At 41.5% G+C, this 52,786-nt stretch carries 54 protein-coding genes and 2 pseudogenes; 27 read left to right on the top strand and 29 right to left on the bottom strand.

Annotated elements, in window-relative coordinates; all coding sequences use genetic code 11:
* A partial coding sequence (locus F887_RS14880) for an ESPR-type extended signal peptide-containing protein (RefSeq protein ID WP_005291719.1) occupies positions 1–2,783 on the bottom strand: 2,783 nt, incomplete at its 3' end.
* 264 nt (positions 2,784–3,047) lie between these two features.
* Here F887_RS14880 and F887_RS14885 point away from each other — a divergent pair.
* Positions 3,048–4,130, top strand: coding sequence for an AraC family transcriptional regulator (locus F887_RS14885; protein WP_005291717.1), 1,083 nt, complete (start codon positions 3,048–3,050; stop codon positions 4,128–4,130).
* 222 nt (positions 4,131–4,352) lie between these two features.
* Here F887_RS14885 and arsB read toward each other — a convergent pair.
* From arsB to F887_RS14905, 4 genes and pseudogenes are all read right to left on the bottom strand, one after another.
* Positions 4,353–5,374, bottom strand: a pseudogene (gene arsB / locus F887_RS14890) (ACR3 family arsenite efflux transporter).
* A gap of 5 nt (positions 5,375–5,379) precedes the next feature.
* Complete coding sequence (locus F887_RS14895) at positions 5,380–5,700, bottom strand: metalloregulator ArsR/SmtB family transcription factor (protein WP_032862744.1); 321 nt, start codon at positions 5,698–5,700, stop codon at positions 5,380–5,382.
* A gap of 46 nt (positions 5,701–5,746) precedes the next feature.
* Positions 5,747–6,172: an arsenate reductase (glutaredoxin) gene (gene arsC, locus F887_RS14900; RefSeq protein WP_005291711.1), complete on the bottom strand. Its 426-nt coding sequence runs from the start codon at positions 6,170–6,172 to the stop codon at positions 5,747–5,749.
* A 201-nt stretch (positions 6,173–6,373) separates the two neighbouring features.
* Positions 6,374–6,601 (bottom strand): hypothetical protein, encoded by a 228-nt coding sequence (locus tag F887_RS14905; RefSeq protein WP_005291710.1) that lies wholly within the window; start codon positions 6,599–6,601, stop codon positions 6,374–6,376.
* 228 nt (positions 6,602–6,829) lie between these two features.
* On the opposite strand from F887_RS14905, the gene F887_RS18725 reads away from it, so the two are divergent.
* Positions 6,830–7,063: a hypothetical protein gene (locus tag F887_RS18725; RefSeq protein WP_005291708.1), complete on the top strand. Its 234-nt coding sequence runs from the start codon at positions 6,830–6,832 to the stop codon at positions 7,061–7,063.
* Positions 7,064–7,176: 113 nt separating this feature from the next.
* Positions 7,177–7,623, top strand: coding sequence for a GNAT family N-acetyltransferase (locus F887_RS14915; RefSeq protein WP_005291706.1), 447 nt, complete (start codon positions 7,177–7,179; stop codon positions 7,621–7,623).
* Here the strand turns inward: F887_RS14915 and F887_RS14920 are convergent.
* Positions 7,620–7,817: a helix-turn-helix transcriptional regulator gene (locus F887_RS14920; protein ID WP_005291705.1), complete on the bottom strand. Its 198-nt coding sequence runs from the start codon at positions 7,815–7,817 to the stop codon at positions 7,620–7,622. The genes F887_RS14915 and F887_RS14920 overlap by 4 nt on opposite strands.
* Positions 7,814–8,188 carry a hypothetical protein gene (locus F887_RS14925; RefSeq protein ID WP_005291703.1) on the bottom strand — a complete coding sequence of 125 codons (375 nt, stop codon included), beginning with the start codon at positions 8,186–8,188 and terminating at the stop codon, positions 7,814–7,816. The genes F887_RS14920 and F887_RS14925 overlap by 4 nt, the downstream gene beginning before the upstream one ends.
* A gap of 220 nt (positions 8,189–8,408) precedes the next feature.
* Between F887_RS14925 and F887_RS14930 the strand changes: the two genes are divergently transcribed.
* Complete coding sequence (locus F887_RS14930; RefSeq protein WP_005291699.1) at positions 8,409–9,551, top strand: alpha/beta fold hydrolase; 1,143 nt, start codon at positions 8,409–8,411, stop codon at positions 9,549–9,551.
* A 56-nt stretch (positions 9,552–9,607) separates the two neighbouring features.
* On the opposite strand, the gene F887_RS14935 is transcribed toward F887_RS14930, so the two are convergent.
* From F887_RS14935 to F887_RS14950, 4 genes are all read right to left on the bottom strand, one after another.
* Positions 9,608–11,671, bottom strand: a complete 2,064-nt coding sequence (locus tag F887_RS14935) for a putative bifunctional diguanylate cyclase/phosphodiesterase (protein ID WP_005291697.1) — start codon at positions 11,669–11,671, stop codon at positions 9,608–9,610.
* 490 nt (positions 11,672–12,161) lie between these two features.
* Complete coding sequence (ilvC, locus tag F887_RS14940; RefSeq protein ID WP_004655853.1) at positions 12,162–13,178, bottom strand: ketol-acid reductoisomerase; 1,017 nt, start codon at positions 13,176–13,178, stop codon at positions 12,162–12,164.
* A gap of 122 nt (positions 13,179–13,300) precedes the next feature.
* On the bottom strand, positions 13,301–13,792 hold the full coding sequence (gene ilvN / locus F887_RS14945) for an acetolactate synthase small subunit (protein ID WP_004804329.1): 492 nt from the start codon (positions 13,790–13,792) through the stop codon (positions 13,301–13,303).
* A complete protein-coding gene (locus F887_RS14950; protein ID WP_005291694.1) occupies positions 13,792–15,516 on the bottom strand; it encodes an acetolactate synthase 3 large subunit in 1,725 nt (574 codons plus the stop codon). Before F887_RS14950 ends, ilvN begins: the two co-directional genes overlap by 1 nt.
* Positions 15,517–16,025: 509 nt before the next feature.
* Here F887_RS14950 and F887_RS14955 point away from each other — a divergent pair.
* The 8 genes from F887_RS14955 (at position 16,026) to F887_RS14990 (ending at position 26,746) form a co-directional block, all read left to right on the top strand.
* On the top strand, positions 16,026–16,367 hold the full coding sequence (locus tag F887_RS14955) for a DUF4124 domain-containing protein (protein WP_005291692.1): 342 nt from the start codon (positions 16,026–16,028) through the stop codon (positions 16,365–16,367).
* Positions 16,368–16,512: 145 nt separating this feature from the next.
* The gene (leuS, locus tag F887_RS14960; protein ID WP_005291690.1) at positions 16,513–19,152 is read left to right on the top strand and encodes a leucine--tRNA ligase; all 2,640 of its coding nucleotides are present in this window, start codon (positions 16,513–16,515) and stop codon (positions 19,150–19,152) included.
* 106 nt (positions 19,153–19,258) lie between these two features.
* Positions 19,259–19,768 carry an LPS-assembly lipoprotein LptE gene (gene lptE, locus F887_RS14965; protein ID WP_005291689.1) on the top strand — a complete coding sequence of 170 codons (510 nt, stop codon included), beginning with the start codon at positions 19,259–19,261 and terminating at the stop codon, positions 19,766–19,768.
* Between the two features lie 9 nt (positions 19,769–19,777).
* Positions 19,778–20,773, top strand: coding sequence for a DNA polymerase III subunit delta (gene holA, locus F887_RS14970; protein ID WP_005146862.1), 996 nt, complete (start codon positions 19,778–19,780; stop codon positions 20,771–20,773).
* Between the two features lie 38 nt (positions 20,774–20,811).
* On the top strand, positions 20,812–21,642 hold the full coding sequence (locus F887_RS14975) for an SIR2 family NAD-dependent protein deacylase (RefSeq protein WP_005291688.1): 831 nt from the start codon (positions 20,812–20,814) through the stop codon (positions 21,640–21,642).
* Between the two features lie 108 nt (positions 21,643–21,750).
* A complete protein-coding gene (locus tag F887_RS14980) occupies positions 21,751–23,094 on the top strand; it encodes a MacA family efflux pump subunit (RefSeq protein WP_005291687.1) in 1,344 nt (447 codons plus the stop codon).
* A 1-nt stretch (position 23,095) separates the two neighbouring features.
* Positions 23,096–25,087 carry a MacB family efflux pump subunit gene (locus F887_RS14985; protein WP_005291686.1) on the top strand — a complete coding sequence of 664 codons (1,992 nt, stop codon included), beginning with the start codon at positions 23,096–23,098 and terminating at the stop codon, positions 25,085–25,087.
* Between the two features lie 258 nt (positions 25,088–25,345).
* On the top strand, positions 25,346–26,746 hold the full coding sequence (locus F887_RS14990; protein ID WP_005291685.1) for an efflux transporter outer membrane subunit: 1,401 nt from the start codon (positions 25,346–25,348) through the stop codon (positions 26,744–26,746).
* A 24-nt stretch (positions 26,747–26,770) separates the two neighbouring features.
* Here the strand turns inward: F887_RS14990 and F887_RS14995 are convergent, their stop codons facing one another.
* Positions 26,771–27,187 carry a hypothetical protein gene (locus F887_RS14995; RefSeq protein ID WP_005291683.1) on the bottom strand — a complete coding sequence of 139 codons (417 nt, stop codon included), beginning with the start codon at positions 27,185–27,187 and terminating at the stop codon, positions 26,771–26,773.
* Between the two features lie 278 nt (positions 27,188–27,465).
* On the opposite strand from F887_RS14995, the gene F887_RS15000 reads away from it, so the two are divergent.
* Positions 27,466–28,452 carry a protein NO VEIN domain-containing protein gene (locus F887_RS15000; RefSeq protein WP_212749623.1) on the top strand — a complete coding sequence of 329 codons (987 nt, stop codon included), beginning with the start codon at positions 27,466–27,468 and terminating at the stop codon, positions 28,450–28,452.
* A 90-nt stretch (positions 28,453–28,542) separates the two neighbouring features.
* Here F887_RS15000 and F887_RS15005 read toward each other — a convergent pair whose 3' ends face one another.
* The 3 genes from F887_RS15005 to orn all read right to left on the bottom strand — a co-directional run bounded on the left by F887_RS15005 (position 28,543) and on the right by orn (position 30,911).
* On the bottom strand, positions 28,543–29,346 hold the full coding sequence (locus F887_RS15005) for an enoyl-ACP reductase FabI (RefSeq protein WP_005291680.1): 804 nt from the start codon (positions 29,344–29,346) through the stop codon (positions 28,543–28,545).
* Positions 29,347–29,488: 142 nt separating this feature from the next.
* On the bottom strand, positions 29,489–30,223 hold the full coding sequence (locus tag F887_RS15010) for a Bax inhibitor-1/YccA family protein (RefSeq protein WP_005291679.1): 735 nt from the start codon (positions 30,221–30,223) through the stop codon (positions 29,489–29,491).
* Between the two features lie 127 nt (positions 30,224–30,350).
* Positions 30,351–30,911: an oligoribonuclease gene (gene orn, locus F887_RS15015; protein WP_005291678.1), complete on the bottom strand. Its 561-nt coding sequence runs from the start codon at positions 30,909–30,911 to the stop codon at positions 30,351–30,353.
* Positions 30,912–31,035: 124 nt separating this feature from the next.
* Here orn and rsgA point away from each other — a divergent pair, with 124 nt between their 5' ends.
* The 4 genes from rsgA (at position 31,036) to secB (ending at position 33,368) form a co-directional block, all read left to right on the top strand.
* Positions 31,036–32,094 carry a ribosome small subunit-dependent GTPase A gene (gene rsgA, locus F887_RS15020; RefSeq protein ID WP_005291677.1) on the top strand — a complete coding sequence of 353 codons (1,059 nt, stop codon included), beginning with the start codon at positions 31,036–31,038 and terminating at the stop codon, positions 32,092–32,094.
* A 94-nt stretch (positions 32,095–32,188) separates the two neighbouring features.
* Positions 32,189–32,605, top strand: coding sequence for a rhodanese-like domain-containing protein (locus F887_RS15025; protein WP_005291676.1), 417 nt, complete (start codon positions 32,189–32,191; stop codon positions 32,603–32,605).
* Between the two features lie 11 nt (positions 32,606–32,616).
* Positions 32,617–32,877: a glutaredoxin 3 gene (gene grxC, locus F887_RS15030; protein ID WP_004804307.1), complete on the top strand. Its 261-nt coding sequence runs from the start codon at positions 32,617–32,619 to the stop codon at positions 32,875–32,877.
* 32 nt (positions 32,878–32,909) lie between these two features.
* Complete coding sequence (gene secB, locus F887_RS15035; RefSeq protein WP_005146893.1) at positions 32,910–33,368, top strand: protein-export chaperone SecB; 459 nt, start codon at positions 32,910–32,912, stop codon at positions 33,366–33,368.
* Between the two features lie 69 nt (positions 33,369–33,437).
* On the opposite strand, the gene F887_RS15040 is transcribed toward secB, so the two are convergent.
* The 6 genes from F887_RS15040 to coaBC all read right to left on the bottom strand — a co-directional run bounded on the left by F887_RS15040 (position 33,438) and on the right by coaBC (position 37,827).
* Complete coding sequence (locus F887_RS15040) at positions 33,438–34,064, bottom strand: alpha-ketoglutarate-dependent dioxygenase AlkB family protein (RefSeq protein ID WP_005291675.1); 627 nt, start codon at positions 34,062–34,064, stop codon at positions 33,438–33,440.
* The gene (locus tag F887_RS15045; protein ID WP_005291674.1) at positions 34,051–34,296 is read right to left on the bottom strand and encodes an Ada metal-binding domain-containing protein; all 246 of its coding nucleotides are present in this window, start codon (positions 34,294–34,296) and stop codon (positions 34,051–34,053) included. The genes F887_RS15040 and F887_RS15045 overlap by 14 nt, the downstream gene beginning before the upstream one ends.
* Before the next feature lie 3 nt (positions 34,297–34,299).
* On the bottom strand, positions 34,300–35,037 hold the full coding sequence (locus tag F887_RS15050) for a 2OG-Fe(II) oxygenase (RefSeq protein WP_005291673.1): 738 nt from the start codon (positions 35,035–35,037) through the stop codon (positions 34,300–34,302).
* On the bottom strand, positions 35,024–35,869 hold the full coding sequence (locus F887_RS15055; RefSeq protein ID WP_005291672.1) for a methylated-DNA--[protein]-cysteine S-methyltransferase: 846 nt from the start codon (positions 35,867–35,869) through the stop codon (positions 35,024–35,026). Before F887_RS15055 ends, F887_RS15050 begins: the two co-directional genes overlap by 14 nt.
* A gap of 169 nt (positions 35,870–36,038) precedes the next feature.
* Positions 36,039–36,416, bottom strand: a complete 378-nt coding sequence (locus F887_RS15060; protein ID WP_005291671.1) for a cytochrome b562 — start codon at positions 36,414–36,416, stop codon at positions 36,039–36,041.
* A gap of 154 nt (positions 36,417–36,570) precedes the next feature.
* A complete protein-coding gene (coaBC, locus tag F887_RS15065) occupies positions 36,571–37,827 on the bottom strand; it encodes a bifunctional phosphopantothenoylcysteine decarboxylase/phosphopantothenate--cysteine ligase CoaBC (RefSeq protein ID WP_005291670.1) in 1,257 nt (418 codons plus the stop codon).
* 196 nt (positions 37,828–38,023) lie between these two features.
* Here coaBC and radC point away from each other — a divergent pair, with 196 nt between their 5' ends.
* Both radC and F887_RS15075 read left to right on the top strand, forming a co-directional pair.
* Positions 38,024–38,746: a RadC family protein gene (gene radC, locus F887_RS15070; RefSeq protein ID WP_005291669.1), complete on the top strand. Its 723-nt coding sequence runs from the start codon at positions 38,024–38,026 to the stop codon at positions 38,744–38,746.
* A 44-nt stretch (positions 38,747–38,790) separates the two neighbouring features.
* On the top strand, positions 38,791–39,702 hold the full coding sequence (locus tag F887_RS15075; RefSeq protein WP_005291668.1) for a bestrophin family protein: 912 nt from the start codon (positions 38,791–38,793) through the stop codon (positions 39,700–39,702).
* A gap of 46 nt (positions 39,703–39,748) precedes the next feature.
* Here F887_RS15075 and F887_RS15080 read toward each other — a convergent pair whose 3' ends face one another.
* Positions 39,749–40,795 carry an aldo/keto reductase gene (locus F887_RS15080; RefSeq protein WP_005291667.1) on the bottom strand — a complete coding sequence of 349 codons (1,047 nt, stop codon included), beginning with the start codon at positions 40,793–40,795 and terminating at the stop codon, positions 39,749–39,751.
* Between the two features lie 103 nt (positions 40,796–40,898).
* Between F887_RS15080 and F887_RS15085 the strand changes: the two genes are divergently transcribed.
* Complete coding sequence (locus F887_RS15085) at positions 40,899–41,795, top strand: LysR family transcriptional regulator (protein ID WP_005291666.1); 897 nt, start codon at positions 40,899–40,901, stop codon at positions 41,793–41,795.
* Positions 41,796–41,826: 31 nt separating this feature from the next.
* Here F887_RS15085 and F887_RS15090 read toward each other — a convergent pair whose 3' ends face one another.
* Complete coding sequence (locus F887_RS15090) at positions 41,827–42,690, bottom strand: PHP domain-containing protein (RefSeq protein WP_005291665.1); 864 nt, start codon at positions 42,688–42,690, stop codon at positions 41,827–41,829.
* Positions 42,691–42,735: 45 nt separating this feature from the next.
* Between F887_RS15090 and F887_RS15095 the strand changes: the two genes are divergently transcribed.
* The 4 genes from F887_RS15095 to mnmC are packed head-to-tail and all read left to right on the top strand — an operon-like array spanning position 42,736 to position 46,050.
* Positions 42,736–43,347 carry a septation protein IspZ gene (locus F887_RS15095; protein WP_005146929.1) on the top strand — a complete coding sequence of 204 codons (612 nt, stop codon included), beginning with the start codon at positions 42,736–42,738 and terminating at the stop codon, positions 43,345–43,347.
* Between the two features lie 24 nt (positions 43,348–43,371).
* Positions 43,372–43,674: a YciI family protein gene (locus F887_RS15100; RefSeq protein ID WP_005291664.1), complete on the top strand. Its 303-nt coding sequence runs from the start codon at positions 43,372–43,374 to the stop codon at positions 43,672–43,674.
* 3 nt (positions 43,675–43,677) lie between these two features.
* The gene (locus F887_RS15105; protein WP_005291663.1) at positions 43,678–44,136 is read left to right on the top strand and encodes an SH3 domain-containing protein; all 459 of its coding nucleotides are present in this window, start codon (positions 43,678–43,680) and stop codon (positions 44,134–44,136) included.
* Positions 44,137–44,151: 15 nt separating this feature from the next.
* Positions 44,152–46,050, top strand: a complete 1,899-nt coding sequence (gene mnmC, locus F887_RS15110; protein ID WP_005291662.1) for a bifunctional tRNA (5-methylaminomethyl-2-thiouridine)(34)-methyltransferase MnmC2/FAD-dependent 5-carboxymethylaminomethyl-2-thiouridine(34) oxidoreductase MnmC1 — start codon at positions 44,152–44,154, stop codon at positions 46,048–46,050.
* 81 nt (positions 46,051–46,131) lie between these two features.
* On the opposite strand, the gene F887_RS15115 is transcribed toward mnmC, so the two are convergent.
* Positions 46,132–46,446 carry a rhodanese-like domain-containing protein gene (locus F887_RS15115; RefSeq protein ID WP_005291661.1) on the bottom strand — a complete coding sequence of 105 codons (315 nt, stop codon included), beginning with the start codon at positions 46,444–46,446 and terminating at the stop codon, positions 46,132–46,134.
* A 90-nt stretch (positions 46,447–46,536) separates the two neighbouring features.
* Between F887_RS15115 and F887_RS15120 the strand changes: the two genes are divergently transcribed.
* Together F887_RS15120 and F887_RS15125 are read left to right on the top strand one after the other, a co-directional pair.
* The gene (locus tag F887_RS15120) at positions 46,537–47,025 is read left to right on the top strand and encodes a YajQ family cyclic di-GMP-binding protein (protein WP_005291660.1); all 489 of its coding nucleotides are present in this window, start codon (positions 46,537–46,539) and stop codon (positions 47,023–47,025) included.
* Between the two features lie 14 nt (positions 47,026–47,039).
* Positions 47,040–47,534: a DUF4442 domain-containing protein gene (locus F887_RS15125; RefSeq protein ID WP_005210426.1), complete on the top strand. Its 495-nt coding sequence runs from the start codon at positions 47,040–47,042 to the stop codon at positions 47,532–47,534.
* 59 nt (positions 47,535–47,593) lie between these two features.
* Here F887_RS15125 and F887_RS15130 read toward each other — a convergent pair whose 3' ends face one another.
* From F887_RS15130 to F887_RS15145, 4 genes are all read right to left on the bottom strand, one after another.
* On the bottom strand, positions 47,594–48,073 hold the full coding sequence (locus tag F887_RS15130; protein WP_005291659.1) for a GAF domain-containing protein: 480 nt from the start codon (positions 48,071–48,073) through the stop codon (positions 47,594–47,596).
* 61 nt (positions 48,074–48,134) lie between these two features.
* Entirely contained in the window at positions 48,135–48,551 is a 417-nt protein-coding gene (locus F887_RS15135) for an acyl-CoA thioesterase (RefSeq protein ID WP_005291658.1), read from the bottom strand.
* A gap of 1 nt (position 48,552) precedes the next feature.
* Positions 48,553–48,990 (bottom strand): thioredoxin TrxC, encoded by a 438-nt coding sequence (gene trxC, locus F887_RS15140; RefSeq protein WP_005291657.1) that lies wholly within the window; start codon positions 48,988–48,990, stop codon positions 48,553–48,555.
* Positions 48,991–49,887, bottom strand: coding sequence for an alpha/beta hydrolase (locus F887_RS15145; RefSeq protein WP_005291656.1), 897 nt, complete (start codon positions 49,885–49,887; stop codon positions 48,991–48,993).
* 122 nt (positions 49,888–50,009) lie between these two features.
* On the opposite strand from F887_RS15145, the gene F887_RS15150 reads away from it, so the two are divergent.
* Positions 50,010–50,345 (top strand): protein tyrosine phosphatase family protein, encoded by a 336-nt coding sequence (locus tag F887_RS15150; RefSeq protein WP_005291655.1) that lies wholly within the window; start codon positions 50,010–50,012, stop codon positions 50,343–50,345.
* A gap of 2,109 nt (positions 50,346–52,454) precedes the next feature.
* Here F887_RS15150 and F887_RS18920 read toward each other — a convergent pair.
* Positions 52,455–52,599: pseudogene (locus F887_RS18920) on the bottom strand (hypothetical protein); the annotation flags it as partial.
* Positions 52,600–52,786: the final 187 nt, after the last annotated feature.

Below are 52,786 nucleotides of genomic sequence, written 5' to 3'. Positions count from 1 at the left end.
CCTGACTTGGTAATGCTTGGACCACCTGTAATGGTCATACCATCATTGTTGATCAAGGTATCGCCCGCAGTCACACTGTCCACTTTCAAGTCACGGTTCAGGCTGTACTTGATGTTATTGCCTTCTTTGGTTACTTGTAAGTTTTCTTCGCCATCCGCTGTGCCAATATCAACAACATCACCTTTATTGACATCGCCTGCATTGGCACCATTGCTTTGTAAAGTCCAGCTACCGCCTGCATTCGCCATGGCTTCATCTAACTGGCTCTTGTTTACAGCGTCAGTATCATCTGTACCTGCTGCGACATTGGTAATTTTATTACCTGCCGCATCGATACCTGATTTGGTGAGGCTTGGACCATTGGCAATAGTTAGACCATCATTATTGATGGTGGTGTCGCCTGCCTTAATGCTGTTCACATTCAGATCTTTGGCAAGTTCAATTGCGACTTTTCCGTCTTGTACTTTGGTGGTGATGTTTTCATCTGCACCGACAACATCAACGGCTTCACCCAGTTTCTTTTGAACAGTGGTGCCATCTTGTGCGGTTAAACCAAAGCCTTTATCGGTTAAGTCTTGGCTTGCTTTATCTAACTGATCTTTATTGACTGCATCCGTGCCTGCGACACCAGGACCCACATTGCTAATGGTGTTACCTGCTGCATCAATACCTGATTTGGTGATGCTTGGACCGTTAGCAATCGTTAGACCATCATTGTTAATCACCGTATCGCCAGCAGTGACGCTGTCCACTTTCAAGTCTCGGTTCAGGCTGTATTTAATGTCATTGCCTTCTTTCGCTACTTGTAGGTTTTCTTCACCATCTGCCGTACCGATATCAACTGTATCGCCTGCTTTCACTGCGCCTGCATCTGCACCGTTGCTTTGCAGTGTCCAGCCTTTGTCTAACTCAGTTAAAGCATCACCAACGTTCGTGACGTCATTGCCATTAATGTTATAGGTTGGATTAGAGACTGTACCTGTCGTTGGATCATAAGTTGAGCCACCGCCAAGTGCATCAGCTGTGCTTTGGCCTAATTCATCCACACCATCTTGGACGCTTCTTAATTGGCGAACATTGACTGCATCTGTATCTGCTGCACCATCAGATAAGTTTTGGATACGACGTTCATTCCCCGCTGTACCCACTGATACTACTGATGCTGGCGCTGCTGTGCCTGTGCGGTACGCTGCACCTGTTGCAGTAGACGTTTGGCTACCTGCACCTAAAGCAACATCGTCTGCATTGGTCGCAACTGCATTTGAACCAAGTGCAACTCCTCTTGATGCCTGAGCATTCGCTGCATCACCGAGTGCAAGTGCGCCTGCGGCTGCCGCAGTGGATCGATTACCGAGTGCAACTGATCCCTGACCAATCGCTTTATTTTCGTTACCCAATGCAACTGCACCATCTGCAGCGGTTGAAGCCGCATCATTGCCCGCAGCGGTATTATTACGGCCCACAGCAACTGCACCATTACCATTGGCATTGTTGGGATCACCAATCGCAACCGCACCATCACCTGCTGCTTTTTGATCACGTCCTATTGCAACCGCACCTCCATCTGCTGTGCCTGCATTGGCTGTGGTTGTCCCTGAACCCATCGCAACGTTCTGGCCTGTACTTCCTGTGGTAACTCCATTACCAACGGCAATGTTATTGCTTCCGCCACTGGCAGTAGCGGCATTACGGCCCAATGCAATATCGTTATCACCTTGAGCGTTCGAGTTGTCTCCAACAGAAACTGAGGATGCACCTTGAGCATTGGCTTGGTTTCCATATGCCGCTGAATTATTGCCTGTAGCTTTGGCCTGACGTCCAACAGCTGTCGTTTGATTACCTGCTGCTTTTGCACCAGTACCTACAGCCACTGAGTCAGCCCCATCGGCATTGGCGGCAGTTGCAGGATCATATTGAGCAGGACCTCCAGCATCCGAACCTGTACTACTACCAATCGCAATACCTCGTATTCCCGTGGTCGTAGCCGAATGGCCCAGCGATATAGCACCTGTCGCACCTTGAGCGACCGTAGCAGCATTCCCTTGTGCAATAGAAAAATCAGCATCCGCCCAACTTAGTCGCCCCATAGCAATAGACGTACTACCACGTGAACGGTTATTTACACCGATAACAACATTAGAGTTACTGGTCGAGACGTCGTTACCCACCCCAATAGCAGTGTTATAACCAGCCCCACCAACAAGATTTCCCTGACCAACGCCTATATTATGAAAACCATTTCCCTCTGAAATATTACTTGTACCAACTAGCGTTGCACCAGCCAAAGAATTTCTTACAATATTATCTTTACCAACTGTAGTTGCAGAACCCAAAACTTGTGCTTGCCCAGTTGGATAATTATTGTTTCCAGAGCCTCTCCGATTGAATAAAGCCTGTCCTCTAGTCGCATCGACTCCGCTAATATTATTTCCACAGCCTACCGCTAATCCACTGTTACCATTAACTGAAGCTTGGCCACCGCTGCCACACTGTTGAGCCGTTGGTGAAATCGCCATACTGCTACCGTTACTATTACTAACAGCTCCACCACCTGTATTCACCTCGGCAAAAACACTCCCGCTAAAAAAGGCGGAACTAATCGTCAGTGCAATTAAGGTCGGTTTAAGTTGAGATTGTTTAGATATTTCACTAGAGGAAACAGCTGTTTTAATTGATGTATTTGTTGTTACATTCCGTTTTTTGGTTACGCCACGCGCATTTTCTGAAACGACAGTCCATAGACTTAAGCTTTTGTTCCAGACCAATCTGTATATTTTATTCATGAAATAAGTGCCTATAAAAAGGATTCAAGCACCTATAAAACTAAGCAAATAAAGTCGCTATACACTTAACAATTAATACTCACTTTTAACAATTAGATCACTTTTTATCAAAAATCCATTGATTATTCCTCTAAAGAATACTAATAAACACTTATATCCAAAATTTTTAACAAAACAGGACTTTTAGCGAAGAATACTTAAAAATATATTTAGCTGCTGTATAACTGCTTTTAGATTAACATTTTATTTTTTGTCACGGAAAGCATGAAAAAACAACCACTTAGCATTTATAATGATTATCTAAAAATACTCGTAGATACAGCCACGACATTTGGAATTCCCAAAGGCGAAATCATTCGATATTGTCAGATTCCTTTATCTTTGCTAACGGATAACAACAACAATGATCGGATTTTTTTTGACCAATGGATTGATATTGTCACTCGGTTACTCGAGCTAATTCCAAACAAGGGACTTGGCTATCAGTTTGGCTTAAATTGTAAATTGACTGTACACGGCGCACTTGGGTTTGTGCTCATTAGTAATAGCACTATCGGTAGAGTCTTAATTGACATGCAAAAATATTATAGTATGCGTGTCCATAAAATGGATTTATCCATTCTAAATAAAAATAATAAGATTATTCTTCGGCTGAATCCACTGTATCAATTACCCGCACATCTCAATGAAAGTAAAAAAAATATTGTAAATAAGTTCTTTCTTGAAAGTGCCCTGATTGATATTACAACCAACTTGCAAATGATCACCAATTACAATCTTACAGGAACCAATATTCATGTGACTTGGGAGCAAGAAGATTATCATTTGCTTTATGAAAAACGCCTCCCTATTATTCATTTTAACCAAGACCATAATCAAATTAGTTTCGATCTCAAGTGCTTAGATCTTCCTTTAACCTTTAGCTCTACAACAGCCTATGTACTTGCAATGGAGTTAGTCAACAAAGAATATCTTTTTTACCAAGATCAAGACAATAAAATCATTTTAAAGGTAAATCAACAGCTTAAATTCACTCCTGGTGTTGGCTTTCCAAGTTTGATTGATGTTGCCAGTAAATTAAAAATCTCTGAAAGAACTTTAAAAAGAGAGCTAGCCAATGCGAATACAACGTTCTCTTCATTACTGCAATCCAAAAAATTTGAACTTGCAAAAAAACTGATCGACTCCAATCGAAATATTCAAGAAATATCTGATCTACTCGGTTATAGCCATATAAGCGCTTTTTCAAGAGCTTTTTTTGGCTGGACAGGGAAGAAACCAAGTGAATATATTCGGGAGCAAAGAATATCAATAAAAAATTATTATCTTAAAAAGACTAAATATTAAACTTTCATAATACGACAAGACATTAAATACCTTAATCATTCACATTTCATGCATTTTTAATAAAAAATATTCCGTTATTTAAAAAACAGAGATACATTATAAAAAAGCTTTCCTCCTCAGTTGCTGATACCCCGATTAGGCAACTGAGGCTTTTTATTTTATATATTTTTGATACTTGTATTCTATTAAAGAACGACTTTCCAATATTATCTATCCATATTTTTAAAACACTTGCTTTCTTAGCCATAAAGACACACTCACCAAAGCAATTCAGGTACCTCAACCAATGGCCCAATCACTGTGGTAAAGGCCACAGGCGAAGCTAAACCAAAAGTTGCAATTGCGACGGCCAATGCGAGTTCAAAATTGTTGCCTGCCGCGGTAAAAGAGATTGCCGTGGTTTTAGCGTAATCATTGCCCATCCATTTGCTCATAAAGAAACTGATAAAGAACATCACCACAAAGTAGATAATCAGTGGTATCGCTATACGGATCACATCTAAAGGCAGGCTGACCACATCTCCACCTTTTAGACTAAACATCGCCACAATCGTAAATAGTAATGCAAGCAAACTTAATGGGCTGATCTTCGGTAGAAAAATATTGTTATACCAATCCAGACCTTTGGCTTTTACCAACACCAAACGAGTCATAAAACCCAGAAAAAATGGAATACCCAAATACACCAAGACTGCATGGGTAATAGTCCAAAAATCAACATGGATCACTTGTCCAGCAATACCAAAATACGGTGGTAGATACGTCAGAAACAGCCAGGCGTAACTACTAAAAAATAGAATCTGGAAAATACTGTTAAATGCCACCAATGCAGCAACATATTGGTTATCACCACAAGCTAAACCATTCCAGACCAAGACCATAGCGATACAACGTGCTAAGCCTATCAAGATCAGTCCAGTCATATACTCTGGATCACTATGTAAAAAAACAATTGCCAGTGCAAACATTAAAACTGGTGCAATCACCCAGTTCTGCACCAGTGATAAAGCCAAGGTTTTTTTGTCTTGGAATACTTGTGGCAATGCAGCATAGTCTACTTTGGCTAAAGGTGGATACATCATTAAAATCAAACCGATCGCAATCGGAATATTGACGGAGTCCACATTCATTTTATCTAAGGTAGCTGAGGCTTGCGGGAGAAAAGTACCAATCGCAATCCCCACGCCCATTGCAATAAAAATCCACAGCGTTAAGTTACGATCTAAGAAAGATAAAGTTTTCATCAATTTTATTCACAACAACTTTTTGTGGCTAGGCTTTGTCGCATTGGAAATACCGTCGAGTTTTGAGCATTTAACACTGCTAAAATCTCTGCACACCATGTTGGTAATTGGTCAGCAATACGATAATAAATCCATTGCCCTTGACGGCGATCCTGCAATAATCCTGAAGTTCGCAACAAAGCCAAATGTCGAGAAATTTTGGGTTGACTCAACTGTAGTTTTTCCGTCAGATCACAGACACACAACTCCTGATGTTCTGCAACCAGCATGACAATATTCAGCCTTGTTTCATCAGATAGGCATTTAAAAAAATTGACAGCTTCCATCATTCATATTCCTCTTGTGGTCTTCATAGGCCACCTTTCTGTTTTACTATCGAATCTGCTGGCCATTTTGATCGATGACCTGTTCACCATCTTCTTTGCTAAAAGCACCCTTTTGCGCGACGGGCAGAATCTCCAGTACCACTTCTGATGGGCGGCAGAGTCGTGTTCCTAATTCGTTCACCACAAAAGGACGATTGATCAAGATTGGATATTGCAGCATGAAGGCTATGAGCTGTTGCTCCGACCAGTCTTCGCGCTCTAGTTGCAAATCTTGGTAAGGATCAACATTAGAACGAATAGCTTCTCTCACCGTTAGATTCGAAGCTCGAATTAAAGCAATTAATTCCTTCTCTGTAGGCGGTGTTACAAGGTATTCAATGATGGTTGGTTCCACGCCCGTATTTCGAATTAAAGCCAAAGTATTCCGAGAAGTGCCACACGCTGGATTGTGATAAATTTTGATGTCAGCCATTACAGTTGATCTTCAACAAATGATTTTGAACTTTATATATGAATATCCATATATATGAAAATCCATATATTTGTTAAATAAGATTCAATAAAAATAAATGATGAATATCAAAATGATATGAGAGTTATTTTTAAGAGCGACAGCGATTCATTATTTAAAATCATACTTTTTATAAGAGTGGCTGATGACATCAACCGATGACTAAAATGTACTAAATCTTTCTAACTCACCCATAAGTTGTTTCTTCAAGTCATCATCATAGAGTTTGAATTTGAGTGTTGCAGTATAATTCTCTACAAAGATCAATCGACTAAACTCACTATTGACCAACCCCTTGGCGGTTAAGAAGGCTTGATAAGCTGAAACCAAGACACTCAAACGATGATTCAGTGGTTTTTTATCTCGTACTGTATCCACTTTATTCTGCATATAAATAACTCCTTGATCTTTGGTTCCCCTCTCTAGCACTAACACCTTATGTCGATTAAGTTTTTATGAATTTTTATTACAGTTTTTATTTTATTATATAAATCACGATAATGTTTTTAAATGACACTTTTATGACAAGGAAATATTAAATAAATCAATCAACATCAGCTAGATAAGTTTTCCTATATCGACTACGCTACATAAGCCACTTAAAAGTGAAATACAGCAATGAGCGATACCTGTCCTTTAACTGAATTAAATCTCATGATTGATTATTATGTGACGAGAAATGGACAACGACCGACTCGGATTATTCTAGGTTACAAGGCCTATACTGCATTGATGCAAGACCCAAACTTTTCGGAGGACGTACTAAACTCTGCGCTCGATCCGAATAAACGTAAATATAAGAAACTTAAAATTAAAGTAACCAAAGACGATCATCAAATCGAGCTTGAATAAGCAGTACAGCTGCATACAGAAATACTCACAGCAGCAGCACATAGCAAGCCTAGAAATTTCGGATGAAATGCTAGAAAATTGAGCATCTTAAAGATCTTTATCAAAGTGACGACATGATTATCAAAGCGACCCAACCAGACCATGCGATGTTATTGGAAATATGGGAAAAATCGGTGAGAGCCACACATGACTTTTTACCAGAAGCCATGATTGATCAATTGAAACCATTGATCATGAATGAATATTTTCATCATGTTGAGCTGAATAAATATGTGATTAATCATGAAATTGTAGGTTTTCTTGGGACCAGCGACGATAATATTGAAATGCTGTTTATCCTGCCAGAATATCGAAGATTGGGCATTGGTCAGGCCTTGGTAAATTTTGCAGTTCAACAACTCAAAATCTTTAAGGTCGATGTCAATGAACAGAATTTACAAGCAGTCAACTTTTATCAAAAAATGGGATTTCAGACCATCAGCCGCTCAGAACTCGATGGACAAGGCTATCCTTACCCACTTTTACATTTACAGATCACGCCAACAGAGGAAGAAAATTAATCTTCCTCATAGATAAAAACTTGTTCAATACTCAAACCAAATGCATTCGAAATTTTAAAAGCTAAAGATAGACTCGGATCATAACGTTCCTTTTCAATCGCATTGATGGTTTGTCTGGAAACATTGACATGTTCACCCAAGTCACTCTGCGACCAGCCTTTGTCTTTTCTTAAGTTTGGTACATTATTTTTCATCGATATTTCCAAGTTCCAACCGCAGTCGCAATTGACCAAAGCATTGCCATCATCGGCCAAATGATAAACATGGTTAATTTGGGAAATCCAACATTTTCTAGAAAACCATAACTAAAGGTAATCAAGGAAGTTCCCACAAAGCTAATCGCCAGAGCCTGCAATTGTATCTTTTGTTGCAGCTCATCAAAATGCTTGAATTGCTTAATAATCACTAAAGCAATCATCACTGCGGGCAGCATTGGCAGCAATGAAATGATCACTTTAAGCCACTGTGTATCGACAACATTTAAAATTTTCAACGAGCCAATCAGTACCACGACATACAGTGCAATTGCAGCAATCAACTCAAATAAGTTCCGAAAGTTTTTCATAACCCACCATGTAAAGTAAACTTTACATTAATATATGAGCTTATCCAAATAATGTAAAGCTTACTTTACACAATTTTATTTACAGACAGAAATCTAGTTATCCCGTTTTAGCCGAATTGATCATTTTGGAAGTGAAGTTCAGCAAATGAGTCACTGAGCAAATTTATTTTTTCTTCTAATATGCGGCTATTGAATAGCAACCTTAGAGTTTTAGGTTCACATGACTCAATTGCCAAAAGTTAAACGTGGTTTTCTCAACTCGAAAACTGCGAAAAAAATGCTCAATAGTCGCCGCGGGCTTCAAGCACGACATATCCTCTCGAATGCGACCGATCGTATTTTACGTGGACAACAACTCGCGCTCTCTGGGCGAACACCTTTTGATATTGTTTACCAACGTGAAATTATCAGCCTACGTCATTACCCAACAACGAATACCGAAACCAAACACCGTATTCCTTTGGTCATCGTGCCACCTTTAGCAGCCAATATGCTGATTTATGATTTATTTCCAAATCGTAGTCTGGTGCGTTATTTTTTAGCACAAGGTTTTGATGTTTATCTGATTGACTGGGGCACACCTAGCCTGCGCCAAGCCAAATATAATTTAGGAACCTATGTAAAAACCTTTATGCCTGACTTTATCGAAAAAATTCGTGAACATAGCGGCCAACAACAACTCTCTCTTTATGGCTGGAGCTTAGGTGGCGTACTGTCGCTCTGCTATACCGCTTTATTTAAAGATAAAAACATCCAAAACCTGATGATTTTGGCATCGCCAATTAATACTCATAAATCAGGTTATATGGGTAAGTTTTACCAACGCCTTACAGCCCCTGCACAATGGATCCGTAGCAATACCAAATTCCGTTTCCATCAAGTACCAAGCCGCGTATTTCATATTCATGGTTGGCAGAACACCTTAGGTTTTAAATTGACCGATCCAATTGGTAACGTTAAAAACTATTGGGAATTGTTCAAAAACCTAAATGATCGCCAATTTGTGATTAATCATGCCACCTCTAGTTCCTTTGTCGACAATATGCTGGCTTATCCTGGTGGTGTCATGCGCGATATTATTTTACGTTTCTGGATCGACAATGAATTATCTACAGGTTCAGTTCAATTTGGCGAGCAAAGCGCGAATTTAAAAGACATCAATTGTTCATTGCTGGTCGTGGGTGGCAGCACCGATATTATCGTGACCGCAGAAGCTGTCCGTCCACTGCTGGATCTCGTTAGCAGTACCGACAAGCAATTTGAAATTGTTCCTGGTGGTCATATGGGCTTAGTCGCAGGTAACCAAGCACCTCAGTCTGTTTGGCCTGTCGTTACGCATTGGTTAGCGCAACGATCTCGTTAAGCCCAGAAATGAAAAGGCTGCCATTTGAGCAGCCTTTTTTATCCATCATGAATCGATCATGCAAAATGCTGATAGCGATGCAGTACCAAGCCTTCAACGTTGACAGGTGTACCTAATAAGTAGCCCTGTAATTGATTGCATCCCAAACTGGTCAAGATATCTGCTTGTTGTTGGGTTTCTACCCCTTCTGCCGTGACAACTAAACCTAATTTTGCAGCGAGATGGATAATACTTTCTAAAATTGCTTCTTCTTTTGAATTTGGTTTAAGGTCAATCAGGAAACCACGATCAATTTTGAGTTCATCAACAGGTAGATCTTTAAGATATAAGAAACTTGAATAACCCGTACCGAAGTCATCAATTGCAATACGAATGCCTAGCTTACGTAATCGTTCTAAAGTACGAATACTTGAATCAATATGATGCATGGCTGTGGATTCAGTAATTTCAAGAATGAGATGATGCGGTTGAATTTGATATTGTTCTAGGAGTTGTTCTAATACACTAAATAGTTTTTTATTTTCAAATTGGAGTGCAGATAGATTGACGGCAATTGGATAAAAAGGACTGTTACTTCGTTCCCATTTCTGGATTTGCTGACAGGCTTGTTCGAGTGCCCAATATCCCATTGGAATGATCAAGCCCGTTTTTTCAGCCCCTTCAATAAACATCTGCGGTGTCAGCAGACCTAAACTTGGATGCTTCCATCGAATCAATGCTTCAACACCGCACACCTCATAATTCGATGTAAACTTCGGTTGATAGAACAATACAAATTGTTGTTCATCAACCGCTTTGTACAGATCATTAATCAGTTTGGACTGACTGCGTACATCTTGCTGATCTGACATCGAGTGGAACATGGTATAGGTATTACGCCCCTGATCTTTTGAGATCAGCATGGCCACATCTGCATTAATCAATAGATCCTGAACATTCAGACCATGTTCAGGATACATCGCAATCCCAACACTGGCTGAAATATTAATGTCTTTTGCGGCAATCAAATAGGTTTCTTGGATGTAATGCAAAATATCTTCTGAAAGCTGCATCGCATCATTCATGTCAGTATTTTCAGAGATCAAAACAAATTCATCCCCCCCAATACGAAATAACTTATGGCTGCTACCCAATTTATTATGTAACCGGTTTGCCATCTGTATCAGTAGCTGATCGCCAACATGATGACCAAAGGCATCATTGACTGATTTAAACCGATCTAAATCGATATACAGGAAGGCTGCCTTCTGCTCATGTAGGCGATGATGGTTAAACACCACCTCTGCATGTTCAGTTAGATATAAACGATTCGGTAATTTGGTCAGTGTGTCATGTAAAGATTGTATGGCAAGTTCTTTATTGATTCGTGTGAGTTGCTCATTGCGTTCTTCTAAGCGCGCTTCTAGCACTGCGACTGCAAAACCTGCAACCAAAACCAGACTGGTAATAAAAATTATCGTGAACAGTAAAACACTCTGTTCCGTCTGCTCGGAAGTCAGTATCTGCGCGAGGCTTTCATCAAAGTAAGTTGCTGCCATACCAGTGTAGTGCATACCCACAATGCTTAAAGCCATTAAAACAGCGACTACAGCTTTAAGTAAAGTACGGTAAGTCGCGGCGGTTTTATATTTAAAAATGAAAAAGAAACTCAGTCCTGAGCCACTAATCGCGATGAGTACAGAACACAGTACCAGTAAGGGATCATAATGCATTGCATGATGTTCAACCGTCAGTGCCGCCATACCCGTATAGTGCATGCCAGATATGCCTAGCCCCATGAATACAGCACCGAGAATCAAACGCGGTATCGGTAAGGTTGGTCTTGAAGTCAGCCAAACGGCAAATATCGAAGCTGCGGCGCCGATTAAGTAGGACAGCACCGTTAAATTAACATCAAAATGATAGCCTTCTGGCAGATGGCTAGCCAGCATTCCCACAAAGTGCATTGACCATATCGCTAACCCCAAGATTAGCCCACTCGCAATTAAAATGCTTTTTTCAAACTTTTTATAAGCACCTTTAAAAACGAGTTCTTCCATCGAAACTGCAGCGTAACATGTCGCGACTGCAACCAAAATGGAAACGATGACCAATGTGCTATCGTAATCAACGTGAACCATAAAGGACTTCCATGATTATTCAGTACTTTTTTTTATATGATCAGCAAAGTGCTCGAAATCCGAACAACGTTTTACACACAAAAAAGCCATGAATCTTGTATCCATGAACTTTTCTTAACAATAACATCATCTAGCATAAGGTCAAGTCTTTTTCACTTTATAAATCAATAGAATAAAAGCACACAATCATTTCAAACCAATGAAAAATCTTGTTTTTTTATTACATTTTTTTTACCAAAAGACTCATTTATTTTTGCTAGATCATTTTAATTTTTAAGTCATGCCAATTTCTTTGTTTTTAATCGTGCTAACACCCCAAAGCATGCAACACTTATTCCACTAAATCAGAAGCATAAACAATCAGCAACATGATTAAAACACAACCAATATAAGCTTATTTTTTAAGCTACATTGTTATAACTCTGTTATCAACACACATAAAAAAAACCTTGTCAAATCGACAAGGTTTTTTTAACGCAGCGAAAGAAAATTAGTTCTTCTCTTTATCTACGATTTTGTTTGCTTGAATCCAAGGCATCATCGCACGTAACTTATTACCTGTTACTTCAATGCCATGCGCTGCGTTTTGACGACGACGAGCAGTCATTGATGGATAGTTCAATGCACCTTCTTGGATGAACATCTTCGCATATTCACCAGATTGAATGCGTTTTAATGCATTACGCATTGCTTCACGAGACTGTTCGTTGATCACTTCAGTACCAGTCACATATTCACCGTACTCAGCATTGTTCGAAACTGAGTAGTTCATGTCTGCGATACCGCCTTCGAACATCAAGTCAACAATTAACTTAAGTTCATGCAAGCATTCGAAGTAAGCCATTTCTGGTGCATAACCCGCTTCAACCAAAGTTTCGAAGCCCATTTTAACCAATTCAACCGCACCACCACAAAGAACTGCTTGCTCACCGAATAAGTCAGTTTCAGTTTCTTCACGGAAAGAAGTTTCGATGATACCCGTACGACCACCACCTACGCCTGAAGCATAAGAAAGTGCAACGTTACGCGCATTACCAGAAGCATCTTGGTGGATCGCGATTAAGTCAGGAACACCTGAACCACGTTGGTATTCAGAACGTACTGTGTGGCCTGGTGCTTTAGGCGCAACCATGATCACGTCTAAGTCTTTACGTGGAACAACTTGGTTATAAAGAATAGAGAAACCATGAGCAAATGCTAGAGTCGCGCCTTCTTTGATGTTTGGTTCAATCACATCACGATAAAGTTGAGATTGGAACTCATCTGGCGTCAAAATCATGACTAAGTCAGCTTGAGCAACAGCAGCTGGAACTTCAGATACTTTAAGACCAGAATTTTCAGCTTTTTTCCATGAAGTAGAACCAGCACGTAAACCAACAGTTACGTCTACGCCAGAATCTTTCAAGTTAAGCGCGTGTGCATGACCTTGTGAACCATAACCAATGATTGCAACTTTCTTGCCTTGGATGATTGATAAGTCACAGTCTTTATCGTAAAAAATTTGCATCTGTTTTCTCCGCTAAAATTTTTGTCATTTCCCTTGTTCTGCAAGGACAGATCTTTTGTAGGCTCCCCCGCGATTACCCTTTAAGGTGATCTCCCTCTTTTCAAAGAGGGTTGGGGAAGATTTTAAATTGTTAAAACTTTTTCACCACGTGCAATGCCTGATACACCAGAGCGCACAACTTCAAGGATGGTATTTTCTGCAAGTGCATCAATAAAGCCATCAATCTTGTCGGTTGTACCTGCGATCTGAATGGTATAGGTCGTTGGTGTTACATCAACGATTTGCGCACGGAAGATGTCAGCTGTACGTTTAATTTCCGCACGAGCTGCACCCAAGGCTTTGACCTTAATCAACATCAGCTCACGTTCAATGTGTGAACCTTCTGATAAATCAACCACTTTTACAACTTCAACCAATTTGTTGAGTTGCTTGGTGATTTGCTCGATTTTATGATCATCGCCATAAGTCGTTAAGGTTAGACGAGATAAGGTTTCATCTTCGGTTGGCGCAACATTCAGTGTCTCAATGTTGTAATTACGTTGAGAAAACAATCCCACCAAACGAGAAAGCGCACCAGCTTCGTTTTCAACGAGTACCGAAATAATATGTCTCATTATGTACGCTCCCCTTTCCCTAACCACATATCTTGCATTGACTGACCAGCAATCAACATTGGATATACATGCTCTGTACGGTCTACCATGACATTAATGAATACACATTTATCATTAATTGCCATCGCTTCGGCTAATTTAGATTCCAACTCATCCGCGTGGTTAATCTGAATACCAACGTGTCCGTATGCTTCCATTAACTTGGCAAAGTCAGGCAATGAATCCACATAAGAACTTGAATGACGTCCTTCGTAGTTCATGTCTTGCCACTGCTTCACCATGCCTAAAGCTTGGTTGTTCAAGCAAAGAATTTTCACATTCAAGCCATACTGCTTACATGTCGATAATTCTTGGATACACATCTGAATCGATGCTTCACCCGTAATACAAACCACTTGTTGATCTGGGAATGCAAGCTTTGCAGCCATTGCATACGGCAAACCAACACCCATGGTGCCTAAGCCACCAGAGTTGATCCACTGACGTGGACGCTTGTATTTGTAGTAGTTCGCACCAAACATTTGATGTTGACCCACGTCTGAAGTAATGATGGCTTCACCATTGGTCACACGATCTAATGCCTCAACCACTTGCTGAGGTTTCATTACACCATTTTGGCCCGCTTCATAACGTAAGCCATGTACCTTGCGCCACTCATTAATCTGAGACCACCATGCCGCAATTGCTTCAGGGTTTGGCTTAGATACATTCATTTGTTTAAGCTGTGCCAGCATTTCTTGAAGCACTGGCTCTACTGCACCCACAATCGGGATGTGCGCCATAATGGTCTTCGAAATAGTTGCTGGATCAACATCAATGTGAATCACTTTCGCATTGAGACAGAATTTTGCAGGGTTATTGGTTACACGGTCATCAAAACGCGCACCAATGGCCAAAATCACATCTGCATTGTGCATTGCCATGTTGGCTTCGTAGGTCCCATGCATCCCTAACATCCCCACAAATTGTGGATCGTTACCTGGGAAAGCACCTAAGCCCATCAAGGTATTTGTTACTGGATAACCCAATAAATGCGCAAGTTCAGTCAATAAGCCAGATGCATTACCTTGAACAACACCACCACCTGTGTAAATCATCGGGCGTTTCGCAGTGATCAACTCATCAATCGCTTTGCGGATTTGACCTGAGTGACCACGTGAAGGCGGTTGATATGAACGCATCTTCACTTTTTCTGGGTATTCGTAGGCAAACTTTTCTGCAGGATTCGTCGCATCTTTCGGAATATCAACAACGACTGGGCCTGGACGGCCAGACGAAGCAATATAGAATGCTTTCTTAATAATGGCAGGAATTTCACTCGCGTGACGCACTTGGAAACTGTGTTTTACGATTGGACGAGAAATACCAACCATATCTGTTTCTTGGAATGCATCTTCTCCAATGAGATGGCTTGCAACCTGACCAGACAAAATCACCATTGGGATTGAGTCCATGTAGGCTGTTGCGATTGGAGTGACGGTATTGGTCGCGCCTGGTCCTGAAGTGACCAGTACAACGCCTGTCTTACCTGTTACGCGTGAGTATGCATCTGCCATATGACCAGCAGCTTGCTCATGACGTACGAGGTAATGATTAATTTTGTCTTGTTGAAATAGCGCATCATAAATATGTAATACAGCGCCGCCTGGATACCCAAAAACATGCTCTACGCCTTCGTCCGCAAGGGCACGAACGAGCATTTCACCACCAGATAAAAGTTCCAACGTGATTCACCCTAGTATTTGCACAATTTATGGGAGACATAAATTGTGTTTCATTCATTAACTTTATGCACTTTTTATAAGTGTGCGTATTCTACTCGTTTTTGCTGCAATAGGAAAAATTTTCTGAGACTCATCAGCCGTATAAACTTGATGACATCTCGAATCAAAATGTGCTGGGATAAGCATATTTCAAAACAGCATTCTCTCGGCTAGAAAGAATGTCCATTGCAAGCCATGACATTTATTCGAAGGGTGATCAAATAAGCGCATATAAAACTTGAGAAAGCATTCTTGTTTCTTTCATAAGCAAAGTCAAGAACAAAGAAAAGGTTTTTAACGAATATTTTTTAGCTGTTGTTTTTTTAAACACATTTCACGGAATAATTTGGTCTTTTTAAACGCCCATTTATCACAAAACTATTTTCTTTTTATTGAAAAATAGGCATTGTAAACTGCTTATTTAGGCACTTTGATCGAATATAGACAACATTCTCTTGGGGAGATCAAATATGAAGTCATCTTATTTAAAAACAAGCTTATACATTATTTCAACAACGGCCCTTCTGCTCTGCTCTAGCCAGAACTACGCACAACAATATTATAAATGGGTCGATGCCAATGGTTCAACCCACTACACCACAACACCCCCACCGAAAGGTACGAAGCGTTTGGATAAAGTTTCTACATATGGCAACAACCGCCAAACAACAAATCCATCTCATCAAACCAATCAGGCTGCACCAGAGGCCACTCCAAATACACAGCAGCATATACCGCAGGCTGCGCCTGAAGCGCCAGCCAATAGCGTTAAACCTGAGAGCCTAGCGCCTACATCACAATCTAATCGCTAATAAAATGCGAAGCCATTCTACAAGGCGACCTTCAATACGGTGCCTTGTAGATAAAATCCCGATCTAAAAACTGACATTTCCTGCAATTTTGCGCTATGCTGTGCAGCAATCTTAACTTTACTTTTTTGTTGTATCGCATATCCCTATGACGACTTCTCACATTGACTCCGAATATCAAGCAAGTGCCATTGAGCCCCAAGTTCAACAAGACTGGGACAATCGCAAAGTTTTTAAAGTTGCAGACACTGTAGAGGGTAAACATCGCTATATCCTATCGATGTTCCCTTACCCAAGTGGCAAACTGCACATGGGTCATGTGCGTAACTACACCATTGGTGACGTGATCAGCCGTTTTTATCGCTTGAAAGGCGAAACAGTGCTACAACCAATGGGCTGGGATGCATTTGGCTTACCTGCTGAAAATGCAGCCATTGCACACCAAGTTGCGCCGGCAAAATGGACCTTTGAAAACATCGCTTATATGCGTGACCAATTAAAAAAATTGGGCTTGTCTGTCGACTGGGATCGCGAATTTGCAACCTGTACACCAGAGTACTATCACTGGGAACAATGGTTATTCGTACAACTATATAAGAAAGGCTTAATCTATCGTAAGCTTTCAACCGTGAACTGGGATCCTGTCGACCAGACGGTATTAGCCAATGAGCAAGTTGAAAATGGTCGTGGTTGGCGTTCAGGTGCATTGGTGGAAAAACGTGATATTCCAATGTATTACTTCCGCATCACCGACTATGCGCAAGAATTATTAGATGATTTAGATACCTTGAAAGATGGTTGGCCACAACAGGTCTTGACCATGCAACGTAACTGGATCGGTCGTTCGACTGGTATGGACATTACCTTCCCTTCTGCGAATCCAGCAATCTATGCAGATGGTTTGACCGTTTATACCACGCGTGCAGATACCCTAATGGGTGTGACTTATGTTGCTGTTGCAGCAGAACACCCTATGGCACTCAAAGCTGCAGCCCTTCAATCAGAAGCAGGCAACCCTGAACTTGCTGCTTTCATTGAAGAATGTCGTATGGGTTCAGTCGCAGAAGCCGATCTAGCCACTGCTGAAAAGAAAGGTATGGCAACTGGCTTGTCTGTTAAGCACCCAGTGACAGGTGAAGAACTCCCAGTTTGGATTGCCAACTATGTATTGATGTCATACGGTTCAGGCGCGGTCATGGCTGTTCCTGCACATGACGAACGTGATTTTGAATTTGCCAATAAATTCAACTTGCCAATCAAACAAGTGATTGATGCCAAAGGTGCTGATGATGCTGAATATTCAGCAACTGAGTGGCAAGAATGGTACGGCTCTAAAGATGGCAAATTGGTTAATTCTGGCGAGTTTGATGGTTTAGCATTCCAAGCCGCTTTTGATGCCTTCCTTGCAAAATTAGAACCACACGCTTTGGCAAGTTCTAAGGTTCAATTCCGTTTACGTGACTGGGGTGTTTCTCGTCAGCGTTACTGGGGTTGTCCAATTCCAATGATCAACTGTAATAGTTGTGGTCAAGTCACCGTTCCAGAAGATCAATTACCTGTCGTTTTACCGACCGATGTGGTTCCAGATGGTTCTGGTAACCCATTGAACAAGATGCCTGAATTCTACGAAACCAAATGCCCAAGCTGTGGCGGCGATGCGCGTCGTGAAACAGACACCTTGGATACCTTTGTAGAATCCTCTTGGTACTATGCACGTTATGCATCTCCAGACTTTACTGGCGGTATGGTGAAACCTGAAGCGGCGCAAAGCTGGCTTCCTGTGAACCAATATATCGGTGGTGTTGAACACGCGATTCTGCACTTACTTTATGCACGTTTCTTCCACAAGTTGATGCGTGATGAAGGCGTGGTACAAGGTAATGAACCATTTACCAACTTGCTCACCCAAGGCATGGTGTTGGCTGATACCTTCTATCGTGAAGCAGAGAATGGCAAAAAAACTTGGTTCAATCCTGCTGATATCGAATTAGAGCGTGATGAAAAAGGTCGTATCCTGTCTGCGAAATATTCAGGTGATGGTCAGGAAGTTGTGATTGGCGGACAAGAAAAAATGTCCAAGTCAAAAAACAACGGTATTGACCCGCAAGCGATTATTGATCAATACGGTGCAGATACTGCTCGTGTCTTCATGATGTTCGCTGCACCACCAGATCAATCACTTGAATGGTCTGACGCAGGTGTTGAAGGTGCTAACCGCTTCTTGAAACGTGTATGGCGTTTGGCTGCTGGCTTCTTGGAAAAAGGCAATCAAGCAACGGCGATCGATACAGCAAACTTATCGAAAGATGCGCAAGATTTACGTCGTAAAACCCATGAAACCATCCAAAAAGTGGGTGATGACATCGAACGTCGTCATGCGTTCAACACGGCAATTGCCGCATTGATGGAATTACTCAATGCCAGCAACAAGTTCGAAGCAAAAGATGACAATGATGTTGCTGTTGCACGTGAAGCAATCACCACATTGCTCACCTTACTTGCACCATTTGCACCACATTTGAGTCAAACGTTGTTAACTCAGTTTGGTTTGGAATTAACGACAATTGAATTCCCGCAAGTGGATGAGTCAGCGTTAACCCGTAATACGCAAACGATTGTTGTACAAGTGAATGGTAAACTTCGTGGTAAGTTAGACGTCGCAGTCGATATCTCAAAAGATGAGTTATTGGCTTTGGCAAAAGCATTACCAGAAGTTCAACAATTCTTGACGGGTCCAACCAAGAAAGAAATTGTCGTTCCAAATAAACTCGTTAATTTAGTGGTTTAACATCTCTCCTAGGGAACATTGTTCCGCAACTCCTGTTATTGAAGGGAGTTGCACCCCTCCTTGAAAAGAGAAGGGTTCGGGGAGATTAAGCAATAGAGGAATAAATATGCACTTAGCGCAACGTGCAGCTGCTATCGTTCTCACTTTAGGCCTAAGTGCAGGTTTAGTCGGCTGTGGCTTCCATTTAAAAGGAAGTAATCCAACAGCAGCACCACTGGTCTATAACAAGCTAACGCTTGCAATGCCTGCAAATACGAGCGAACTTGAGAATAAACTCAGTGTTTATCTTAGTGCTACAGGTGTTCAACTCAGTAACGCCAATGATGCTTATGTACTCCGCATTTTGGATTACACCCCTCGTCGCCAGTTACTCAACGGTAAATTGACGGAAGTATTGTTGCGTTTAACCGTGACATTCCAGATTGAAGATCGACAAGGTAAGAAAATTACCGAACCACGTACTTTAACGGCCTCACGTACCTATCAATATGACGTTGCAACGGTAAACACCGACAACCAACAAGAAGCTTATCTGAATCGTATTGTGATTGATGACGTGGCTCAGCAAGTGACTCGCCAAATTGCAGCCAATCGTTTACCAAAAGCTCAGCCATAATCACGCATTATGAAACTGGATTATGTTCAAGCGTTAAAACGTGTCGGTGAGGCTCGCGGTGCATGGATCATGCATGGACAAGAGCCTTTGCTTGAACAAAACCTGCTCGATACCTTCCGTAAAAGCTGGCAACAACAAGAAGTTGAACGCCAGCGCTACGACATCAGTAGCGTGAATGACTGGAAAAATGTCTTTAATGCACTGAATAGCCTGTCGCTGTTTTCGCAACAACTCGCGATTGAAGTGCACGGCAACATCAAACCTGATGCCAATGGCTTAAAGCTACTTAAAAGTTATATTCAGCATAATGAGCATAACTTATTACTGATTGTCCTACCTAAACAGGACAGCAGCAGTTTAAAGTCAGCCTTTTTTCAAGTGGTCGAGGCCAATGGTGTCGTGGTTCCGCTTACGGCAACCTACCCACAAGATCGTCAACGGATCTTAAGCATAGAAGCAGAAAAGCTCGGTATCCAGCTGAATAATGATGCTTGGCAATGGCTTATGCAGCACCATGAACATAACCTGCTCGCGGCAAAAAATAGCTTGATGCGGGTTGCAGATACCTTCCCCGATATTCAACAGATTCAGATTGAACAGTTATATGCCTGTTTACAGGATCAATCTCGCTATACCACTTATGATTTAAGTGATGCCTTGCTTGCAGGAAATTTGGCACAGTCGGTCAAGATTTACCAATATCTGATTGCTGCGGGTGAGCCTGATAGTTTGATTTTATGGACACTGAGCAAAGAAATGCGCTTATTGATGCAGTTATTTGAGCAACCGCACAATGCTATCCAACTCGGGATTTGGAAAACCAAAGTCTCACAATATCAACAAACCCTGCGCCGTTTGAATCCAAGACAATTTTTAACTTGGCCTGATTTATTATTGCGTATCGATGCTTCGATCAAAGGCATGTCAAAAGAAAATCCAGAACAGTTAATGTTGCAAGCTTTAGCTGAACTTTGCGGCACAACTTTATTTACGCAACCTGCTTAAACACTAAAAATTAAATCATAAGAAGAATGGGTTGCTCTATGCCATTTCATTTAAATCCAAACCAAATCGAATACATACAACGTCTATTTAAACATGCAGACAGCCTGATCATCAGCGCAGGTGCAGGTATGGGCGTCGATTCAGGTTTACCAGATTTTCGTGGCAACCAAGGCATGTGGCAAGCTTATCCCGAGCTTGGTAAACAACGCATTGATTTTACCGAGATTGCCAATCCAGCCGCTTTTAAACGCCATCCACGTTTAGCTTGGGGATTTTATGGACATCGTTTAGACCTCTACCGTCGAACCATGCCACATCAAGGATTTCATTTACTTAGACAATTGGCTGAAGCATTAGAACTGCCTTATTTTGTATTTACCTCAAATGTCGATGGACAATTTCAAACAGCAGGCTTTGATTCCAAACAGATTTATGAATGTCATGGTTCAATTCATCATTTGCAATGCCTTGCCGCATGTAAACAAGACATCTGGTCAGCTGATGAATTAACACCAGACATTGATCACCAAGATTGCCAATGGCTAGGTCAACTCCCCTTGTGTCCAAACTGCGGACATTTAGCTCGACCCAATATTTTGATGTTTGATGACTATGCATGGCTCAGCCAACGCCAGAAACAACAAATGCAGCGTTTAGATACTTTCTTAAAAATACATCACCAACCACTGGTGATTGAAATGGGAGCTGGTACCGCAATCCCGACCGTACGTTATTTTAGTGAACGCTTTGCGCCTGATTTAATTCGCATCAATCCACGTGAATTTGCACTGCCCGCTCAAGGAGGTATCGCACTTGCAACAAATGCTGAATCGGGCATCCACAGTATTTATCGGATATTTATAGAATAACTCAGCAGAAAAATAGAAAATAATTCTCATTCTAGATTAAAAATATTCACGCTTTATCCTTATTTCACTTTTATACTAAGTCCAGTTTTCCACTTTTGACCTGTCGCCATGCCAAAAACAACCATTAAAAAAATCCAGCCTCGCAAAATCATCATGATTGCTATCGGGGTACTGATCATCGCAGCACTCGGATGGATGTTCTTTAAACCGAAAGCTCAAGCACCACAATTTATTAGTGCCGAAGTCTCCAGAGGCGACATTGAAAACTCGGTATTGGCAACAGGTGTACTTGAAGCGACCAAGATGGTCAGTGTCGGTGCGCAGGTATCGGGTCAGGTGAAGAAAATGTATGTGCAACTCGGCGACCAAGTCAAACAAGGTCAACTGATCGCGCAAATTGATTCGATTCGCCAAGAAAACGAACTCAAAACAGCAGATGCCAGTATTAAAAACCAACAGGCACAGCTCGCAGTACAACAAGCCAATTTGGCAAAAGTTGAAGCAGAATATAAACGTCAACAAGCCATGTTTAGTCAAGATGCGACTTCGCGTGCTGAACTTGAAAGCGCATTAGCCAATTATAAAACTGCTCAAGCTCAAATCACGGCAATTAATGCGCAAATTGAACAGTCACGCTTAACACTCGCAACAGCTAAAGAAGATTTAGGTTATACCCGTATCGTTGCACCGATGGATGGCACCATTGTGGCGATCGTGACCGAAGAAGGCCAAACCGTAAACGCCAACCAAACTGCACCGACCATTGTGAAATTGGCCAAATTAGACACTATGACCATCAAGGCTCAGATTTCTGAAGCGGATGTCATGAAAGTTGAAAAAGGCCAAACCGTATATTTCACCACTTTAGGCAACAGTGATAAAAAGCATTATGCAAAACTCCGCCAAGTAGAACCTGCACCGAATTCAATTAATACCGAAACCAGCAGCAACAGCAGTTCATCAACTTCGAATGCAGCGGTTTATTACAATGCTTTATTTGATGTTCCTAATGAAGATGGTCAATTACGTATTGATATGACAGCACAAGTTTATATTGTGTTGGCAGAAGCAAAAAATGCGCTGACCGTTCCTGCCGCAGCGATTCAAACTCAACGTGCTAACCGTGGTAAAGACCATCAAGGCAGTGCGAATGCATCAGCTGAACAAGCGAAAAAATCAGATGGCGACAAAACACAACGTCCTAAAAGCCTTGAACTGAGTGAAGAAGAAAAAGCGCTCATTGCACAAGGTAAAGCATCAACAGGTATTGTTCGTGTATTACAAGCCGACGGTACAACTCTGCCACAGCCTGTACTGATTGGCCTGAATAACCGCGTGACAGCCCAAGTGCTTAAAGGTTTAAAACAAGGCGATCAAGTGGTCATTGCCGATGCTTCTGATAGTTCAAACGAAGCAGCGAAACGCAGTAATCAACGTGCAATGAGAATGTAATATGACGCAAAATCAAACACATTCATCACAGCCACTGCTTGAGGTCAGCAACCTCACTCGCGAATTTCCTGCGGGTGAAGGAACTGTACAAATCCTCAAAGGGATTGATTTAAAAATTTATGCAGGTGAACTGGTTGCCATTGTTGGTCAATCAGGTTCGGGTAAATCCACCCTGATGAACATCTTGGGCTGCTTGGATAAACCTACTGCGGGAAGCTATCGCGTCAGTGGTCGAGAAACGCGACAACTTGAACCTGATGAACTGGCACAATTACGCCGTGAATATTTTGGTTTTATTTTCCAGCGTTATCATTTGCTTGGAGATTTAAGTGCCGCAGGTAACGTTGAGGTCCCAGCAATTTATGCAGGCGTCGACAGCCATATTCGTCAGGAACGCTCTGCTGAACTATTATCTGAGCTAGGCTTAGAAGAACGGTTGCATCATCGACCAAGCCAACTCTCTGGGGGTCAGCAACAACGTGTTTCGATTGCCCGTGCCTTGATGAATGGTGGTGATGTGATTCTTGCCGATGAGCCAACAGGTGCATTGGATAAGAATAGCGGTATTGAAGTCATGCGTATTTTGCGTGAGCTGAATGCCAAAGGCCATACCATTATTCTGGTCACCCACGATCTCAATGTTGCTAAAAATGCGACGCGTATTATCGAGATCAGTGACGGTAATATTATTTCAGACCGTGCCAACGTGCCTGAAAATGCAGATTCAGATTTAGAACATCAAACCCTGCAACGCACACCACAAAAGAAAACCTCAGCTTGGCGTTCTTTCTTTGATCGTCTCGGTGAAGCATTCCGCATGGCACTGCTTGCCATGAATGCCCACCGTATGCGGACTTTCCTGACCATGCTTGGGATTATTATCGGGATCGCATCCGTGGTCTCGGTGGTTGCGTTGGGGAATGGCTCACAGAAGCAAATTCTAGAAAATATCAGTAGCCTCGGTACCAATACCATTACCGTGTATCAGGGTCGTGGTTTTGGTGATAACTCGCGTGCTTCACAAGTCAAAACACTGGTGCCTGCTGACGCAGAAGCATTGGCAGAACAGCCTTATGTCGATGGAGTGAGTCCATCCGCCAATACCAGTGTGACACTACGCTACAAAGATACTGAAGCATCGGCAACAGTAAATGGTGTCAGTGCTGATTTCTTCTATGTCCGTGGCATGACCTTTAAATCAGGACAGCCTTTTGACAAAAACAGTGTTACTCAGCGTGCCCAAGATGTGGTTATTGATACCAATACAGAAAAAACCTTCTTTGCTGATGGGACCAATCCTGTTGGTCAAGTGTTGTTATTGGGCAGTGTACCCAGCCGTATTATTGGTGTAATTGATGCTCAACAAGGCTTTATGGGTAGTTCAGACAGCCTCAACGTCTATCTCCCCTACTCCACAGTGATGAGTCGTATGTTGGGTCAATCCAATGTACGTAGCATTATTGTCCGGATTAAGGACGAATACCCAAGTAGTGCTGCTGAAAATGCGATTCTTACCTTGCTGGAACAGCGACACGGCGCACAGGACGTATTTACCCAAAACTCCGACAGTATTCGTGAAACCATCCAACAGACGACGGCAACCATGACCCTGTTAATTTCTGCAATCGCGGTGATTTCTTTGGTCGTTGGTGGGATTGGGGTAATGAACATTATGCTGGTTTCTGTGACCGAACGAACCCAAGAGATTGGCGTACGTATGGCGGTTGGCGCTCGACAAAGTGACATTTTGCAGCAATTCCTGATCGAAGCAATTTTAGTCTGCTTATTGGGCGGTGTACTCGGTGTGCTGCTTTCTTTAGGGATTGGGCAAATTATTGGGCACTTTGCCAAAGGCATCATTGAGATGAGTTATTCAACCACCTCAATCGTAGCGGCCTTTGTGTGTTCAAGCATGATTGGTATTGTATTTGGCTTCTTGCCAGCACGAAATGCGGCACAACTCGATCCAGTTGCTGCTTTAGCGAGAGAATAACCATCAAAAATTGATCTCAGAAATAAGATACTCGGGAATGTCATCCGCAACCTGCGTGGTATCAACAAGATATTGTTTCTGTGAAAAGTTAGATAAATGAAAAAATAGAACAGGTTTTGCGGATGACGATGGTTTTGCCTACTTTTCCCGAAAGAAAAGTAGGTCGAGCCGAAGGCTTAAACTGAAAATGGATGAGAACTCGATAAGACACTGTCTCGATAATCATGCTCTTTCAAATTATTAAGGGAATGACGATCAATGTTATTCAAACAACATAAAATCGCACTTGCACTTTGTCTCAGCACATCATTAGCTGGCTGTTCTGCTGTGGTGAAAACCCCCTATAACGCCCCAACAGTACAAGTACCTCAACAGTTTCAGTATGATGCGCAAAAAAATAAGAATGTGCATCTAACTGATCAGTGGTGGACACTGTTTAATGATGCCCAACTGAATCAATTGGTCGATCAAGTTCTCGCTAAAAATAGTGATTTAAGCGTTGCAGGGATTACCCTTAAACAAGCTCGTTTACAGGCAGGTTTGGCTGAAAATAAACAAGGTATTCGGACCAGTTCAAGTGTTTCAGCAGGTCATAACTATGACCTCCGTTCAGGCGATGGCTCTGACCACGGTTTATCGACTAGCGTTGGCGTTAGCTATGAACTTGACCTATTTGGCAAACTCGCCAATCAAACTGAAGCTAGCCGCTGGGAGGCTTTGGCTAGTGAACAAGATTTGCAAGCCACGGCACAAAGTCTGGTTGGAACCACAGCGAAACTGTATTGGCAGCTTGGCTATCTGAACGAACGCTATCAAACCATTCAGCAGAACTTGGCTTCGACCCAAAAAATCTATTCTTTGGTGCAATCACAGTATAAAGCGGGTGCGGTTTCAGGTTTAGATTTAACTCAAGCGGAACAATCGGTACAAAGCCAAAAAGCCAGCCTCAGTCAGATTGAACAACAACGTGTCGAAGCACGTACTGCTATTGCCGTATTGCTACACGAACCTGTACAACAACTGAATATTCAGGAACCTGCACAGTTTCCGCGCAATGCCCTACCGAGTCTTGCCGTAGGCTTACCTGCCGATATTTTATCGCGTCGTCCTGACTTACAAGCATCTGAATTACGCCTACGCAAAACCTTAGCCAATAAAGATGCAACCAAAGCCAGCTATTATCCATCGATTAATTTGACGGGAAATCTAGGTTCATCCAGTACCTCTTTAACACAACTGTTAAAGAACCCTGCTTTGACTTTAGGGGCAAGCTTAAGCCTACCTTTTCTTCAATATAATGATATGAAGAAGGATATTGAGATCAGTGATCTTGAATATGAAAAAGCCATTACTCAATATCGTCAAACCTTATACCAAGCTTTTGCCGATGTGGAAAATGCCTTATCCAATCGTACTCAACTGAATCAGCAAGTTCAATTACAGCAACGTAATGTCGAGCTGGCAGATAAAACTGAACGTTTAACCGAAGTGCGTTATCGTAATGGCGCAATTGCCTTAAAGAACCTACTGGATGCACAAGAAACCACACGTAATGCACGGCTCAGCTTGGTTGAAACCAAGCAGAATCAATACAATGCATATGTCACTTTGATGCAAGCCTTAGGTGGCAGTCCTGTAAAAGAACTATCGAAACAATAGTCCTAGTGCTATTGTTTTGTGCGCTTATTCTTTCACCAGATCTGGATTATTCTGGATCTGGTGAATACGTTTAATCTTGTCCTGATCATCAAAAACAACTTCATACGAAAGTTGCTGACCATTGAAATACATCTCAGTTGGAGAGCCAATCACTTCCCATAGACCAATTGTGGCAATATCCGCAGTTGTGTGCCATAGCGTACGGCTGATTCTGGCTGCTTTTGAATAGCCTTGCTGAAAGGTATAAATCTCTTTGCGTTCACCATTCACGGTTTCTGAAGTGACGGGTGCGCCCAATTCAGAAATCACATAATTTCGATGTTTTCCCACCTCTAAAACCGCCATATTCTTTTTATGCGGTTGGTTACTTGCCATCACTGCAGCACAACCTTGAAGTGAAAGAAGAGTGACTAATCCCAAAACAACAGCTATTTTCTTCACGCTTTTTGACCTACCCCGAAAGCTAAAAAATAATATGTTTATCGATATTCTGTTTAGAATTTTCGATTCAACAAAAAACCAGCATTAATTAGCATATAAAGGATGGGATGACAAATGATTTACTATTTTTTTATATATTACTAATTACTAAATTGACCATAAAATCAAAAAATTATTAAATAATGTTTCCCATCGTTTTTGTATTGATGCAAATATTACTGTTTTATATACTGATCAAAATATAGCTAAATAATTTAAATTATAATTCTGGGGGTATCGTGCAAAATCCATTAATTATTTTCAGACTTGGTTGGATGGATGATTATTCTGGTAAAGGAGAAATTATTGGGGGTGGCTCTCATATTAAGGAAAATGGTGAGGGTGGTGAAATGTGGAATTTTCGTGAAGAGGCGGGACGGCGTTATGGATATGTAATGTCCAAGAATTTTGCAGGAATTGACCTTAATCGTATTTCAAATCAATACTTATGGAAGAAAGGGGATGAGCTTGATAATGTTGATATTGTCTTTATTTCTACTCACCCAGATGGTGGTCAATTTGTCACTGGATGGTATTTAGGAGCAACTATCTACCATAAAGAATATCGTAAACGTAGAGGAAGCAAAAACCAAGATGACTGGAACAATATTGAATACCTATCCGAAGTGAGATCTGAATTTTCAAATCTTCTACCTACCCTAAAAAGGACTTTCCCAATTCCTAAAGGAAAGGGTTTTCCAGGAACTTCAAATGTTTGGTATGGAGATGACGAAATACCGCATGTGAATGATTTTAAGAATGAACTTAGGGCTTACATATATTGTCATAATAACAAAACGAATAATCTGCCTACAAAAAAAACAAAGCCTAGTAAAGATCTTATACTAGCAATAGAAATAGCAGCTATACAATTAACATGGAAGTATTACGAATCACTTGGTTACAACGTTATCACTGTTGAAAAAGATAATGCTGGTTGGGATTTGGAGGCCACTAAAGAATCTGAAAAGCTTCTTTTAGAAGTTAAAGGTCACAAAGGAAACGTTATTCAGTTTGAATTAACACCAAATGAATACTTTCAGCTCCAAAATAACTTAGAGAACTATCGGGTTTGTGTAGTCAGAAATGCTCTTGATAAACCTGACCTCATACAATTTTACCCAATTGAAGATGAAGAGTACTGGTATCTAAAAGAAGTTGATGGAACTGAAATAATTAGACTACAAGAGAAAATAGCTGCAAAGGCTGTACAAATAGACTTCTAGCAGGCCACTGTAGTTTTTAAATCCCACTCTACCCCTTACAAATAAAGCCGCTCTAAAAGCGGCTTTATTAAATAATTTAGATCAATCTAATTATTCATCATCCATCATCGACTGGCTCATACCAACAGTATTAAAGCCACCATCGACATACATGATTTCACCAGTAATACCTGAAGCCCACGGCGAGCAAAGGAATAATGCAGCATTACCCACTTCTTCAATGGTCACATTACGTTTAAGTGGAGAGATTTTTTCATTGGCATCTAACATTTTACGGAAAGACTTAATGCCTGATGCTGCCAAAGTACGGATTGGACCCGCAGAAATTGCATTCACACGAATACCGTCTACGCCCAAACTTGATGCTAAATAACGAACGCCTGCTTCTAACGATGCTTTCGCCATACCCATCACGTTATAGTTCGGCATCACACGCTCAGAACCTTGATAAGTCAAAGTCAACAAACAACCTTGGCGCGCTTGTAATAATGGTTTAGCCGCACGCGCCATCGCAACAAAGCTATACGCGCTAATGTCATGTGCAATTTTAAAACCATCACGATCCGTTACGTCAGTAAAGTCACCATCAAGCGTATGCGCTGGTGCAAAACCAATTGAATGCACCACACCGTCCAAACCATCCCAGTGTTTTGCTAATTCAACAAAAGCATTGTCAATTTCTGCGTCAACAGCAACATCACAAGGAAAAACTAAAGTTGAACCAAACTGTGCTGCAAAATCATCCACACGCTTTTTCAGCTTTTCATTTGGATAAGTAAACGCAAGCTCAGCACCTTCACGGTGTAAGGCAGCGGCAATACCGTAAGCAATCGATAATTTACTTGCAATACCGGCAATTAAAAAACGTTTACCAGCTAAAAGTCCTTGTGACATCTTATTCTCACTCGAAAAATTTTCACCACATGATGCCAATAATCAGCGCAATGCGGAATTGCATAATCCATCTTTTTTACAATCTTGCATAAAAAAATCGCCTTCACTTGAAGACGATTTGTATTTTTACTTAAATCAGAACTTAATCGTCACCGCGAAGCAGACTCAATAAACGCAGGAATGAATAATACATCCATACCAAAGTCGCCAATAAGGCAATGGCACAGATCCATTCAAATGCTTTTGGTGCACGTTGCGCAGCCGCATTTTCAATCAAGTCAAAATCCAAAATCAGGTTTAATGATGCAATCACAGCAACAAAAGCAGCAAAGCCGATACCCAACCAGTTACTTTCAAAGATATAAGGGATGCTTGAACCAAAAGCCAAACGCAAAATGATTTGCACCACAAACACCAGTGCAATAGCGATCGTAGCAGATACCACAACAGCCTTAAATTTTTCCGTCGCACGAATCACTTGGAATTTATATAAAGCAAACAGAACCAAAGTGGTAACGAATGTTGCCAATAATGCCTGTAAAGGTACGCCTGGATATTTCAACTGGAAAATAAACGATACGCCACCAAGGAATGCGCCTTCAAATAAGGCATACGGAATGGCCAAAGCAGGTGCAGTATTGGATTTAAATGTGGTAATGAGGGCGAGAATTAAACCACCCACTGCACCAATAATGGTTGCAGCATAGGCAATAGAAAGATTCGCTGTGATGGCACAGTAGAAAAATAAGGCCATGCCTAAAACAGCAGCAATCACCGTTAAAAGTACAGATTTTTGAATCGCACCCTGAATGGTCATTGGCTCAGCAATATCTTGATAGGTTTCCACCCGTGTTAAAATAGGGTTGGTACTTTGCATATAGACTCTCTTTTTTTATAGTTTGCAATTAAAAGCCGAGTTTAAGCGATTTTTTGATCAAGCCCAAACTTTTTTAGCAGATTAAAAAAGGAGCCTAAGCTCCTTTTATGTATCATTCAATAATCGATTACTTATCGTTATTCATGATAAAAAAGTATTCACGATAGTATTTCAATTCTGCAATCGAATCACGGATGTCATCCATCGCCAAATGCGACGCATTTTTCTTTAACCCGCTCATAATTTCAGGTCTCCAACGTTTCGCTAACTCTTTTACCGAAGACACATCTAAATTACGATAATGAAAAAATTGTTCCAGTTCAGGCATCAAACGATGCAAGAAACGACGGTCTTGGCAAATTGAGTTACCACACATCGGTGATGATTTTGGATTCACCCATTTCTTCAAGAACTCAAGTGTTTGCTGTTCTACATCTTCAGCCTTTAACTTGCTACGGCGTACACGCTCAACCAGACCAGACTGGCCATGTTGCTTGGTATTCCATTCATCCATCGCATTTAAAATCAAATCAGATTGATGCACTGCTAGAACAGGCCCTTCAGCCAAGATATTCAAATGGTCATCTGTAATAATTGTTGCAATTTCAATAATCTTGTCGTTATCGGTATCAAGACCTGTCATTTCCAGATCGATCCAAATTAATCGTGTATCAGGGGTGCTACTCATGGATGGCGATTCTAAAGTGCTTAAAAACATCAATAGTAGCAAATTAATTACATCTTGGCTGTAATTCTATAGCGGCTTCGTGCTATTTTTGCGGTCTTCAAAGTGTGGATTTTTTGGGATATGAATGGCTTTAATTCGTAAGCGTCGTTTAACCGAACAACAGCAGCGTCGTATTGAGAAACAGCATAAATCGCGTCAAGACGACATTGACACATCGCAAGATTTAGATGGACTGGTTGTTCAGCATTATGGTCGTCAACTCGAAGTACAAGCCTTATCTGTGCCTGAACAGCACCCTGAAAAACCACAAGTGGCTGAAGGTGAGCCAGAACCGTTTTGGAAACCAATCGAACTCGACAGTATTTGGCGTTGTCATACCCGTACTAACTTAGAACTGTTGGTGACTGGTGATCGGGTGAAATGGCAAGCAGATCCAATTACAGGTTTAGGGATCATCACCGCAATTTACCCTAGACAATCATTACTGACCCGTCCCGATCGCTATCACAAAGTGAAGCCTGTCGCAGCCAATATCAGTCTGATTGTGATTGTGTTCGCACCTTTACCTGAACCTGCCCCCACATTGATTGACCGCTATCTGGTGGCATGTGCCGATGCCAATATTCCCGCGTTATTGGTGCTGAATAAATCCGACTTGCTCACTGAAAATGACCCGATTCTTACCCTCCTCAGTGAATATGAATCTCTTGGCTATGAAACCCTGATTTGTCATTCACAAGGGGACTTATCTGCGCTTTCGAATCGCATTGATAATGAAACCGTTGCCTTTGTTGGACAGTCTGGGGTTGGAAAAAGCTCACTGATTAATACTATCGTTCCTGATGCAGCACAGAAAACCAATATCATTTCTGAGAACTCTGCACTCGGACAGCACACCACAACCTCAACACGTTTGATTAAATTTGGAACAAACGGTGCGTTAATTGATTCTCCTGGAATCCGCGAATTCGGCCTATGGCATTTGAGTTTAGAAAAGGTCCGCACAGGTTTTCCAGAGATTGAAGCACATTTGGGACTATGCCAGTTCCGTAACTGCACCCACACGCATGAGAAAAATTGTGCGCTGAAACAAGCGGTTGATGCAGGTGAAATTTTACCTCGTCGTCTCGACAGTTATTTACGACTGCTCGATGAAATTCAAGAAGCGCAGCAAAAAAGTTAATTTTCTTCGCCATTTGCCCTTGAACTAAAGTTTTTGATCACCATTGAGATAAGTTATACTCAGGATCAATTTTGATTTTAACTTTAGGTGACTTGTGGAACGCTGGTTAGAGTTTATGGGGAATCACCCCTTCTTATTTGGTGCGCTCGGCGTGTTAATCGTGCTGTTCTTTGTTTTAGAAGGACAACGCAACGGTCGTAAAATTTCACCACAATCTCTAGGTATTTTGGTCAAGGCAAAAAATGCTATTTTGATCGATTTACGTGATGGAAAAGATTTCCGTGATGGTCACATCAGCGGCAGTCGTAACATTCCGTATAGCCAAATCACCAGTCATTTAGATGAATTAAAAGCAAGTGATCGTCCACTGGTCTTTATTTGTAACTTAGGGCAAGTTGCAGGCTCAGCATTGCAAAAAGTTGGTCATTCCGACAGCTACCGTTTAGACGGCGGTATCAGCAATTGGAAAGCTCAAGGCTTACCTTTAGTGAAAAGCAAAACCAAAGCTTAAGGAGAGATAAAATGACTACTCAAAACGTCACCATTTATTCAACGCTTTCTTGCCCATATTGCGTACGCGCAAAACAATTACTTGAGCGCAAAGGCGTTGCTTATAAAGAAATTAATCTTTCCAATGAAGCACCAGAAGTTCGTCTTGAGTTAATGCAACGTACCAATCACCGTACTGTGCCGCAAATTTTTATCAAAGACCAATTCATTGGCGGTTTTGACCAACTTTATGCTTTAGAGCGTGAAGGCAAACTCGACCAATTATTAGCTTAACAACATCTAAATCCAAGATTTAAGGAAAAACAATGAGCGAAGAACAAGTTCAGCCACAACTCGCGTTAGAACGTATCTATACCAAAGACATCTCTTTTGAAGTTCCTGGTGCGCAAGTATTTACTAAGCAATGGCAACCAGAGTTGAACATCAATTTATCTTCTGCTGCAGAAAAAATTGATGCAACTCACTACGAAGTGTCTTTAAAAGTTGTGGTTCAAGCAAACAACGAAAATGAAACTGCGTTCATCGTTGATGTCACTCAATCAGGTATCTTCTTGGTTGATGGTGTAGAAGAAGATCGTCTTCCATACATCTTGGGTGCATATTGCCCAAATATCTTGTTCCCGTTCTTACGTGAAGCGGTAAATGATTTAGTGACTAAAGGCAGCTTCCCGCAATTGTTGCTTACACCAATCAACTTTGATGCTGAGTTTGAAGCAAACATGCAACGCTTACAAACTGATGCAGACGCTCAAGGTCAAGCATAAGTAATCTCTCCCTATTCCCCTCCTTTTAAAGGGCGATTAGGAGCGATGCGTACCAAAAGGACTGATTTTTCAGTCCTTTTTTTGTGATCGATACACAATGGTTCTAAAGGTCAGATTCACCCGTGCAGTATTGACTTTCTTGGTCGGCGGTAATCGATGTAACCAGTAAGTTTGTGTGGTGTCTTTCATCACAAGCAAACTGCCATGCTCTAAATACAATTCTACTTTCTCTTTACTCTGCTTATGTTTAAAAGCAAATTTACGCTCTGCACCAAAGCTTAAAGAGGCAATCGCACCATCTTTTTGGAGATCGGTTTCACCATCACTATGCCATGCCATTCCTTCATCACCGCTGTGATAAAGATTCAGTAAGCATGAGTTGAACGTTTCACCTGTCAGTTTTTCAACCAGTTGTTTTAATTCAAGCAATTCCTTGGTCCAAGGCAAAGCATATTTATTCATATTGGAATAGGTATATTCAAAGCGTCGCTCGCCATACCAAGCCACTTTACGCTTAGTGGTGAGCAAGCGCCCAAAAATGAGAGCCTGATCATTTTCCCATGCAATGTTATGCAACAGCTGATCAAAATAATGATCGGCTTCAGCCGTGTCTACGACCTTGCCAAAGTACTGTACTGTCCCATCATAGGGTAAATGATTGTGGTTTGGATCAGCTTCAATATCAAATAGTTGCATCTTTCCACTTCTTATAAGCTTGCTTCATACAATGTCCACAAGGCCGATAGCCTTGCATAATCGCCTCATGTTCATTCTGAAAAAATACCCGATTCTTTTTTAGCATGCGCTTCCCAGAACCACAGGTCAATCTGCCATAGATGTTAAGCTGGGAATTGCCTGCAAATAGAATCTCGCCGTCTCTTAATTTTTGATGTAACGCGGTCTGCTCTAATTCACTAGGCTGCCACATGGTCTAACTCACAGCATCATGGAAAATAATACCGAGACTATAGCGTTCACCGTGATGAATCGGACTGACACCATGCTTGATATTGACCCGATAATAGCCTTGACTGCCTTTTTCAGGTTTAAACTGAGTGGTGAAAATCAACATATCGCCTTGCTGGGGCTGAACTACCACTGCCTTAGACTGTGCTCTTGGGTTTTGTTGAGTAAAGACCAGTTCCCCCCCCGTAAAATCAATATTTGGCTGACTCAACACAATCACCAACTGTAAAGGGAAATAAACCTCACCATATAAGTCCTGATGCAGCGTATTAAATCCACCCTGCCCATATTTCAATATCAGTGGAGTTGCGAGCATCTGTCCATGTTTCTGACATTGCTGTAAAAATTCAGGATGTGAAGAAGGAAATACGCGTTCTAACTTGAGCACCCGAAACCATGCATTGGCAATCGGAACCAAATAGGGATAGACTTCGTGGCGTATCCGTTCAATCAAATTGGGCAAAGGGTAATTAAAATATTTGTACTCACCTCGACCAAAACGATAACGCTGCATCTCGACTGTTTTACGATAAAGTACAGCTTGTGAATATGCGTGTTTAAGCAGTTCACATTGCTGTTGCGATAGAACCCTTTCAATTTTGGCAAAACCATGCTGATGTAGCTGTTCAGTGATGTCATCCCAATCAGTTGCTTGTATCTGATCAAGCACCGCTTGGATTTGAGCTGGTTCAAATTGCTGCATGTGTTTGCACACCTTCCCAACCAATCAATGCTGTTTTGCGAATAGTCCCCCATTCGTATCCACCCAATGCACCCGTAGACTGAATGACACGATGACATGGGATCAAAAATGCCACAGGGTTACTGCCAATGGCTGTACCTACAGCACGTGCTGCTTTCGGATGATCAATGGCCTTCGCCAAATCTCCATAAGTCGCCAGCTGCCCCATTGGGATTTTAAGTAAGCTTTGCCAAACCTTGAGCTGAAATTCTGTGCCTTTTAAATGCAGTTTAATTTCATCTAACTGTTGTTGATCCTTCTGAAACAAAGCCAAGGCACTTTGCTGAAAAATATCAGCCTGCTCAATAAATACCGCTTGCGGAAATTGTGCTTTTAACAGGGCGAAGGCATCAGTTCGATTCTCGACAAAACTTAATGCACAGATTCCTTTATGGGTCGATGCAATCAACACCTCACCAAATAAGGTTTCTGCAAATTGATAATGAATCGTGAGGCTCTGCCCACCATGTTTATATTCAGCAGGAGTCATGCCTTCAATCTGAATAAACAGGTCATGTAAGCGACTGGTGCTGGACAGCCCTGTTGCAAAAGTTGCATCGAAAATACTGCCCTGCTCTTGTTTCAAAATCTGCTTGGCATGTTCAATACTTATATACTGCAAAAACTTTTTGGGACTGGTGCCGACCCACTCAGTAAATAGACGCTGAAAATGTGCTGGACTTAAATGAATATGTGCTGCGACCTCATCCAGTTGCGGTTGTTGCTGAAAATTCTGCTGGATATAAGCAATTGCTTGAGCAATACGATCATAATTACGTTGTTGTGAGGACATATCCATCACCTCTCTTTTTCATTATTTCACTGTAGCAACTTTGCCATGCAGTGAAAATCTGAATCATGCTCAGTGTTATTGTTGTTATTCAACCTTGTAAAATGTCGATAAAAAAAGCTGCACTCCATGGAATACAGCTCGATCATCTCGATGACGTCCCATTTAGAAATTAGTGGGTATAGTATTTATGCCCCTGATCACGTAATTCAGCAATTTTTTTGCCTTGTTTTTTCGCTTCATCCAACTTACCCGCTTGAACCAACAGTTTAGCTTTATCAATCTCAACCACAATCTGGTCAAATAGAGAGGTTGAACTTAATACTTTATCCGTGGTATTCGGAGCCAGTTTATACGATTTTGAATGGACTGCGGCAGTCCGCATATTATTCAAAGCCGCTGTCGCAGCCTGTGGATTTTCAGCCTGGTTAAACGCCTTGTAATTCTTTCCCAGCGTTTTCATATCATCTTCTAATCCAGCAGCCATAACTGTATGGCTGAATGCAAAAGCAGAGAACAAGACAACAGTGGCTAAAGTTTTTTTAATCATTAGGATATCCTATCAAAAACTGTGGCTATGCTTTATTTGTGTCGGCAAAACATGTTGCTTTGGAGCAAAGCAACAATGATCATTGCTGCTTTAGCATACATAAAAAATGCAACGAAATCGTTGCATTTTGATAAATATGAATGGCCAGAATCACTTATAAACGGCGACGTAAAGCATCCGCAATCGATTCAACCAATTGCTGTGAAATCTCCTGTTTCGATGCTTTTTCGAGTTCACGCTTTTTCATATGATATGACTGCGCAAAGAACACCGTCATGGCATTTTCATCTGAGGCAAAACCAATATCTGGACGTGATACATCATTACACGCAATCATGTCCAGCTTTTTCGCCACCAGTTTGCCTGCTGCATATTCCTCGACATTTTGCGTTTCAGCAGCAAAGCCAACCATAAATGGACGTTCGTCTTGCTGAGCAATCGTCGCCACAATATCTGGGTTCTTGACCAACGCAACCGCAAGCTCATCACCTGCCTTTTTGATCTTATGCTCAGCAACCTGAGCCACACGATAATCTGCCACTGCTGCAGTCGCAATAAAGATGTCACAGCCTTCTTTAAGCTGATTCATACTGACATCCAACATTTGCATGGCAGAACTGACATTCATACGTTGCACACCATTCGGTGTATCCAAACTGACTGGACCAGCAACCAAAGTGACTTTAGCCCCTGCGGCATAACACGCTGCTGCCAAAGCAAAGCCCATTTTACCAGTACTGTGGTTTGAAATATAACGGACTGGATCAATCGCTTCACGGGTCGGCCCCGCGGTAATGGTGACTCGCTTACCTGCCAATAAGCCAAACTTTTCAGCAAGCGCACGTTGCGCCTTATGGAAATAAGCTGCAACTTGGCGAGCCAAATCTTCAGGCTCAGGCATACGACCTAGACCGACATCACCACAAGCTTGCTCACCTGCATCTGGCATGATCACATGGATGCCATCTTCAACCAACGTTTGTAAATTGCGTTGTGTCGCTTTGGCCGCCCACATTTGCTGATTCATGGCAGGTGCAACCCAGACAGGTGCTTTGGTTGCCAAATACAAAGTACTGAGCAAATCATCTGCCAAACCATTGGCAAATTTTGCAATCGTGTCACAACTGGCAGGCGCAACTAGAACTAAATCAGCCCAACGCGCCAGTTCAATATGTCCCATCCCTGCTTCTGCTTCTGGATCAAGCAATTCGGTATGCACAGGATTACCTGAAAGTGCCTGAAAAGTGAGGGGGGTAATAAATGCTTGTGCGCCATGTGTCATGACCACACGGACATCAAAACCGAAATCTTTTAAACGGCGTACCAGAATGGCACTTTTATAGGCAGCAATACCACCTGTAACCGCTAATATAATGTTTTTGTGGGGAATAACACTTAGATCAAAGCTCACAAACAGGATACCTTACTGTTGCAGTGGCGCTCACAATAGCATTAAATAAGTTGATACCCAAGTAGCACAATCAACATTTCCCCCAAACGGACGATAGAGAATATTGTTTAAATGGCAAAACTTAAAAGGAAATTATCCCTGCTATTTTTTGCCTAGAAAAATAATAATCATAATAAAATCAAAGGAAAATAAAACAGTGAGTCAATCAATAAAAACATGGCCAGAGCAAGAACGCCCAAGAGAACGATTATTATCACAAGGCGCACAAAGCTTATCCGATGCAGAATTGTTGGCGATTTTCCTACGTTCAGGCTCAAAACAGCACTCTGCGGTGGAATTGGCGCGTATTTTGATTCAACACTTTGGTGGACTTAATTTGATCTTTGATGCCAATCTTGAGGATTTATCACAATTTAATGGGATTGCTTCAACCAAATATGCACAACTGATGGCAGTGAAAGAATTAGGGCGTCGTTATCTGAATAATCATTTCCATCAACAACGACTCTGCCTCGATACATCAACATTAGTGCTCGACTATTTACGTTATGAGCTTCTGGGTGAAAAACAGGAAGTTTTTGCAGTACTCTGCTTAGACGCTGAACTCAGAAAATTACATTTTAAAAAGCTGTTCTTTGGTTCGCAACATTCCTGTAGTGTTTCACTTAATCAAACCTTGCGTTATGCGCTGCAACATCAAGCCAGCCAAATCGTGGTCGCACACAATCATCCTTATGGAATTGCCCAACCTTCATCAGAAGATATTTATCTGACCCAGCAACTCAAACAAGCCTGTCAACTGCTGGAAATCCATCTGATCGACCATTTTATTATTGCACCCGAAGGGCATTTTTCCTTTTCTGAACAACAACTGCTCAACCCTATTAAAATCAAGCAATCTAGCCTTGACAAAGCTTAAATCAAACAGGAATATCAAGACATAAAATTAATGATTCAAATAACATGATTGTCCGTGACCAGCCGAGTATTTTCAAAGTTTTATTCTCATGGCGAGGGACGATTTTACCCAAAATTTTACCCTCTCTCGGTTTTGTCATGTTGATCTCCGCCATTATTGGTGGCGTTGAATATGTCAATCTGTATCGTTTCCCTGAAATCCCTTTAGTGGGCTTCACTTTAATCGGTGTGGTGTTATCTATTTTCTTGGGATTTAAAAATACCGCCTGTTATGAGCGCTGGTGGGAAGCACGTAAACTCTGGGGTGTTTTAATTGCCACTGCACGGCATTTCGACCGAGATTGCCGTGTGCTCAGCCAAGCACGACGCGAACGTATCATTCAAAATGTCATTGTGTTTGCCAATGTGCTGCGTGATCGTCTACGCCATCAAACCGCTAATCCCACTGAACTGACTGAAACCAGTGGTCTCAGCCAACAAGCCTTGACCCAACTGTATCAGCAGCACAATGCACCGCAATACACCTTGAGCCTGATTCAATGGGAACTGTTGCAGGCCATGAAAGAAGGTGAAATCTCGGATATCATTTATACCCAAATGAACCGTCATGTCGCAGCACTCAGTGAAATGCAAACCGGCTGTGACCGTATTGCCAATACCCCGATTCCATTTGCCTATTCGGTTTTGCTGAATCGTACTGTGTATTTCTTCTGTTTTATGCTGCCTTTCAGTCTTGGTTCGCTTTTAGGTTTGGTCACACCACTGCTGGTGGGTATTTTGGCGTACACCTTTTTGGGTCTGGATGCGTTAAGTAGTGAAATTGAAGAGCCATTCGGAACACAAAGTAACGACCTGCCATTGGATGCGATGGTGCGTTCGATTGAAATTGAATTATTGGGCACATTAGGCCGTCCAACCCCACCACCGATTCAAGCACATGACCATAACTTACTCTAATTTCAATGCCCTCCTATGAGGGCATTTTTATGTAGGTTTAAATTGCTTATAAAAACTGTGAATCGACGATGGATTTAAAACGTTCCGTCAATTGCCCATTCCAATAGGGATAATACGGATATGGCGGATAAATCGCACTGACCTGATTTAAACGCTCGGTCTGTTCATCACTCAATTGAATCTCTTTGGCCTTGAGATTATCTTGCAGTTGGGTTTGATTACGTGCACCAATCAACACACTCGAGACGGTCGGACGTTGTAATAACCAATTTAAAGCGATCTGAGGAATGCTATATCCCGTTTCTGCTGCAACCTGTTTCAATACATCAATCACATTATAAAGATGTGCTTCATTGACTGGCGGTGCAAATTGCGCTGTATCGTGTAAGCGGCTTTGCGCTGGAATCGGATTTTCTCGGTCAAATTTTCCCGTTAATCGTCCCCAGCCGAGCGGACTCCATACCACCGCACCCATCCGCTGATCATCATTCAAAGGCATCAGTTCCCATTCATAATCACGCCCAATCAAAGAGTAGTACACTTGATTGACTACAAATTTCTCATAGCCGTATTGTTCCGCAATCGCTTGTGCCTTCATCAATTGCCAACCCGAGAAATTTGAAGCACCGATATAGCGTACCTTACCGTTACGAACCAGTTCATCGAGGGTTTTCATCAACTGCGGTAATGCAGTAAAGCTATCAAACTGATGCAATTGCAACACATCAATATAATCTGTTCCCAAGCGGGTTAATGACTGTTCTACCGCAGACAATAAATAACGCCGACTAAATCCTGCATCATTCAGATGTTCTGAACTACGAATGCCCACCTTGGTTGAAATAATAGTATGTTGTCGTTCTGATGCCAAAGCTTTGCCCAACATGCGTTCAGATTCTCCATCCGAATACACGTCTGCCGTATCAAAATAATTAATACCTGCATCTAAACCAGCACGAATCATTTGATTGGCTTCAGTTTGGCTGGCTTGTCCCCAAGCAGCAAAGATTTGTCCCTGCCCACCTAAGGTCCCTGCACCAAATCCCAACTCTGAAACTTTTAAACCTGAGTTTCCTAAGAAATGATATTTCATGATCTGCCTCTTCAACATGTGATTGCTTAGATACAAAAATAGCGCTAGGGATTTATTTGAAAAACCACGATAATCAAAAAATACTTTTCTGATTTTATTGATAATGAATACAGAAGATTTCCAGTTTTTTATTCGAGTCGCAGACTTAGGTTCGATCAGTAAAGCTGCTCAGGACAGCAATATCTCGGTTTCAGTCGCAAGCCAAAAATTGCAACGCTTAGAACAAAACCTACAATTGCGTTTATTTCACCGTACCACGCGGAAACTCACCTTGACGGAAGAAGGTCGTGCTTTGCTTGAACATGGGCGGCATTGGATTGCTGATTTTATTCATCTGCAAGAGTCATTAAAGCTTAAAGATCAAGCGCTGACAGGCACACTTCGGATGACCACTTCTGCCACTTTTGGCACAAAAATTCTAATGCCTGTTATTGCCGAGTTCTCTCACTTACATCCTGAACTCAAAATATATTTAGATCTCAATGACCAAAATATCGATCTCATTCAACATGGGATAGACTTGGCGATACGTATCGGGCAGTTAAAAAGTTCAAGCTTGGTTGCCAGACAATTGTCCCCGAATCCACGGTTACTCTGCGCGTCTCCAGCCTATCTACAACAATATGGTGTGCCAAAGACTCTAGCCGATCTGAAATTACATCGTTGTATTTTGCAGCAGCATGGGCATGGTCTCACCGATCAGTGGCAATTGATCAATGCAGAAGGAAAAGTTGAACAGATTCATGTTGAGGGATATTTTGCCACCAACTCAGGCGAAGGGGTCAGGCAAGCCGCTTTAGCGGGTCTGGGAATTTCCAATCATTCGATATGGCATGTGGCAGATGACCTTGCCACAGGAAAATTGGTACAGATCCTGTCCGATTATCCCGTTGCTGCAACTGCCATTTATGCAGTATTTCCACATCGAGAGTTGATCGCTCCCAAAGTCCAGCGCTTTTTGGATTATCTAGTCAACCACTTCCAACAGCGTGATCACTAAAACTGTGTACGCGCAGTAAAGCTCTCCTTGTTCATACTAGGGAAGGTTTAAAGCTTTCCCAAATCCCTTTCTGACCGTCATGAACACGTGGCGTTTGTCCGAGTTTGATCCACGGCATGTTGTCACCATGAAAATCACTGCCAATCGACACAGCTAAACCAAATTGCTGAATCATACGATCCACCATTTGTCGTGTGGAAGCGGGTTCTATACTTGGTGGCAGTTCAATTGCATCACCACCCGCCTCTGCAAAGAGTTCGATCAGATAACGGACATTGGTCGCTGATAAATCATAACGGGTCGGATGTGCAAGCACAGCGAAACCTTGACTGGCATGAATGGTCTCAATGGTTTCTTTAAGCCCCATCCCTTCAAATTTCACAAAGGCCTTTTTTCCTTCTTTCAGAAAACGATCAAAAGCCTGTTGCGGACGAGTGACAATATTTTTCTCAACTAAGGCTTTGGCAATATGGGTGCGAGTAACCCGATCTGCCTGCCCATCGACTTGGGCAATCACATCTGGATAAATATCAAAATCAATACATTTTTCTAAGAGCTGACAAATCTCTTTTGCCCGTTCAGCACGGACTTTTTTCTGTTGTTCCAACATGGCTCTGATTGGTGTTTCATCTTGCATATTCAAGGCGACGATGTGCACACCATAGCTCTTCTTGGTATTTGGCCTTGACCATTGACTGGATACTTCCACTCCAGAAATGATTTGAATATCATAATCTTGTGCATAATGCTGGGCGCGCTCCAAACCATCCATGGTGTCATGATCAGTCACCGCCAAAGTGTGAATTTTTAAGTCCACGGCGGCCTGTACCAACTGCTCAGGAGAGAAAGTACCATCGGAAATGAGTGTATGTGTATGTAAATCGACACCGAACATGGTTTGTATTATGCTATCTGACCTATTTCATCATCGTACTGTAACATGAAAGCGTTGCTCGACTATCTTCCGATTATTATCTTCTTTTATTTTTATAAAACCACCGATCCTAAAGATAGTCATCATCCGTTATTACAGTTAGTGGGTAGTGCGGGAAATACTGATCAAAATCATATTCTTGTTGCGACATGTGCTCTCCTCATTGCTACCTTGGTGGTTTATGGCTGCCTGTTCTTTTTCCAAAAATTCAAACTGGAAAAAATGCAGTGGTTTATTGTCGTAATGTCTGTCGTTTTTGGTGGAATTACCCTGATCTTTAGTGATGTGACCTACATCAAAATGAAGGCAATTATCATCAATGTCGGGATTGGATTGGGCTTCCTCGTGACCCCACTATTCAATAAAGAACGTATGCCAATTATTCAAAAACTTTTAGGCTCGCTGTTAGAGCTTAGCCCGAAAGGCTGGTTAAAGTTGAACTGGGCATGGTGTGGTCAATTCTTTTTACTCGCGGCACTGCATTTCTTCTTTGGTTTTGTCTATATGCAAGGAAAATATTGGGGCGAATTCACGGCTTTTGGCGATATTATCGTTTCTATCAGTTACCTAGCTGCTATACTCTTTTTCTTAAGAAAGCATTTTAAAACCACTGAATAGATTTTAAATCATCGAGCTACTGCCATGCCATATTTTGTGCTGACTTGTACTGATCGCGAAGGTACTTTGGAAAAACGTTTAGCAACCCGCCCACAACATATTGAACGTCTACAAAAGTTAGATGATGAAGGACGTTTAATTGCAGCTGGTGCGCATCCCAAAGACCCAAATGATCCGCAAGCTGGCTTCTTTGGCAGTACCATGATTGTTGAGTTTGAGAGTCGTGAAGCACTAGATGCATGGATTGAAGAAGAGCCATTTTTAAAAGAAGGGATTTACGCCAATATTGATGTAAAACCTTTCAACAAAGCTTTTCCAAAAGGATAAATCATGCAGCTTGTCCTTAAAAGCGTATTGGCATTATGCCTACTCAGTTCTACAGCTTGGGCCGTTGAAGCTACGACACCTGCGACTGCAACAACGACCACAGCGCAAACTCAACCCAATACCACAGCCCCTGTTGCAGCCAATGCCACAGCAACAGTGGCTAAACCATTGACTGCTGAACAAATTGCCAAAGCCAAGCAACAGCAGGATGCAAAAGTAAAAGCCATGATTCAAGATCAAGCTAGCCGCTTGAAACAGCTTGAACATGCCAATCTTGAAGCACTCTCGCAGAACCAAGAATTGCAATTAAAAAATGACAATTTAACCGTTCAAGTTCAGGTATTACAAAGTGAACGCAGTGCACAAATGTTTTTATACGGTGCGATGACCATTGCCGTCGGTGTCATTCTCGGTTTCTTGATCTCTAGCTATATTCACACTAAACGTCGCCGCCAGTGGTAAAATAACCCTCAATTTATGTCTTACTCAGCAAAATTACAAACAGCCGAATTAGACTGGGAACTGGTCGATGGTATCGAAGTTCCCATTTCTAAACAATTTGGCGATGTCTACTTTTCTAAAGATAACGGTTTACTTGAAACACGCCATGTGTTTTTAAATGGTAATGACTTAACTGAACGTCTATCACAACTCAATGATTATCAATATTTTTGTGTTGGCGAAACAGGCTTTGGCACAGGCTTAAATATTCTCACCTTGTGGCAGCTTTGGCAGCAGGTTCGTCCAGATAACCACAGTCATTTACATGTGGTCAGTGTAGAAAAATTTCCGCTCAGTAAAGCCGATCTGATCCGTGCACTCAATGTCTGGACGGAGCTAGAACCTTTAGCTGAAAACCTGATTCAACAGTATCCTTTGCCGATTGCAGGTTGTCATCGTCTCAGTTTTCCTGAAGAACGTTTTAGTATTGATTTGTGGTTAGGCGATGCACAAGACATTTTCCCTAGTATCCCTAAAACACAGGCGATCAATGCATGGTTCCTCGATGGTTTCGCACCTTCATGTAACCCCGACATGTGGCAAGAAAATGTGCTGAATCACATTGTTCGTTTATCAAACTTTGGAACCACATTTGCCTCATTTAGTGTTGCTGGTGTGCTTAAACGTGGATTAAAACAACATGGTGTGCACATTAGCCGCCCACGGGGTTTTGGTCATAAACGTGAAATGTTGAAAGCCATTTGGTTAGATCCTTCACCTATAGTGTCTGACCAAGTTGACTCAGAGCAAAACCATGTCACCTCGCCATCTGCCTTGCAACCCAAACAACGTCAAATTGCGATTATTGGCGCGGGAATCGCGGGTTTGAGCTCTGCATGGGCATTTGCTCAACGTGGTCATCAAGTCACGATCTACGAGCAAAATGAGCCTCTTTCAGGCGCATCGGGTAATCCCCTCGCCTTACTCAATCCAAAACTCTGCCCAATTGAGCAAGCACATGAACACTTAATGACCTTGAGCTGGCAACAGGCATTGAATTTCTATTCACGCTTTAACGCTTTTAGACCCATTCAAGTGCAGCAGCTTGCCTTAAAAAATGCCGATGAATTATTAGATCTCGCAGAGCAGTATCCTGAAACGGTGTTATCAGCACAGTTAAAGCAAGCACAAATACCGAATACTGAATTTCCAAGTTTAGTCTTAAATCAAGCAGGTGCAGTTTCACCACAACAGCTACGTGATGAAATTTTACAGCACCCCAATATCTCTCTTCAAAAAGCAAAAATTTCACGTTTAAGCTCAACTGACAGTCAAACTGAGCTATGGCAAGAACAACAGCTCGTTTCCATAGCCGATGAGGTGATTGTCTGTTGTGCCAAACAAAGTTCTGAATTATTTGAACATTATCCAGTATTAAAACCGATTCGCGGACAAGTCAGTTGGGTTGAGAATCGCGAGCAACCTTTAGCTTTAGATCAAGCCTATAGTTATGGCGGTTATTGTATGCAGCTGGATGCAGCACAATTCATCTTAGGCGCCTCTTTTTATCCAAATCGAGATGATGTTGAGGTTTTGGCAGAAGATCATGTGCATAACTATGAACTTATCCACAGTGTCTTCCCAGAATATGCACAACAGCTTCCTGCGGTAGACACTTGGCAAGGCCGTGCATCCGTCCGAGCCCAAAGCCTAGACTACTTTCCCTTAGTTGGAAAAATGCAAGACCATGAGCGCATCTATACGTTTGCGGGCTTAGGTTCGAAAGGATTCTTGTTTGCACCATTATGCAGTGAAGTCTTGGTCGCATTGGTCTTGGGTGAGCTTTGTCCAATTCCTCAAACATTATTGGACAAGTTAAATCCACAGCGCTTTCAAAAGAAAGTGAAAGCTAAAAAACCTTATTATTCAGGTTAACTGTTTTAATTTTTTTAAACAGAAAATTAAAATTTTGATTTGGCCAAAATAGCATTCTATTTTGGCCAATCTTTGAGTGCTTTAAGCGCCTTGTTCTAAAGGTAAGCCTGCATCACGCGCTGCGCGTGTGCCACCCATTAATACAACATATTCACGAGAATCATCCATACCGTCTAACAGCTCTGCTGCACGCGGTGCTTTACTTCCGCCACCACATAAAATATAAATCGGCTGATCCGCTGCAATTTGAGTCAAACTATCCGCAGTGATATCAGTAATTGGACGATTCACCGCCCCTTTAACATGAGCCTCTGTATACGCTTTGGTATCTCGGACATCCCAAATGACAGCGCCTTCTGGGAACTCAAATGTTGTAATTTCTTGTTTACGGATCATTGTGCACTCCTTTGATGTAAACAACACTTGGCAAATGAAGAAAACCCCCTTAGCATCTCAAATATTCTTTCCCTTTGTAAAGGTCTAACCATGCCTTCTTTTGATATTGTTTCTGAATTAGAGTTATTTGAAGTCAATCATGCTGTACAAAATACAGAAAAAGAGATTGCAACACGTTTTGACTTCCGTGGACAGGATGTTTCAATCGAGTTAAATGAGAAATCAAAAGAGATCAAGATTTCAACAGAAAGCGATTTCCAATGTGAGCAAGTCTATACCATGCTCGAAAACCATTTCTATAAGCGTAAAATTGATGTACAAGCATTAGATCCACAAAAAGCGACAGCTTCTGGCAAGAATGTCGTACAAGTGATTAAACTTAAAGATGGTCTTGACTCAGATACCGCAAAAAAAATTAATAAAGCCATTAAAGAAAGCGGCATCAAAGCGCAATCTTCTATCCAAGGAGACAAAATCCGTGTCACGGATAAAAAGCGCGATACTTTGCAACAAGTGATGAACTTTTTACGTGAACAACAATTTGGTCTACCACTCCAATTTAATAATTTCAAAGACTAAGCAATAGGTTCACTATGGCAAAAGATAACCGTCTTTATACGCTGGTTAAAACCACATCCAAATTCCCAAAGGGTATTCGCAGTACCTTATGGAGTAAAGCCTTTGGACGTGTGGTTCCAATGGTTGGAACAGCAAATATTCGCTATTTAGAAGTGGATAAAGACCACGTCACTGTACGCATTGAAAACCAACGGAATATGCAAAATCATATTAAAGGGGTTCATGCTGCAGCGATGGCTTTATTGTCTGAAACAGCAACAGGCTTTTTAACCGGTTTACATGTCCCTGATGATCGGATTTTGTTGATCAAATCATTGCATGTCGACTATTTAAAAGTTGCTCAAGGCGGTTTAACGGCAACAGCAACATTATCGGCAGATCAACAAAAGTTTATTGCCGATAATGATAAAGGCGAGTTATTGGTTCCAGTCACTGTCATTGATGATTCAGGCAACGAGCCGATTCAATGCCAAATGCTTTGGGCTTGGCTGCCAAAACGTAAAAAATAGTATTTGAATCAAGAAATAAAGCCCAACTTCATGTTGGGCTTTATTTTTACATCTCGCAGTTAAATAAATGTTTCAATCACGCTGATCAGCTGTTTCAAGTATTCCGCATCAATCTCATCAAATTGATTCAACTCATCACTATCAACATCCAACACGCCAACGCACTGACCATTCTTCATGATTGGTAAGACAATTTCTGATTTAGATGCAGAACTGCAGGCAATATGCCCAGGGAATTGATCTACATCTGGCACGATCATCACTTGCTGTTGTTGCCATGCTGCACCACATACGCCACGACCTTTGGCAATACGGGTACAGGCAATCGGACCTTGGAATGGCCCTAAAACCAGTTCACTGTCCTTTACCAGATAAAAGCCAATCCAAAACCAGTCAAACTGCTGTTTCAATGCCGCACAGATATTCGCTAGATTCGCAATCACATCCGTTTCATCTTCAACAATTGCCTGAATCTGTGGAATGATGCTTTGATATTGCTCAGCTTTATGACCTTGCTGCAAAACCAGCTCTTCTGCCATCGTCTGTCTCTACCTTTTAAATAATAAATATCATTAAACTGAATAATCTTGCTGCTTAGTTTTATGCCGTTGCGATAAAAGCCTGTTTAATCTCTTCAGAGATCACGCGCTTGTTGCCCTTCACATCGACTGCAACAAACGTGAATACACCTTCGGTAATACGGACTGGTTCACGTGAATCATCATGGCTATTCCATACTTCGATTTGCACCTGTACCGAGCTGCTTCCAACTTTCAAAATTTTGGTATAGCAACTAATCACATTACCAACCTTCACAGGAACGAGGAACGTCATCTGATTAATCGCAATCGTGGCACAACGACCTTTACTAAAACGCTCAACGTGAATGGCACCAGCGAGATCCATCTGAGAGACAATCCAGCCTCCAAAGACATCACCACTCCAATTGGTATCTGCGGGCATGGCAATATTTTGTAGAGATAAAATCCCTTCTGGATGATTTGGACGTTCAGTCATATCAATGTCCTTGATGCTGCTGTAATTGCTGGTCTAACCATTGCTGTAATTCTGGCGTACGTAATGCCCCACTGATTCTGGCCAATTCCGTGGTTTTATTCATGAGAACCAAAGTTGGAATACTTCGTACATTAAATGCAGCACTTAAACGCGGATTGGCTTCTGTATCAATTTTTGCAAAAACCACATAAGGATTCTGCTTGGCCACCTGAGCAAAATGCGGGGCCATCATCTTACATGGGCCACACCATTCTGCCCAAAGATCAATCAACACAGGCAAATCACTATTGCTAATAAAATTGCTAAAGTTTTGCTCATTCAGCTCAACTGGGGCTTTGGTTAACAAAGCTTGATGACATTGCCCACAATTCGGATCTACTGCCAATTTTTCTTCAGGTACACGATTTTTTGCCCCACAGGATGCACAGACAATAATCATTTACATCACTCCGATATGTTGATGTAAAAATTCTAATTGGGTTGTGACTGCTTTTTCAAACCAAGAATCATGATAAACATCAAAATGCTTCATTTCCCACTCATGATAGCTCACAAATGGCGCAATATTGGTCGCTGCTTCCCGACTAGATGCAATGGGAATCAAACTGTCATGCTTTGCAGCAATAAACAAAACAGGAATATTAATTTTACGAACAAATTGGATCGGTCGATAACGCATTAAATTAAAAAAGACTCGCGCTGGAACTTCTCCACTCCAGTAATAATCTGGATTTACAATCGAGAGATAACCGTAATAACTGTCCGAGGTCGGCAGAAAGCACAATCGATATTGATCGACAACAGGTAAGGTTTTAGGAACCAAACCCATTTTAGAACCCATATAGTCCTGACTGGAGCGCTTCAATGCTTCAGGATAGCGCTGTAAAGGATAAAGCTTGGCCGTCTCAGCACCATCAACATAAGGCACTTGCACCATCACCGCTTGAATATTTTTCAGGTCTGTAGCCAGACTTAGCGCATATCCACCACTGAGCGAGGTTCCCCACAAGACAATCCGTCGACTATCAATCAACTTGCAATTTGAAGCATATTGAACAATGGTTTTCCAATCATCAAGCTGAGCACTGAGTGAAACCAATTCACGTGGTTTTCCGGTACTGCCGCCCCAATAGCGATAATCAAATAAAATCACCGCATAACCTGCTTGAGCAAAACGCTGCGCATATTGAACCAGTTTAAATTGACGCAAGCCCGCAAAGCCATGCGCCATAATAATCACCGCAGGTTTAATATTGGTTTTAGGTAGATAGAAATCCGCAGCGATGGTTTCATCACCACTGGCAACATACAACGGCTCAACAGTATAGGTGTGCATGCGCGCTCCATTGCGTTATCTTTTACTTATCATCATTTATTTACTACAGACATTTAAACTCAAGATCGAGCTTAATGCTATGATAGAGCATAAAATGTTTTGTTTGTTTTTGGAGTGACAAGATGACAGAGAATGTTGGTTTTGCAGGTCAAATCGGCCCTGAGCACATTGAACAAGTGGTTGAAAAAGGATTTAAATCGATTATTAACAATCGTCCAGATCTAGAAGGTGGCCCTGAACAACCTACTAGCGCGCAAATCGAAGAATCAGCGCGCAATGCAAATTTAGACTATGTCTATCAACCTGTTGTTGCAGGTCAAATCACAGAGTTAGACGTACGTACTTTTGCAAATCACTATAATGAATTACCAAAACCAATTTTAATGTTCTGTCGTACTGGTAACCGTTCAAATAATTTATATCAAATCGCCAAACAAATGGACTTACTGGACGATTAAATTCATTACATTTAATTACCTGATCAAAATAGTGAAACCCTTCTATTTATAAGATGATGGTTCTTTTTCTCAAGATAAAGAACCATGCCAAAATTCGCACTTATTCTTTTATGTCTTATCTCACTTACAGCGTGTAGTTCTTTTCAAGTTCGCCCAACAGCAACAGTGAGTGTAGGAACTGCCCTATAAAAAAACAGCACCGAAGTGCTGTTTCCGCTCGTACTAATTAACGAGTAAATCTGAACGTTGTTACTTTATTTGGAGCTGTAATTGTCACTAAAATTCTATCTCCTGTTGCACAACCTTTTAGCTCTGCACCATATCTTGTAACGGCACTACTACTAAAAGAGCTAGAAGATTCTAAATTCATTACACTCGGTACAGGGACAGAACCACTCACGATTTTAGCAGAACAAGATTGGCTATTTGCATCCGTATTATCTTCAGTTGAGATACCTATTGTTGTACCAGATGGCATTGGAGTAGTTAACATACTATTACCAAAGACCTGAAAGCCAAATGAATCTGATGTAATTAAATTACCATTTATCCCATAATTATCAATAAATGTTGGTGTATCAGAAGCAAAAGAGAAAATCATTTGTTGACGTAATGTCGTTGCTAACTGATCATCACAAGTGTAGGGGATATTGGGTTGAAACACTGAGGATGTAGTACATGTATTGGTAGCATACGGTGTAGCAACACGCTTATAAAGAAACTCTCCATTGCCACTATCATATGTCGCATTTTCATTATCATCACGGAAGAAGTTACCAATATTGTTATCAAGTGTATCAGTTCCACCAGCACTGATTGACGTATAAACACCATCGCCATCTTTATCTGTATATGACTTATCCCCTTCTACATAAGCAAGCACTGTCACGCGCCCATTCGCAGGTCGAGGATTCTGTGTTCTCAAGTTAACACTACATTCACCATCAACTGTTTTGCAACTTCCGTCAACTTTCCCACCTTCAGCAACAAAATTAACAACAGTACCATCTGGAACACTATTCGAATTTCGATCTGCCAACATTGCTGTAATTGTTGCGATGTCTCCATCTTTATCAGTTTGTAAAGATTGCTTACTTGTAGACAAACTAAAACTCTTCTGTGTAGCACGCCCCGTGGTTACAGTGACATTCTTAGATAAAGCACTTAAACCACTCGGTAAGCTTGCCTTAATCTCGACAGGTCCAGGAATATTACCAGGATACAGCGTCACTGTTACTTTACCAGCACTATCGCTCTTAACCGTTTGAGCTGTACGATTACCTAATCGAATAAAGTTTAAATCTGTAGGTGCTTTCTCTAGACTCACGGTAACATCTTGATTTTTGAGTACAGTACCATTTGAATATACTGTAAATTCAATTTGTCCAGAGGAAGATGAACCACTAGCATTGATCCCTAATTGAACAGGATCTTTTGTTGTATATATAATTGAGGTTGCAATGGCCTGAGCAATAGAAACAGATGTACTATTAGTTGCCCCTGTCGAGGTTGTCGCTCTGATCTCTTGATTACCATCACATAGATTGCCTTTTGAATCAAAAGCATAATATGTTGTGGCAATATTTCCCTGATTAGATGATGTTACACTGCTATTACTAAAACTACCGCAATCAGCAGTAAAGTTCACTGCTACGTTATTTTGATAATTACCCTTAGAATCTTGTGTTATTAGACTTACTAGGGTTGATCCACCCGACTCAAGAGCTTTACTTGCAGCAAGCATATTTGAAATCACAACATCTTGTTTAGAAAAAACAATACTTAAACTTGAAGGTGTAGACGTAACATTATTATAGACGGCTGTTGCAGATAAAGCATACACACCTGTGATAGTCGGGTCAGTAGGCATTATCGAAATTGTAGCGACACCTTCCGCATTAGTAAGCGCCGTTGCATTAGAGGTACCAAACACCATATTACTACCAGTGAATGTTACAACTGCTCCACTTATCCCTTTTCCACTTCCATCTTTAACTACAACCTGAGCCGTTACACCTTGATTTGTAATGGTCGTAACAGGATTACCATTAGAGTCGGTTAAAGAAATATTCCCTATATTTACTGCAGCAACTGGGGTTTGTCCATTACCACCACCACTATTATTATTTCCACCAGAAGAACTACTATCATTTGAACCATAATAACCACCGCCGCCTCCACCACAGCTTGCTAATAAAACAGAGACAGCAATTACAGACAACTTTAATGTAAGTTGCTTTTTATTCATGATCATTCCTTTTTATCCCCAATCAATCCCCAAATGGAATTAGATTTTTCATTATAAAAATATGTCTAATGTAACCACACTATAGATTTTGTGTAAATATAGTTTATCTTCAAGTAAAAAATATTAAAGTGAATCCAATCAAAGTATTTTTAGAAATAGAGAAATTAGTTATGACTTTTAACAAATAAATAAT

Origin of the sequence: Acinetobacter sp. NIPH 2100 (assembly GCF_000369805.1) — a bacterium.
Lineage (GTDB): Bacteria > Pseudomonadota > Gammaproteobacteria > Pseudomonadales > Moraxellaceae > Acinetobacter.
This window is presented reverse-complemented; position numbering and strand designations above follow the sequence as displayed.

Coding starts and splice junctions, on each gene's coding strand:
- F887_RS14885 (WP_005291717.1), top strand. CDS start 3,048: ATGAAAAAACAACCACTTAGCATTTATAATGATTATCTAAAAATACTC.
- F887_RS14895 (WP_032862744.1), bottom strand. CDS start 5,700: ATGGAAGCTGTCAATTTTTTTAAATGCCTATCTGATGAAACAAGGCTG.
- arsC (WP_005291711.1), bottom strand. CDS start 6,172: ATGGCTGACATCAAAATTTATCACAATCCAGCGTGTGGCACTTCTCGG.
- F887_RS14905 (WP_005291710.1), bottom strand. CDS start 6,601: ATGCAGAATAAAGTGGATACAGTACGAGATAAAAAACCACTGAATCAT.
- F887_RS18725 (WP_005291708.1), top strand. CDS start 6,830: ATGAGCGATACCTGTCCTTTAACTGAATTAAATCTCATGATTGATTAT.
- F887_RS14915 (WP_005291706.1), top strand. CDS start 7,177: ATGATTATCAAAGCGACCCAACCAGACCATGCGATGTTATTGGAAATA.
- F887_RS14920 (WP_005291705.1), bottom strand. CDS start 7,817: ATGAAAAATAATGTACCAAACTTAAGAAAAGACAAAGGCTGGTCGCAG.
- F887_RS14925 (WP_005291703.1), bottom strand. CDS start 8,188: ATGAAAAACTTTCGGAACTTATTTGAGTTGATTGCTGCAATTGCACTG.
- F887_RS14930 (WP_005291699.1), top strand. CDS start 8,409: ATGACTCAATTGCCAAAAGTTAAACGTGGTTTTCTCAACTCGAAAACT.
- F887_RS14935 (WP_005291697.1), bottom strand. CDS start 11,671: ATGGTTCACGTTGATTACGATAGCACATTGGTCATCGTTTCCATTTTG.
- ilvC (WP_004655853.1), bottom strand. CDS start 13,178: ATGCAAATTTTTTACGATAAAGACTGTGACTTATCAATCATCCAAGGC.
- ilvN (WP_004804329.1), bottom strand. CDS start 13,792: ATGAGACATATTATTTCGGTACTCGTTGAAAACGAAGCTGGTGCGCTT.
- F887_RS14955 (WP_005291692.1), top strand. CDS start 16,026: ATGAAGTCATCTTATTTAAAAACAAGCTTATACATTATTTCAACAACG.
- leuS (WP_005291690.1), top strand. CDS start 16,513: ATGACGACTTCTCACATTGACTCCGAATATCAAGCAAGTGCCATTGAG.
- lptE (WP_005291689.1), top strand. CDS start 19,259: ATGCACTTAGCGCAACGTGCAGCTGCTATCGTTCTCACTTTAGGCCTA.
- holA (WP_005146862.1), top strand. CDS start 19,778: ATGAAACTGGATTATGTTCAAGCGTTAAAACGTGTCGGTGAGGCTCGC.
- F887_RS14975 (WP_005291688.1), top strand. CDS start 20,812: ATGCCATTTCATTTAAATCCAAACCAAATCGAATACATACAACGTCTA.
- F887_RS14980 (WP_005291687.1), top strand. CDS start 21,751: ATGCCAAAAACAACCATTAAAAAAATCCAGCCTCGCAAAATCATCATG.
- F887_RS14985 (WP_005291686.1), top strand. CDS start 23,096: ATGACGCAAAATCAAACACATTCATCACAGCCACTGCTTGAGGTCAGC.
- F887_RS14990 (WP_005291685.1), top strand. CDS start 25,346: ATGTTATTCAAACAACATAAAATCGCACTTGCACTTTGTCTCAGCACA.
- F887_RS15005 (WP_005291680.1), bottom strand. CDS start 29,346: ATGTCACAAGGACTTTTAGCTGGTAAACGTTTTTTAATTGCCGGTATT.
- F887_RS15010 (WP_005291679.1), bottom strand. CDS start 30,223: ATGCAAAGTACCAACCCTATTTTAACACGGGTGGAAACCTATCAAGAT.
- orn (WP_005291678.1), bottom strand. CDS start 30,911: ATGAGTAGCACCCCTGATACACGATTAATTTGGATCGATCTGGAAATG.
- rsgA (WP_005291677.1), top strand. CDS start 31,036: ATGGCTTTAATTCGTAAGCGTCGTTTAACCGAACAACAGCAGCGTCGT.
- grxC (WP_004804307.1), top strand. CDS start 32,617: ATGACTACTCAAAACGTCACCATTTATTCAACGCTTTCTTGCCCATAT.
- secB (WP_005146893.1), top strand. CDS start 32,910: ATGAGCGAAGAACAAGTTCAGCCACAACTCGCGTTAGAACGTATCTAT.
- F887_RS15040 (WP_005291675.1), bottom strand. CDS start 34,064: ATGCAACTATTTGATATTGAAGCTGATCCAAACCACAATCATTTACCC.
- F887_RS15045 (WP_005291674.1), bottom strand. CDS start 34,296: ATGTGGCAGCCTAGTGAATTAGAGCAGACCGCGTTACATCAAAAATTA.
- F887_RS15050 (WP_005291673.1), bottom strand. CDS start 35,037: ATGCAGCAATTTGAACCAGCTCAAATCCAAGCGGTGCTTGATCAGATA.
- F887_RS15055 (WP_005291672.1), bottom strand. CDS start 35,869: ATGTCCTCACAACAACGTAATTATGATCGTATTGCTCAAGCAATTGCT.
- F887_RS15060 (WP_005291671.1), bottom strand. CDS start 36,416: ATGATTAAAAAAACTTTAGCCACTGTTGTCTTGTTCTCTGCTTTTGCA.
- F887_RS15075 (WP_005291668.1), top strand. CDS start 38,791: ATGATTGTCCGTGACCAGCCGAGTATTTTCAAAGTTTTATTCTCATGG.
- F887_RS15080 (WP_005291667.1), bottom strand. CDS start 40,795: ATGAAATATCATTTCTTAGGAAACTCAGGTTTAAAAGTTTCAGAGTTG.
- F887_RS15085 (WP_005291666.1), top strand. CDS start 40,899: ATGAATACAGAAGATTTCCAGTTTTTTATTCGAGTCGCAGACTTAGGT.
- F887_RS15090 (WP_005291665.1), bottom strand. CDS start 42,690: ATGTTCGGTGTCGATTTACATACACATACACTCATTTCCGATGGTACT.
- F887_RS15095 (WP_005146929.1), top strand. CDS start 42,736: ATGAAAGCGTTGCTCGACTATCTTCCGATTATTATCTTCTTTTATTTT.
- F887_RS15100 (WP_005291664.1), top strand. CDS start 43,372: ATGCCATATTTTGTGCTGACTTGTACTGATCGCGAAGGTACTTTGGAA.
- F887_RS15105 (WP_005291663.1), top strand. CDS start 43,678: ATGCAGCTTGTCCTTAAAAGCGTATTGGCATTATGCCTACTCAGTTCT.
- mnmC (WP_005291662.1), top strand. CDS start 44,152: ATGTCTTACTCAGCAAAATTACAAACAGCCGAATTAGACTGGGAACTG.
- F887_RS15115 (WP_005291661.1), bottom strand. CDS start 46,446: ATGATCCGTAAACAAGAAATTACAACATTTGAGTTCCCAGAAGGCGCT.
- F887_RS15120 (WP_005291660.1), top strand. CDS start 46,537: ATGCCTTCTTTTGATATTGTTTCTGAATTAGAGTTATTTGAAGTCAAT.
- F887_RS15125 (WP_005210426.1), top strand. CDS start 47,040: ATGGCAAAAGATAACCGTCTTTATACGCTGGTTAAAACCACATCCAAA.
- F887_RS15130 (WP_005291659.1), bottom strand. CDS start 48,073: ATGGCAGAAGAGCTGGTTTTGCAGCAAGGTCATAAAGCTGAGCAATAT.
- F887_RS15135 (WP_005291658.1), bottom strand. CDS start 48,551: ATGACTGAACGTCCAAATCATCCAGAAGGGATTTTATCTCTACAAAAT.
- trxC (WP_005291657.1), bottom strand. CDS start 48,990: ATGATTATTGTCTGTGCATCCTGTGGGGCAAAAAATCGTGTACCTGAA.
- F887_RS15145 (WP_005291656.1), bottom strand. CDS start 49,887: ATGCACACCTATACTGTTGAGCCGTTGTATGTTGCCAGTGGTGATGAA.
- F887_RS15150 (WP_005291655.1), top strand. CDS start 50,010: ATGACAGAGAATGTTGGTTTTGCAGGTCAAATCGGCCCTGAGCACATT.